Consider the following 55,815-nt stretch of genomic DNA (forward strand, 5'->3'; position numbering starts at 1 on the left):
CGGTTCCTACGGTGAGGAAGTCAGACGCTGTTCGGAGTGAAGGCGCGCGAATCGCGCCATGAGGAGACCCCGGTGGACGCTGCGACCCAGGGCCAGTCAGGCACGTCCGCGGTGCCGACGTGGGACGAGGTGGTCGAGCTGCACTCCGACCGTGTCTACCGGCTCGCCTACCGCCTGACCGGCAACCGCCAGGACGCCGAGGACCTCACCCAGGAGGTCTTCGTCCGGGTGTTCCGCTCGCTCGCCTCCTACACGCCCGGGACCTTCGAGGGCTGGCTGCACCGGATCACCACCAACCTGTTCCTGGACCAGGCCCGTCGCAAGCAGCGGATCCGCTTCGACGCCCTCTCCGACGAGCGGGCCGAGCGACTCACCAGCGCCTCGCCGAGCCCGGACCTCGCCTACGCCGACCGGACCTTCGACGACGACGTGGAGCGAGCGCTGGCCACGCTGCCGCCCGACTTCCGGGCCGCGGTGGTCCTCTGTGACGTGGAGGGGCTCAGCTACGAGGAGATCTCCACCATCCTGGACACCAAGATCGGCACCGTCCGCTCACGGATCCACCGCGGCCGCGCCATGCTGCGCAGCGCCCTCTCCCACCGCGCGCCCGGTGAGGGCCGAGCGCGCTACTCCGGCCCGGCCGTCGAGACGTGCGGGCCGTCCCTGGCCCCGACGGGGCGCGACGGATGATCGGACACCTCGGCGCGCGCGTCAGCGCCCTCCTCGACGGCCAGCTCTCCGCTGCCGAGACCGAGCGCGCCTGGGCGCACGTGCACGCCTGTCACCAGTGTCGCGACCGGGTCGAGCACGAGGGCTGGGTGAAGACCCAGCTGGCCGGGCTCGCGCCGACCGGCGGACACGCGCCGGAGCACCTCAAGGGCGCCCTGCTCGGGGGACCCGGGGGCTGGGCAGCGGCGTCGCCCACCCTGCCCGCGGACGGTGCCTCGCGGGCACGCGCGTACGGCGGGGTCGTCGCCCTGGGCAGCGGCGCGGTCGGTGCGGCGGTGCTGGGGGTGCTGGCGCTCGGCACGGCCCCGGCGGACGTGTCGCCGGCCGAGCGGCGTACGCCGGCGACGCAGCTGGTCCGGCCGGCCACCACGTTCGTGCCGGTCCTCGGCCCGACCGCCCGTCCGACTGGCCAGTCGACGGGCCAGTCGACCGGCCAGCCGGCTCCCGGGGACCGGCTCCGACCGAGCACCCCCTAGGCCCGGTTTCGTGCGGTGGGTCAAGATGGTCAGGTGAGCCACGACGACGACCAGCCCACCCAGCCGCTCAGCTGGGTGCCGCCCACGACGCAGCCGCTGCCGGGCAGCTGGTCCGGGTTTCCCCCGGCGGGACCGGCGACGCAGCAGGTCACGCAGCAGCCGGGTCAGCACCCGGGGCAGCACCTTGGGCCGAACGGGGCGCCGTCAGGACGATCGGCCCGAGGCGTGCCCGGCTGGACCTGGCCGGCCGTGGCCGTCCTCGCCCTGGTGCTGGGCCTGGTCGGCGGGGTCGTCGGCGGGCTCACCTACGACACGGTGACCGAGGCGCAGAACCCGGGCGCAGTGAGCTCCGGTCTCAACGGCGTCGACACCGTCTGGGTGCCGCCGCTGGAGCAGGACAACGGTTCGATCGCGGCCGTGGCGCAGACCCTGCTGCCCAGCACCGTCCAGATCGCCGCCGAGTACGACGGGGACTCCGCCGGCGCGACCGGCTCGGGCTTCGTGCTCGACCGGCAGGGTCACGTGATCACCAACAACCACGTGGTCGCGCAAGCGGCGGCCGACGACGGCCTGATCGAGATCGTCGACCACGACGGCAACCGCTACGAGGCGTCGGTCGTCGGTCGCAGCACCGTCTACGACCTGGCCGTGCTGTACGCCGACGGCGTCAAGCAGCTCGAGCCGGCCGCCCTGGGCGCGTCGCAGACGCTGCGGGTGGGGGAGTCCGTGGTCGCGTTCGGTTCCCCGCTCGGCCTGAGCTCGACCGTCACCTCCGGCATCGTCAGCGCTCTGCGCCGACCCGTCACCACGGGCGACGAGAACAACGAATCCTCCTACATCAACGCCGTGCAGACCGACGCCGCCATCAATCCGGGCAACTCCGGCGGGCCCCTGGTGAACCTTCGCGGCCAGGTCGTGGGCGTGAACTCCGCGATCGCCACCACCGGTGGCGGGCGTGCCGAGGCCGGCAACATCGGTGTCGGGTTCGCGATCCCGATCGAGCAGGTGCGGATCACCGCCGACCAGATCCTGCGCACCGGCAAGGCGCGCTACCCGGTGATCGGTGCCAAGGTGCGCACCGGCCGCGACGACGGCGTCGGGGCCGAGGTCGACGAGGTGCTGCCCGGGACCCCGGCCGAGAAGGGCGGGCTGGTCAAGGGCGACATGATCACCGAGGTCAACGGTGAGCGGGTCACCGACGGGATCGCGCTGATCGTCTCGATCCGCTCGCACCAGCCGGGAGAGACCCTGGAGTTCACCGTGCAGCGGGGCGGCCGCGAACTGACGATCTCGGTGGAGCTGGGCTCCGAGGTCGGCTGATCAGGAGTCGCTCTCGACGTACGGGTGCTGGTCCACGAAGGTGCGGGTCTCGGCGTACATCCGCTGGATGAACTCCTCGAGCTGGCTCGACTCGACCCGCCACTGACCCCGTCCGCCGATCTTGATCGCCGGCAGGTCGCCGCGGCGGACGAGCGCGTAGACCTGCGCGCTGGAGGTGTTGAGCACCTCGGCCACGTCGGCGAGGGTCAAGAAGCGTGGGCTGCCGGACATGGCCCCATGTTCGCACCTTCCACCGGCTGATCCGGTTCACCCACTCCGGACGCTGTGGAGGACGTCCTGTGGACCGCCGTGTGCCTGCGCCGGGTCCGGCCTGCATGATGGGCGCGTGGTCAGGAACTCGGGAACTCCCACCTCATCGTCGACTCCACCTGCGCTGCGGGTGCGCGCGCCCGGCTGGCGCGACCCCCGCCTATGGGTCGGCCTGCTCGTCGTCACGCTCTCCGTGGTCCTGGGCGCACGCGTCGTCGGTGCTGCCGACCGGACGATCGAGGTCTGGTCGGTCGCCGGCGACCACGTCGAGGGCGACGTGCTGGCGCCGGAGGACCTCGTCGTCGCGCGGGTGCACCTCGCCGAGGCGTCCGCGGGCTACCTGCGGGCTCAGGAGCAGCTCCCGGCCGTGATCAGGCTGACCCGGGCCGTGGCGGACGGCGAGCTGCTGCCGCGGGCGGCCGTGGGGGCCGAGGAGAGCGGCGACGAACGGCTCCGGCTCCCGATCGCCGTCGACGCTCACCTGGTGCCACCGTCGGTGGCCGCCGGGTCGGTCGTGGACGTCTACCTCGAGTCGGGTCGACCGGCGCTGTCCTCGGTGCCGGTCGTGGAGTCCCCGGCCCTGGACGCCGGCTTCGCCGCCACCGGGCGCCGACAGCTGGTGCTGGCCGTGGACGAAGGCGCGGCCCATCGCTTCTTCCGCCTCCTGGGCTCGCTCGACCAGCCCACCCTCACCGTGGTCCGGCGGGGATGAGCGTGCCCGCACGTCCGGTGGTGGTCCTCGTCGTCGCCAGTGGCGCCGCCTGGGAGTCCGACGCCCTGGGCCGTCTGAACGAGGAGCGCGGGATCGTGGTGCTCAAGCGGTGCGTGGACGTCGCCGACCTCCTCGCCGCCTCCAGTGCCGGCCAGGCCGACGTGGCCGTGCTGGGTCTGGAGTCGCCCGGGCTCGACCGCTCCGCCATCGACCTCCTGCGCCGGCACGGCGTCCGGCCCGTGCTGGTGCTGCCGGGCACGGTCGACGAGGAGCCGGCCCGGTTGCGGGCTGCGAGGATCGGCGTCTCCGCCCTGGTCCCGGCCACCGATCTGACGGGTCTCGTCGCCGCCGTGATCGGCCCCGGGGACGACCCGGCGTATCCGGCCGGTGCGGAGCCGCCCGCCCGAGCGGACCCGGACCCGTCCGACGCCGCCGGGCCGCGCGGCCGGGTGATCGCCGTGTGGGGTCCGGCCGGAGCTCCCGGCCGGACCACCGTCGCCGCCGGCCTCGCGGCCCTGCTCGCGGCCCGGGGGAGGGCGACCACGCTGGTCGACGCCGACCCGTACGGCGGGTCCGTGGCGCAGCAGCTGGGCATCCTGGACGAGGTGTCCGGACTGCTGGCGGCCGCTCGCCTCGCGGGCACCGGCGCGTTCGACGAGCACGGGCGCACCCTGCCGCGCCGGATGAACAGCCGGCTGGCCGTGGTGACCGGGCTGCCGCGGGCCGACCGGTGGGTGGAGGTCCGCCCCGGCGTGCTCGAGGCCCTGCTGGACGATGCCGCCGGCCGCGGGGACGTCCTGGTGGACACCGGCTTCAGCATCGAGGACGAGCCCGGCGCCGAGTTCGGCGCCCGGCCCGGCCGCAACCACCTGACGCTGACGGCGCTGGCGAGGGCCGAGGAGGTGGTGGTCGTGGGCAGCGCCGATCCGGTCGGGCTCTCCCGACTGGCCCGGGGTCTCGTCGAGCTCCGCCCGGTCGTCGAGGGCACCCCGGTACGCGTGGTCGTGAACCGGATGCGGCCGTCCCTGGGCTGGTCGGAGAAGGAGATCGCCGGCATGGTCACCGGCTTCCTGCGGGTGGCGGACGTGCACTTCCTGCCCGAGGACCGCGCCAGCGTGGATCGCCAACTGCTCGCCGGTCAGACCCTGGCCGAGGCCGGGGATTCGGCGCTGGGGCGCGCGCTCGACCGGGTGGTCGACGTGGTCGCTCCGGGCTCTCTGCCCTCGCCGGCGGACCGCGCCGCCCGTCGCCCGCTCAGGCGGCGAACAGCAGGTACAGCCCACCGACGGTGAAGGCGATCATCGCGACGAGCAGGGAGAGTTGGCCGGTCAGCTGGTGGCGCTTGGGCAGCAGCTGGATCGCCCGTTCGTGGGCGGCGACCACGCCCACCACGTGTCCGAGCACCACCGCGACCACCTTGAAGTTCGCCAGCAGGGTCGGGTGGTAGGAGAGCCAGTAGTTGACGCTCCAGTCGCCGGTGCCGAGCAGGTTGCTGCCGTCGCCCAGCGGGTCGCTGGCCTGGATCAGCGTCTGCTGGCCGACCTCGAAGAGGTAGGTCAGGTAGTGGGCGAAGATGTAGCCCACGACGATCGGCACCACCGAGTGCGCGAAGAGGTCGGGCAGGTCCACCCGCCGGGTCGCCTTGTCCACGCCGGTCAGCATCGAGCCCAGGGCGAAGACCAGCCCCACGCCGGCGCAGAAGACCAGCAGCGCGAGGTTGTTGGCGACGTCCGCGAGCCAGCCGTGGTCCCGGAAGGCCGGGGTGTTCTGCAGGAAGCGCACCCAGGCGTTGGAGTCCCGGAACGAGTCGAAGGCGGTGCTCCCGAACAGCACGCTGACCACGGCGAGCAGGCCCGGCCCCACCTCGACGGTGTCCAGGTTGGCCTGCGGGCTACGGAGCACGAGCATGCCGTCGCGGCGCCCCCAGACCGACATCTTCGCGACCAGGCTCGAGTAGACCTCGAACGGGTCGCCGCGCTCGTAGAAGCGGCTGCCGAAGAGGGCGCCGCCCAGCAGCATCACCGCGAGGTACACCGCGCACCAGAGCCGGACGGCATCCAGCTCGGTCTTGTAGGGGAAGACCAGCTCGAACCACACGAACGCGAAGAGCCCGAGGGCCGCCGGCCAGTAGCCGAGTCGCTCGGGGTAGGTGAACACGCCGCGGTCGGGGTCGCTGCCCGACAACCGGGCGAAGAGCAGGTTGATCGTCCGGACCGGGCTGATGGCCTTCCAGACCGGTCCGAGCAGCAGCGAGAGCGGCACCAGGCCGACCCACCACCAGACGAAGAACATCCCGAAGAACGGGTTGGTGAGCAGGTCCTGGCCGAGCAGGGCCGCGACGGCGGCGTACGCCGTGATCGCGAGGCCGAGGGCACGCAGCAGCATTCGGAAGGCCGCCGAGTCGACGATCCGGGTGGTGCCCGGAAGGACGACCCCGCCGGCGGCTCCGGCATACCGCGGCGAGCGCCAGGCGACCGCCAGCACGATGAACGAGACCGTGAGCGCCGCGACAGCGCCGGCGATGGCCAGCTCGGGGGAGAGCGGGAGGTCCTTGGCGCCGCCGATGCCGTGGGCCCCGGTCAGCCGGTCGGGCGACACGTCAGCGGACTTCGAGCTGGACGATCGTCCTGGCCGGCGAGTGCGACTCGATGTCGACGACGCCAGGGGTCTGGATGGTCAGCTTCAGCGTGGTCGTGCCCGCGCCGTACTCCAGCTGCTGCTCCGGGCTGGAGTGCACGTGCAGCTCGCCCGCGGTGTCGGACTTCACCACCAGCTCGATCGGCGTGCCGGCCTCGATCTGGACCCGCTCGCCGTTGGGGGTCACGGAGCCGTCGGAGAAGGTGATCTCGATCGTCTGACGCTCGGGAGGGGCGCTGTCCGATGGTCCTGGGGACTCGCTGCACCCGGTGCTCAGGATGAGGGGGAGGGCGATGATCGCCGCTGCTGCCAGCAGTCGCCGCATGTCGGGGGTTCCTGTCGATCGCTCGTGAGGGTGGGCAGGCGCCCGGGTGGACCGGCGCCTCTGCCAGAATCCCATGTGACACAACCTCTCGGGCCGCCACCCCGGCCGCACGCGACGAAAGGGCTCCGGATGACCGACCGGCTCCGACCGCGGGACCTGGCCTTCCTCGCCGCGGAGTCTCCCTCGACGCCTGCGCACAACGCCACGGTCGAGATCTTCGACCCCGGCGACTCGGGGTTCGACTACCGGCGTTTCCTCGACCTCGTGCAGGACCGCATCTCCTTCGCGCCCCGCTACCGCCAGCGGCTGCAGGCCGTGCCCGGGCGCCTCGCGAACCCGGTCTGGGTCGACGACGTCGACTTCGACCTGAGCTACCACGTACGCCGCTCCGCCCTGCCGCGACCCGGGTCGCTCGACCAGCTGCGCGAGCTGGTCGGCCGGATCGTGTCGCGCCCGCTGGACCGCAACCACCCGCTGTGGGAGATGTACTTCGTGGAGGGGCTGGCCGACGGCCGGGTCGCCCTGCTCTCCAAGTCCCACCAGGCCCTCGTCGACGGCGTGCACACCGTCGACCTCGGCCAGGTGCTGCTCGACGTCACGCAGACCCCGAAGGAGCTCGGCGGCGACCAGTGGCGTCCGCGCAGCCCGGTCAGCCCCCTGCAACTGCTCACCGGCGCGGTGCGGGACTCGGTGACGAGCTCCACCACGACGCTCGACACCGTGCGCAGCAACGCCGAGGCGGTCCTGCGGACGGTGGAGTCCGCCAGCCACCGCACCAACCGGGTCGTCAGCGCCCTCACCGGCAGGGACCCCGAGCGTGAGTCGCCGATCAGCGGCACGCTGTCCCAGCAGCGCCGGATCGTCGTGCTCCGCACCGACCTGGCCGACTACCGCACGGTCCGCGACGCCCACGGCGGCACCGTCAACGACGTCATCCTCGCCGCCGTCACCGGAGCGTTGCGGGGCTGGCTGATGACCCGCACCGAGTCCCTCGGCGGCCTGCGCCAGCTGCGCGCGGTGGTGCCGGTCTCGGTGGTCGACAAGGAGCTCGAGGCGACCTCGCTGGGCAGCCAGATCGCTGCCCACTTCGTCGACCTGCCGATCGGCGAGGCCAGCCCGGTGGTCCGCCTGCACCAGGTGTCCTACTCGTTCCAGGTGCACAAGGAGACCGGTCGCGGCGTGGCGGCCAATCGGCTGGCGGGGATCGCCGGGTTCGCGCCCACGACGTTCCACGCCATCGGCGCCCGGGTGGCCGCCGACGAGGCCCGCCGGCGCGGCTTCCAGCTCAGCGTCACCAACGTGCCCGGCCCGCAGTCGCCGCTGTACGCCGCCGGCGCCCGGATGACCGAGACCTACCCGGTCCCGCCGCTGCTGCCCGGGCACGCCCTGGCGATCGGCGTCACGTCGTACGACGGTGGCGTGTTCTACGGCATCACCGCCGACCGGGACCTGCTGCCCGACGCCGACCTGCTCGGGCCCTGCCTGCGCGAGGCGTTGGACGAGCTGCTCGACACGGCGACCGGCGCCCGACCGAAGGTTCCGCGCGGTCGCAAGCGGGTCCCGGCCAAGCCGCGCGCGACGGCGCGCAGGACGGTGACGGACTGATGGCCGAGCGCATCTACGTGCCCCTGACCTCGACCGGCCTGGCGGCCCTGGTGGCCGAGGGACGTCTCGGCGGGCCGTTGCGCGCCCACGCCGTCACCGACGAGCTGCGCTCGGAGTGGAGCGACGGCGATGACGAGGGCTGGGAGTACGCCGCCCTGATGGCGGCCGCGGGCAGCTGCCGGGGACTGCGCGGAGCAGGCGATCGACCGCGACGCTACGTGCTGGCCGCCGACGTGCCGTCGGTGAGCCCGGTGGCGGGCGAGGACCCCACGCTGGTCGACGTGGCCGCGGACGTGCCGTGGAAGAACGTGGCGGCCCTGCACGCGGACACCGAGGACCGTCCCGACGACGCCGACGAGGACGACGACCTGGCGTGGTTCGCCACCCAGGAGATCCAGCACCTGCTCTAGGTCGTCGTCGAACGCCTGCGGCTGCTTGGAGTCCGCCGGGCAGGTCTGACACGATCGCGTCCATGGACGCGATCACCTTCCCGCCGGCTCCCACCAACGAGCCGAACCTCACCTACGCCCCGGGCACCCCCGAACGCGAGGACCTCGTCGTCGAGCTCGACCGGCTCGAGCGCACGCAGCACGACCTCAAGGCCCACATCGGTGGCCGCACGAAGGCCGGTGGCGGTGCCGAGATCACGGTCGTGCAGCCGCACGACCACCAGCACGTGCTCGGGGTGATGAAGAACTCGACCCAGGCCGACGCGAAGGCGGCGATCAAGGCGGCCGCCGACGCCGCCCCCGCCTGGCGCGGGCTCGACATGGACCAGCGCTGCGCGGTGCTGCTCAAGGCCGCCGACCTGCTCGCCGGCCCCTGGCGCCAGCGGATCAACGCCGCCACCATGCTCGGCCAGTCGAAGACCGCCCAGCAGGCGGAGATCGACAGCGCCTGTGAGCTGATCGACTTCTGGCGGTTCAACGTCCACTACGCCAAGCAGATCCTCACCGACCAGCCGATCGCGAACAGCCCCGGCATCTGGAACCGCACCGACCACCGCCCGCTCGAGGGTTTCGTCTACGCGATCACGCCGTTCAACTTCACCGCGATCGCCGGCAACCTGCCCACCGCTCCGGCGTTGATGGGCAACACGGTGCTCTGGAAGCCGTCGCCGACCCAGCAGCTGGCCGCCTCGCTGCTGATGGAACTGCTCGAGGAGGCCGGGATGCCGCCGGGCGTCATCAACATGCTGCCGGGGGACGGTCTCGAGGTCTCGAAGGTCGCGCTCAGCAGCCCCGACCTGGCCGGGATCCACTTCACCGGCTCGACCCCGACCTTCCAGCACCTGTGGGCCAGCGTCGGCGAGAACATCGCGTCGTACCGCTCCTACCCGCGCATCGTCGGCGAGACCGGCGGCAAGGACTTCATCGTCGCGCACCCCTCGGCCGACCCGGACGTGGTCCGCACGGCGATGGTGCGCGGCGCGTTCGAGTACCAGGGCCAGAAGTGTTCGGCCGCGTCTCGTGCGTACGTCGCGCGGTCGGTGTGGAAGAAGATGCGCGACGAGTTCGTGGCCGAGGTCGAGAGCCTCACCATGGGCGACGTCACCGACCTGTCGAACTTCATGGGCGCGGTGATCGACGACCGTGCCTTCGCCAAGCACAAGGCCGCGATCACCCGGGCCAAGCGCAGCAAGAACCTCGAGATCGTGGCCGGCGGCCAGGTCGACGACTCGGTCGGGTACTTCGTCCGGCCCACCGTGGTGGAGTCCAGCGACCCCACCGACCAGATGTTCTCCACCGAGTACTTCGGTCCGATCCTCGCGGTGCACGTCTACGAGGACGGCGACTTCGAGCAGGTCGTGGCGCAGATGGAGTCGTTCGCGCCGTACGCGCTGACCGGCGCGATCATCGCGCAGGACCGGCACGCGATCGCCTGGGCCCAGGACGCGCTGCGCTTCGCGGCTGGCAACTTCTACATCAACGACAAGCCGACCGGTGCGGTCGTCGGTCAGCAGCCCTTCGGTGGCGGTCGGGCCAGCGGGACCAACGACAAGGCCGGAGCGGCGATCAACCTGCTGCGCTGGACCTCGCCGCGGTCGATCAAGGAGACCTTCGTGCCCCCGAAGGACTACCGCTACCCGCACATGCGCTGACCTGCCAGTTTCGGTTGTTGAAAGGCCGCTGACCTGCCACTTGTGGTTGTACAGATGCCGCCGACCCGTCAACCACAAGTGACGGGTCGGCGGCATTGGCCGTCTCTGGGGGTCAGGCGGAGAGGGCCGGGTAGTCGGTGTAGCCCTCCGCGCCGCCGCCGTAGAACGTGGCCGGGTTCGGCTCGTTCAGCTCCGCATCGCCGGCCCACCGCGCGGGCAGGTCCGGGTTGGCGATGAAGAGGCGGCCCACGGCCACGGCGTCGGCCTTGTCGTCGTCCAGGATCGCCTGGGCGCTCTCCCGGGTGGTGACCGAGGCGAACCCGTCATTGGCGATCACGACGCCGCCGAAGTTCTTGCGCAGCCGCTGCGTGAGCTCCGCGTACGGGTCGGCCAGGATGCTCAGGTAGGACAGCCCCAGGGGAGCGATGCCCTCGAGGAGCGCGTCGTACGTCGCCTGTACGTCGGCCGGGTCGTCCTCGGTGGCGCCCTGGATGTTGTGGGCGGGCGAGATCCGAATGCCCACCTTGTCGGCACCGATCGCGTCGATGATCGCGCGGGTGACCTCGATGCCGAACCGGGCCCGGTTGGCGGGAGAGCCGCCGTAGAGGTCGGTGCGGTGGTTGGCGCCCGGAGCGAGGAACTGGTGGATCAGGTACCCGTTCGCTGCGTGCACCTCGACGCCGTCCAGGCCGGCCTCCATGGCGCTGCGCGCGGCGTGCACGTAGTCGGAGATCACCGCGGGGATCTCGGCGAGGTCGAGTGCTCGGGGGGTGGCGTGGGGCTGCATGCCGTCGGTCGTGAAGATCTCGCCGGGTGCCTGCAGCTGGCTCGGGGCGATGCTCTCGAGGCCGTGCTTGCTGTCCGGGTGGGCGATCCGGCCGACGTGCATCAGCTGGACGACGATACGTCCGCCGCGCGCGTGGACGGCGTCGGCGACGCGGCGCCAGCCGGCGATCTGCTCGGGGGTGTGGATGCCCGGGGTGAACGGGTAGCCCTGGCCGATCGCGCTGGGCTGGGTGCCCTCGCTGATGATCAGGCCGGCCGTCGCCCGCTGGGCGTAGTACTCGACGGCGAGGTCGCCCGGGACGCCCTGCTCGTCTGCCCGGTTGCGGGTCAACGGCGCCATCACGAGGCGGTTGTCGAGCTGCAACGACGGGGTGGCGAGGGCGTCGAAAAGGTCAGGCATGTGGGGCTCTCCTCCAGTTGGTTCAAAGCTGAACGACGGGAGAACGGCCGCCGGGGGGCGTGGCATTCCGAACGGAGCCCGTTTGTGAGTCAGGTCTCCGTCACCTGACCACCACCGTCCGCCGCCGACGGTGAGGCGGGAGCGCTGGGGCAGAATCGGCCACGATGACACCGTCGATCCTGCCCCAGCTGGTGGCACTGCACATGGGTGCGCTGCATCCGGTCGAGCAACTGCTCGTGCTGCTGCTCGCCTTCGGGCCCTTCGTGGTGCTGGGGGTCCTGATCGCCGTACGACGCGGCCAGGACGCCGCAGACGAACTCCCCGAGGAGCGCCCCGACGGGGACGTCGACCAGGGACCGGCCGAGGGTCAGCTCGACAGGTAGGCCCGCCCGGTCCGGTTCTCGGACTTCAGCGCCTTGAGCAGCAGGTCGGAGACCAGGCCCTCGATCTTCCCTCCGACCAGCGGGATCTTCACCGTGATGTCGAGCTCGACCGTCTCGCTGACGGTGCCGCCGGACTCGGTGAGCACCGCGGTTCCCGAGATCTCGCCCGGCTTGCCGGGGATGGTCACCCGGATGTCCGCCTTCGCGGGGCTGCTCCACCGCTCGTGCTGGACGATGTTGATCTCGTCGCCGACGAACTTCTTGGCGAACGACGGGATGCCCTCGGCCGCCTGGACCTGGTCGATGGTGACCTCCATCCCTCCAGCAGCGGCCTCACCGTCGATCGTGATCGTCTGGCGCAGCACCTCCTGGTCCTGGCAGACCTGCTCACGGAAGGCCGGGTCGGCCAGCATCGCGGCCACCTCGTCCAGCGAGGCCTGGTAGGTCAGGGTGTGGCGCAGTCGCTTGGTCATCGGTTGTTCTCCTCCAGCCAGGCGACGCCGACCGTGTGCTCGGTGTCCATCCCGCTCCGGATCTTCTCCGCCAGCAGCTTCTCGAGCTTGCCGCCGATCAGCGGGACCTTCACCTTGACCTCGAGCTCCACGATCTCCACGGTCCGGCTCCCCTCGGGGCGCAGCGTGATCGTGCCGGAGATGTCGGACGGCTTGCCGGGTGCCTCGATCTTGAGCGTGCCGCCGGTGGTGTCGGCCCACTCCTCGCGCTGGATGGCGCGGGTGGCGTCCCCGGCGAAGGTGCGCGCGAAGCTGGGCAGGTCGTCGGTGCGCTGCTGCTGGTCGATGACCAGGGAGAAGCCGCCGCCTTTCCGGGTCAGCTCGACCTCGGCCGAGATGACGTCCTGGGCGGCGCAGACGCGCTCGCGGTAGTCGGCGTCGGACAGCATCGCGAACACCTGGTCCGGGCTGGCGTCGTAGGACAGTTCGTGTCGGAACTTCATGGCATGCATCATGGCCCAGACCGGACGACTAGCGTGCACGCCCATGAGTGAAACGTTCGTGTCCTTCGGTGAGCAGGGCGCCCAGCTGACCTACGGCAGCTACCTGCGGCTTCCCCAGCTGCTCGACTCCCAGCACCTGGAGTCGGACCCGCCCGCCCACGACGAACTGCTGTTCATCACGATCCACCAGGTCTACGAGCTGTGGTTCAAGCAGCTGCTGCACGAGGTGGCGGCCGCCCGCGACGCGATGAGCGGCTCGGTGGAGGGTCGGACCCTGTGGTGGGCCCAGCACCTGCTGGCCCGGGTGCACGTCATCGAACGCATCCTGGTCCAGCAGGTCGACGTGCTGGAGACGATGACCCCGCAGGACTTCCTGGAGTTCCGGCAGCGGCTGGCTCCGGCCAGCGGTTTCCAGTCGGTGCAGTTCCGCGAGCTGGAGTTCCTCTCCGGCGCCAAGGACCCCTCTTACGTCGAGAAGTTCCGCGGGCTGACCGAGCAGGAGCAGGCCCGACTCGCGCGCCGACTCGAGGAGCCGTCGTTGTGGGACGCGTTCGTCGACGTCCTGCGAGCCGAGGGCTTGCCGGCCGAGAACGACGAGCAGATCTCGCAGTCCGTACGGACCGCCGCCCACGACCGTTCGCAGCACGCCGTGGTCTGGGCGCTCGCCGAGGCGTTGCTGCAGCACGACGAGCTCGCCGCGAGCTGGCGGGCCCGGCACGTGGTGATGGTCGAGCGGATGATCGGTGCCAAGTCCGGCACCGGAGGCTCCAGCGGCGCGGGCTACCTGCGCTCCCGGCTGCCGCTGCAGTACTACCCGCTGCTGTGGCAGCTGCGCTCGGAACTGTGACGGACGGGGCGCAGGGGGTGGCCCGTGTTGTGGACGTCACATGCGGGGTCCTAGGGTCGAGGGGTGTCAACGACGACGCTCGATCAGGACAAAGCTGACCTCATTGCGAAGGCGATCGACCTGGCCCTGGCCGGCCGAGGTTCCGGTGGCCCGCCCCACGACACCGTGGGCGCCCTCATCAGGGCCTACTACCGCCATGTCGCGCCCGAGGACGTGTGCGACCGCGGCGAGGCCGACGTGTACGGCGCGGTCGCGTCGCACTGGAGGCTCGCCGAGAACCGCCCCCAGGGGCGGGCGATGGTCCGGGTGTTCACCCCGAGCCTGGGTGAGAACGGCTGGTCGGCCGTCGGTCACTCGGTGGTCGAGGTCGTCACCGACGACATGCCCTTCCTGGTCGACTCGCTGACCATGGAGCTGTCGCGCCAGATGCGCGACGTGCACGCGGTGATCCACCCGCACTTCGACGTAACCCGCGACATCACCGGCGCCCTGCAGAGCGTGACGCCGATCTCCGACGGTTCGCTGGAGCCCGAGGGCGACGCCATCCGGGAGTCGTGGATGCACGTCGAGATCGACCGGATCCGCGACACCGACGACGTGACCGAGATCGAGCAGGCCGTGCAGCGCGTCCTGCGCGACGTCCGGGAGGCGGTCGAGGACTGGGAGAAGATGCACGCCCAGGTCCGCGAGATCGTCGAGGAGCTCGAGACCGACCCGCCGGACCTGGACCCGGACGAGATCCGTCAGGGCCGCGAGCTGTTGACCTGGCTCGCCGACGACCACTTCACCTTCCTCGGCTACCGCGAGTACCGCCTCGAGCGGGACGGCGACGACGAGCTGCTGCGTGCCCTGCCGGGCACCGGTTTCGGGATCCTGCGGGCCGACCAGGACATGTCGTCCTCGTTCGGCAAGCTGCCCGCGGTCGTCAAGGCCAAGGCGCGGGAGAAGACCCTGCTGGTCCTCGCGAAGGCGAACTCGCGGGCCACCGTGCACCGCCCCGCCTACCTGGACTACGTGGGGGTCAAGAAGTTCGAGAACGGCGAGGTGGTGGGGGAGCGTCGCTTCCTGGGCCTCTTCTCGAGTGCCGCGTACACCGAGTCGCTGACCCGGATCCCGCTGCTGCGGGAGAAGGCCGCCGAGGTGCTCAAGCGCACCGGTTTCGACCCCCGCAGCCACGCCGGCAAGGCGCTGATGGACACGCTCGAGACCTACCCGCGTGACGAGATGTTCCACACCCCGGTCGACGAGCTCGCCCCGATGGCCGAGGCGGCCATGCACGCTCGGGCGCGCCGCCAGGTCCGGATGTTCATCCGCCGCGACACCTACGGCCGCTATGTCTCGGTGCTCGTCTACCTGCCCCGGGACCGGTACAACACCACCGTCCGGGAGCGCTTCTCCGAGATCCTCAAGGAGCGGCTCGGCGGCGAGAACGTCGAGTTCACCGTGCGCGTCAACGAGTCGACCACGGCCCGGGTGCACTTCGTGGTGCACCCGCCCAAGGGCACCCCGATCGCGGAGGTCGACTCCGCGGACCTCGAGCGGCGCCTGACCGAGGCCTCCCGCTCGTGGCGCGACGACTTCGTGACCGCCGTGATGGCCGAGTACGGCGAGGAGTCCGGTGCCGTGCTCGGGCGCCGGTACGTCGACTCGCTGCCGGAGGCGTACAAGGAGGACTTCTCCGCCCGGACCGGTGCGATCGACCTGGGTCGGCTGGAGGCGATCGAGGGGGACGAGGGCATCGACCTCTCGCTCTACGAACAGCTGGACGCCGGTCGGGGTGAGGCCCGCCTCAAGGTCTTCCGGGTCGGCCCTCCGCTGTCGCTCTCGGAGATCCTGCCGATGCTCTCCTCGATGGGGGTCGAGGTCGTCGACGAGCGGCCCTACGAGCTCGAGGGGCTGGGTCGACCGACGTACATCTACGAGTTCGGCCTGCGCTACGGCAAGGCCCTGCCGATGCGCTCGCGCGAGCTGTTCCAGGACGCGCTGCGTGCGGTCCGCGACGGCTTCAACGAGACCGACGGCTTCAACGCGCTGATCCTGGGCGCCGGGATCACCTGGCGTCAGGCCACGGTCCTGCGCGCCTATGCCAAGTACATGCGCCAGGGGAACTCGCCCTTCGCCCTCGACTACATCGAGGAGGCGTTGGCCAACAACGTCGACATCACCGGCCTGCTGGTGAAGCTCTTCGAGGCCAGGTTCGACCCGGGCAGCAACGGCCTCGCGGCCGACGCCGAGGCGCGCACGGCGCGCGTGGAGCAGGTCGAGGAGCGGCTCGCCCGCGCCCTCGACGCGGTGGAGAGCCTGGACCACGACCGGATCCTGCGGGCCTACCTGACGCACATCCGGGCGACCCTGCGCACGAACTACTTCCAGCCCGACACCGACGGCTCCACCAAGACCTACATGTCGTTCAAGCTCGACACGTCGGCCATCCCCGACCTGCCCGAGCCGCGGCCGCAGTTCGAGATCTTCGTCTACTCGCCCCGCGTCGAGGGCGTGCACCTGCGCTTCGGCGCGGTCGCCCGGGGAGGCCTGCGCTGGTCGGACCGACGCGACGACTTCCGCACCGAGGTGCTCGGTCTGGTCAAGGCACAGATGGTCAAGAACACCGTGATCGTGCCGGTGGGTGCCAAGGGCGGGTTCTTCTGCAAGCAGCTCCCCGACCCCTCCGACCGTGACGCATGGCTCGCCGAGGGCGTGGCCTGCTACACGACGTTCATCTCCGGGCTGCTCGACATCACCGACAACCTCGTCGACGGCGAGACGGTGCCGCCCTCGGCGGTGGTGCGCCACGACGGGGACGACTCCTACCTGGTGGTCGCGGCCGACAAGGGCACCGCGACCTTCTCCGACACCGCCAACGCGATCGCCCAGAAGTACGGCTTCTGGCTGGGCGACGCCTTCGCCAGCGGTGGTTCGGTGGGCTACGACCACAAGGCGATGGGGATCACCGCCCGCGGCGCGTGGGTCTCGGTGCAGCGTCACTTCCGCGAGCGCGGCATCGACTGCCAGCACGAGGACTTCACCTGTGTCGGCATCGGCGACATGTCCGGAGACGTCTTCGGCAACGGCATGCTCTGCTCCGAGCACATCCGACTGGTGGCTGCCTTCGACCACCGCCACATCTTCGTCGACCCGACGCCGGACGCGGCGACGTCGTACGCCGAGCGCAAGCGGCTCTTCGAGCTTCCCCGCTCCAGCTGGGAGGACTACGACGCCTCGCTGATCTCCGAGGGCGGCGGGGTCTTCCCGCGTTCGGCCAAGTCGATCCCGCTGAACAAGGCGATGCGCAAGGCTCTCGGGATCCCCGACGACGTCAGCGCGATGACGCCGGCGGAGCTGATGCGGGCGATCCTCAAGGCGCCGGTCGACCTGCTCTGGAACGGCGGCATCGGCACCTACGTGAAGGCGGCGTCCGAGACCCATGCGGACGCCGGCGACAAGGCCAACGACGCGATCCGGGTCGACGGCGCCGAGGTCCGGGCCAAGGCGGTCGGCGAGGGCGGCAACCTGGGGCTGACCCAGCTCGGCCGGATCGAGTACGCCGCCAGTGGCGGCCGGATCAACACCGACTTCATCGACAACTCCGCCGGCGTCGACACCTCCGACCACGAGGTGAACATCAAGATCCTGCTCGACCGGGTGGTCAAGGACGGTGACCTGACCGGCAAGCAGCGCAACCAGATCCTGGTCGAGATGACCGACGAGGTCGCCCAGCTCGTGCTCCGCGACAACTACGAGCAGAACCTCGCCCTGGCCAACGCGGCCGCGAACGCAGCGCCGCTGCTGCACGTGCACGAGGACTGGATCAAGCGCCTGGAACGTCGCGGGGTGCTCAACCGCGAGCTCGAGGGGCTGCCGAGCAGCAAGGAGATCCGCCGCCGGATGGACGCCGGTCAGGGCCTGACGATGCCCGAGCTCTCGGTCCTGCTGTCCTGGACCAAGATCGTGCTGGCCGAGGAGCTCATCGACTCCGACCTGCCCGATGACCCGTACCTCGACATCGACCTGCGCGCCTACTTCCCGACGCCGATCCGGGAGGGGTTCGAGACGCAGATCGTCCAGCACCCGCTGCGCCGCGAGATCATCGTGACCCAGGTCGTCAACGACCTGGTCAACGGTGCCGGGATGACCTACTGGCCGCGTCTGGCCGGGGAGACGGGCTCGACGTCAGCCGAGCTGACCCGGGCCAACTTCGTGGCGCGGGAGATCTTCGGGTCACTGCCGATGCGCGAGCGGATCGCCGAGCTCGACAACGTCCTCGACGCCTCGGTCCAGACCCGGATGCGCCTGGAGATGCGCACGCTCGTGGAGCGGGCCTCCCGGTGGCTGGTCACCAACCGCCGCCCTCCGCTCGACAGCCAGGCCACGGTCGACTTCTTCCGCGAGCCGGTGCAGCAGGTCATCGCCCAGCTGCCCGACCTGATGACCGGTCGCGAGCTCACCTCCTTCCACCAGCGTCGGGACTCCTTGACGGCGCAGGGGGTCGACGAGGAGCTGGCCACCCAGGTCGGGGTGCTCGAGCCGGCGTACATGCTGCTCGGGCTGATCGAGATCGCCGTCCGCGACGAGCGCGACCCGGCCGAGGTGGCGCGCCTGCACTTCGCGCTGGCCGAGCGGCTGGGTCTGCCGGCGCTGGTGGGCCGGATCCTGGCGCTGCCCCGGGAGGACCGCTGGCAGACGATGGCCCGTGCGGCGCTGCGCGACGACCTGCACGCGGTCCACGCCCAGCTCACCGGCCAGGTGCTGCGGGCGTCCTCGGACGACGACTCGATCACGGCCCGGATCGCGGCCTGGGAGGACGGTGACTCGGTGGTGGTGAGTCGGGCCGCGGCCACCCTGGAGGAGATCTGCGCCGACGAGCACGCCGATCTGGCCCGGATGTCGGTGGGGCTGCGAGTCGTGCGCGGACTTCTGGCCAGCGCCTGATCCGTGCGGCGATACGCTCGCCCCATGACAGACCTGAGCCGGGCCGGGGTGGCCGAGATCGTCCGACTCACCTCCGCCGGAGACCTGACCGCGCGCGTCGTCGTCGACGAGGCCCTCGATCGCATCGAGGCCGGCGACCGCACGCTCAACGCGTTCTCCCGGGTGCTGGCCGACGAGGCGCGTGCTGAGGCGTCGGCGCGCGACGAGTCGGTGGCGAGCGGGGAGACGCCCGGTCCGCTGCACGGCGTACCGATCGTGATCAAGGAGGAGATCGACGTCGCGGGGACGGTCACCACCTTCGGTGGCGATGCCAACACGACGCCGGCCCGGGCCGACTCCGAGATCGTCCGTCGCCTGCGCGAGGCCGGAGCGGTGATCGTCGGCAAGACCACGATGCCCGAGTTCGGGGCGTTCCCCTTCACCGAGTCCGACAGTCGCGGCATCACCCGCAACCCCTGGGACCCCGACCGCACCCCCGGCGGCTCCTCGGGCGGTACGGCGGCCGCGGTCGCCTCCGGCATGGTCCCGATCGGGATCGGCGGCGACGGGGGTGGCTCGATCCGGATCCCGTCGGCCAGCTGCGGCCTCTTCGGCCTCAAGCCCCAGCGCGGCCGGGTGACCACCGCGCCGTACCCGCACCTGTGGTGGTCGCTGGGCACGACCGGCCCGCTGTCCCGGTCGGTCCTGGACAGCGCGATGGTCTACGACGTGATCCGCGGGAACGTCGACTCCGACCTCTACCGGGCCGGGGAGGCGCCCTCGTTCGTGGAGGCGGCCGGTCGTGAGCCCGGGCGGCTGCGCATCGGCTGGTCCACCACCCCGGTCACCCGTGGGGTGAAGCCGGACCCGCAGCACGTGCGTGCGGTCCAGGACACCGCGACGCTGCTGGCCGAGCTCGGCCACGACGTCGTGGAGATCAACCCGCGCTACCCCGACCCGAGTGCGGCGTTCGTGCCCCAGTTCTTCGCCGGCATCCGCAGCGAGGCCGATGCGGTCGAGCACTTCGACCGCCTCGAACGACGGACCCGGGAGACCTACCGCCTGGGCGCCTGGGTCCGGCCCAGGGTGCGCGAGTGGGCGCTGTCGGAGACCGAGAAGATCGCCCGGAAGGCCAACCGGATCTTCGACCAGTGCGACGTCCTGCTGACCCCGACCACCGCCCACCGCCCGCCCGCCGTCGGTCGGCTGGGCCGGGTGGGCACGGTGCGTGCCTCGCTGCGCTCGATGCCCTCGATCGCCTACGCCGCGCTGTGGAACGTGGCGGGGAACCCGGCCGCCGCCGTCCCGTGCGGTCTCGGCACGGACGGGCTGCCGCTGTCGGTCCAGCTGGTCGGGCGCACCGACGACGAGGCCACCCTCTTCTCGCTCTCGGCCCAGATCGAACGGGCCCGGCCGTGGCCGCTCGTGGCGGGCGAGGCGAGCATCGGATAGGAGGGGCGATGGCCGCGATCGAGGTGCGAGGCCTGGTCAAGACCTACGGCGCCCTGCGCGCGGTCGACGACGTCTCCTTCAGCGTCGCCGAGGGTGAGTTCTTCGGCATCATCGGGCCGAACGGCGCCGGCAAGACCACCGTCCTGGAGCTGGTCGAGGGGCTGCGGGCGCCCGACTCGGGGGAGATCCGGGTGCTCGGCCAGAAGGTGCGTCCGCGCAACGCTGCCCTGATGCCCCGGATCGGCGTCCAGCTGCAGGCCTCGTCGTTCTTCGAGCGGCTGACGGCCCGCGAACAGATCCGCACCTTCGCGGCGTTGTACGACGTCTCGACGGCCCGCGCCGACGCGTGGCTGGAGCGGGTCGGGCTCGTGGAGAAGGCCGGCACCCGGGTCGAGGATCTCTCCGGCGGCCAGGCGCAGCGACTCTCGATCGCGTGCGCGCTGGTCCACGATCCCGAGCTGGTCTTCCTGGACGAGCCCACCGCCTCGCTCGACCCGCAGGCGCGGCACAACCTGTGGGACCTGCTGCGCGGGATCCAGCACGCGGGTCGCACGGTGGTGCTCACGACGCACTACATGGAGGAGGCCGAGGCCCTCTGCGAGCGGATCGCGCTGATGGACCAGGGTCGGATCCTCGAGCTCGACTCGCCGCGCGCCCTGATCGAACGACTCGGGGTGGAGAGCCTGGACGACGTGTTCCTCGAGCTGACCGGACGGGCGTACCGGACATGAGCACGCGCGCCTTCACGAGCCTCTCCCGGGCGATCCTGCTCGGGTTCCTGCGGGACCGGTCGGCGGTCTTCTTCGCGGTGATCTTCCCGCTGATGTTCCTGGTGCTCCTCGGCTCCATCTTCAGCGACCAGCGCCAACCCCGGGTCGAGCTCCTCGAGATCGGTTCGGTCGCCCTCTTCGACGCACTGCCCGCGCAGGCCAGGTCGGAGTTCGAGACCGCCTTCGACGTGCGCAGGGTCGACGACCGGGAGGAGGCGCTGGCCGCGGTCCGCTCCGGAGATGCCGACGTGGCCGTGGAGATGCAGGGCGAGCGGCTGGTCGCGCACTACACCCAGACCGACCCGGTCCGGGCCGCGATCACCCAGGGCACCCTGCGGGCGTTCGTGGACGGCGCCAACCTGGCCCTCAGCGGGACCCCGCCGCGCTTCTCCCTGGAGACCCGCTCGGTGGAGGACGACTCGCTGCAGGCGATCCAGTTCGTGACCCCCGGGCTGCTCGGCTGGGCGGTGGCGATGAGTGCCAGCTTCGGCGCGGCCGCCACCCTGCAGGGCTGGCGGCAGAGCAAGCTGTTGCGACGCATCCAGCTCGCGCCGGTCTCCACCCGGACCGTGGTGGCGGCCCGGGTGGGGGTCACGGTCGCGGTCGCCCTGGGGCAGATGGCGCTCTTCCTGGCCCTCGGGGTGGCGGCCTTCGGGCTCGAGCTCACCGGGGCGTGGCCGGCGGCGATCCCGCTGCTGGTCGTCGGCACCCTGTGTTTCATGGCCGTGGGGCTGCTGGCGGGTGCGGTCACCAGGACGGCGGAGGGGGCGGTGAACATGGCCAACTTCTTCGTGCTGCCGATGGCCTTCCTCAGCGGCTCGTTCTTCCCGCTCGACGTCGCCCCGCGGTGGCTGCAGACGATCTCGCAGGTGATGCCGCTGCGCCACCTCAACGACGGGATGCTCGACGTGATGGCCCGTGGTGAGGGGGCGGGAGCCGTGTTGGTGCCGATCGGCATCCTGACCGTCTTCGCGACCGTGATCACGCTGCTCGCGGCCCGGCTCTTCCGGTGGGAAGCCACCTGATGGGGCTGCTGTTCCAGACGCCGCGCGCCCGCGTGCAGCGCGTCGTACGCCGGCTGCGCGGCGGGCCCAGCCCGCTGGCGGGGCGCACCGTGATGATCACCGGCGCCTCCTCGGGCATCGGCGAGGCGACCGCGCACGCGGTCGCGCGGGTCGGCGGTCACGTGCTGCTGGTGGCTCGCCGGGCCGACGAGCTGGCCCGGGTCCGCGACGCGATCGAGGCGGACGGGGGGCGCGCCTCGGCGTACACCTGCGACCTGACCGACCTCGAGGCCGTCGACGCCCTGGTCGAGCGGGTGCTCGCCGAGCACGGCGCGGTCGACCACCTGGTCAACAACGCCGGCCGGTCGATCCGGCGCTCGCTGCACCTGAGCCACGACCGCTTCCACGACTTCGAACGGTCGATGGCGATCAACTACTTCGCCCCGGTCCGGCTCACCATGGGGCTGCTGCCGGCGATGCGCGCGCAGCGCTTCGGGCACGTGGTCAACATCGTCACCTGGGGCGTGCAGATCAAGGCGCCCAAGTTCGCGGCGTACATCGCCTCCAAGACGGCCCTGGACAGCTGGTCCCGGGTCGCCTCGCGGGAGGCGTACGGCGACAACGTCACCTTCACCAACATGCGCTTCGCGCTGGTGCGTACGCCGATGGTCGCGCCGACCGAGGCCTACGCCCGGATGCCCGCCGCCACGCCCGAGCAGGCCGGTGCCCGGGTGTTGCGGGCGCTGGAGGACCGCCCGGTCACGGTCAACGGGTGGCCGGGTCGGATCGGGGAGTGGGCGAACCTGCTCGCGCCGCGGTTGAGCGACGCGCTCTTCTGGCGCTCCGACCGCGCCTTCCCGGACTCGGCGGCAGCCCGCGGCGACCGGCCCACCTGACCCGGGCCGCCCGGCCGAGCAGGCTCGGTCAGCTGGCCTTCTTCTTGGCGGCGGTCTTCTTGACCGGCTTCTTGGCGCTCTTCTTGGCGGCCGCCTTCTTCGCCGGCTTCGCGTCCTTCTCGTCCTTCGCGTCCTCGTCGTCCGGCTTCTCGCCGCGGGCGGTCTTGGCCGCGTCCACGGAGCGCTGCAGCGCGGCCAGCAGGTCGACCACCTCGCCCGAGGACTTGGTCGAGGTGGCGGTGCGCTTGACCTCGCCGCCCTCGATCTTGGCGGTGACCAGGGCCTCGACGGCCTCGGCGTAGTCGTCCTCGAACTCGGTCGCGTCGAAGTCGCCGGCCAGGGTCTCGACGAGCATCTTCGCCATCTTCACCTCGGCGTCCTTGACCTCGCCGGCCTCGACGCTGAAGTCCGGGGTGCGGATCTCGTCGGGCCACATCATCGTCTGCAGCACGATCACGTCCCCGTTGTCGGTGGAGCGCACGCGCAGCACGGCGACACTGGTGCGCTGGCGCAGCGCGACGGTCACCACGGCCATCCGGTCGGCCTCGACGAGGGCCTGGCGCAGCAGCGCGTAGGGCTTGGCGCCGGTCTTCTCGGGCTCGAGGTAGTAGCTCTTCTCGAAGAGCATGGGGTCGATCTGGTCGCTCGGCACGAACTTCTCCACCGCGATCTCCCGCGAGGACGTCGAGGGGAGCTCGGCGAGGTCGTCGTCGGTGAGGATGACCATCTCGCCGTCCTCGGTCTCGTAGCCCTTGGCGATGTCGGCGTAGGGGACCTCCTCGCCGTCGATCGAGCAGATCCGCTGGTACTTGATCCGGCCGCCGTCCTTGGCGTGCACCTGCCGGAACGAGACGTCGTGCGACTCGGTCGCCGAGTAGAGCTTCACCGGGACGTTCACCAGCCCGAACGACACCGAGCCCTTCCAGATCGCACGCACGCGGCTTGCCTCTCTCTCGACGGACCTCAGTTCCTCTTCGGACAGGATGTACCCATGCGCCCGATGCTCGCCACCCGAGGCACCCACGTGCCCACCGGCCCGGAGTGGTCCCACGAGGTCAAGTGGGACGGCATGCGCATCCTGGCCGACGTCCGTCCCGACGGGGTCCGGCTCACCTCCCGCAACGAGAACGACGTCACGGTCACCTTCCCCGAGCTGCACGCGCTGGCCGGTCGGGACCTGCTCCTGGACGGCGAGGTGGTGGCCTTCGCCGACGGCGTGCCGAGCTTCGGGGCGCTGGCCGAGCGGATCCATGTGCACTCCGCCCGCCGGGCCGCCGTGATGGCCCAGGCGCAGCCGGTGACCTTCCTGATCTTCGACCTGCTCCGGCTGGACGGTCGCGACCTGACCGGGGAGCCGTTGGCGAAGCGGCGCGAACTGCTCACTGGGCTGGGGCTGACCGGGCTGGGGCTGGCCGGGGACCACTGGCACGTGCCCGACGCGTACGACGACGGCGACATGCTCTTCGAGGCCACCCTCCAGCAGGGCCTGGAGGGGATCGTCAGCAAGCGGCTCTCCTCGCGCTACCACCCCGGCCGGCGCAGCCCGGACTGGTTGAAGTTCCCGCACCGCCGGCGCTCGTCGTACGTCGTGGGCGGCTGGCGTGCGGAGACGGGCTCGGACCACCGGCGGGGGGCCCAGCGGCTGGGCGCCCTGCTGGTCGGCGAGCCCACCCCGGACGGGCTGCTCTACCGCGGTCGGGTCGGCAGCGGGATCGCGGGCGCCCGCGGACCCCAGCTGCTGGCCCTGCTCGAGCCGCTGGCGCGCGCCTCGTCGCCGTTCGCCGACGAGGTCCCGCGGGTCGACGCGACCGGCACCCACTGGGTCGACCCGTCAGTTGTGGTTGATGTCGAGGCGCTCGGTCTGTCGACCCAGCAGCGGTTGCGGCAGCCGTCGTACCGCGGGGTGCGCAGCGACCTCGACCCGGCCGACCTGATCGAGGAGCACCGATGAGCGAGGTCCGTGTCGACGTCGACGGTCGCACGCTGTCGATCAGCAACCTGGACAAGGTGCTCTACCCGCGCATCGGCACCACCAAGGGCGAGGTGCTCAACTACTACGCCCGGGTGTCGCCGGTCCTGCTGCCGCACCTGAAGGACCGGGCCGTGACCCGGATCCGGTGGCCGCACGGCGTGCAGGGCGACAGCTTCTTCGAGAAGAACGCGCCGGCCGGCACACCGTCCTGGGTGCGCACCGTCACGGTGCCGACGACCGGCTCCCGCGCGCCGTCGAAGAACGGCGACACCCTGGTCTTCCCGATCGTCGACGACCTCGCCACCCTCACCTGGATGGTGAACCTGGCCGCGCTCGAGCTGCACGTGCACCAGTGGACGGTCGGGCGCAACGGAGACCCGCGCAACGCGGACCGTCTGGTGATCGACCTCGACCCGGGGGAGCCGGCAGGGCTGCACGAGTGCTGCGGGGTGGCCCTGCTGGTGCGCGACAAGCTCGCCGAGCGCGGGTACGACGCCCGCCCGGTCACCAGCGGCAGCAAGGGCCTGCACCTGTACGCCGACCTGCCCGGCCGGATGCCGTCGGAGGAGGCGACCGCGCTGGCCAAGGAGGTGGCCGAGGAGCTGCAGGGTGAGCACCCCACGCTGGTGACCGCCACGATGACCAAGGCACGACGAGGCGGGAAGGTCTTCCTCGACTGGTCGCAGAACGCCGGCTCCAAGACGACCATCTCGCCGTACTCCCTGCGGGGGCGCGAGCGGCCGACGGTGGCCACGCCGGTCTCCTGGGCCGAGGTCGAGGAGGGGGCGGAGGATCCGCTGGGCCTCGAGCAGTTCGGCTTCGAGCAGGTCCTGGAGCGCGTCGACGAGCTGGGCGACCTCTTCGCCTCCTGACCCCACTCGCCGCCGCCGTTTGTTACCGCTTTGTGGATTTCACGTGGACGGGGTGTGGTCGGCGTCCCACTAGCGTTCTTCCCAAGCCGAAGGCACTCGGTGGCGACACCTTGCACGGCACGATCGACGCGTTCGTCTCTGGGGGGAGCGGGCGGTCGGTCGGAGGAATCAGAGCGATCCGAACGCATCTGGAGGGAGGCGTTCGGATCGCTCTTCCGTTTTCCTGCTGCACGGCATCGCGAGAGGAGATCCACCATGGAGTCGACAATGCTGGGCGGCGCCGTGGCTCTCGCGCCGCAGGACCGTGTCGGACATGCCACGGAGGTGGCCGACGAGACCCCTATGCTCGACCTCATGGGACAGCGCGTACTCGTGGTCGAGGACGAGGAGGACATCGCCTTCCCCCTCGTGCGGACCCTCGAACGTGAGGGTTACGAGGTCGAGTGGGTCGACAGCGGCCAGAAGGCTCTCGACTCGCTGAAGGCGCTGCCCGCCTCGCTGATGATCCTGGACCTCGGTCTCCCCGACTTCGACGGTCTCGAGGTGTGCCGACGTGCCCGCGACAGCGGCTACGAAGGCGCCATCATGATCGTCACCGCCCGTGCCGGCGAGCTCGACCGGGTCGTCGGGCTCGACTACGGCGCCGACGACTACCTCTCCAAGCCCTTCGGTCTCGCCGAGCTCCAGGCGCGCGTGCGCGCCCTGCTGCGGCGTACGACGGGTGCCGGACCCGCGGCCCCCGAGAGCTCCGACGGTCTGCGCATCGACGTGGAGTCGCGACGGGTCTGGTCGGGGCAGGCCGAGGTGAACCTGACCGGCAAGGAGTTCGACCTCCTCGCCATCCTGCTCGCCGACCGCGACAAGGTCGTCTCCCGGGAACGTCTGATGGCCGAGGTCTGGGACGAGCACTGGTTCGGTTCGACGAAGACGCTCGACGTCACGCTGGGGCGCCTGCGTCACAAGCTCGAGGACGTCGGGGTGAAGGAGCGGATCGTGGCGGTTCGAGGCGTGGGTTTCCGCCTCGAGGGCGACCCCGCCCATGCGTAAGCGGCTGACCCTGGCCTTCATCGTCCTCACGGTGCTTGCCCTCTTCACCGCCGGGTTCATCCGGACGTTCATCCTGCGCGACCTGATCCGTGAGCAGGAGGCTGCGCACGTCCGGCAGGAGAGCTCGCTGATCGCGGAGATCGTCGCCGACCGGCAGTCCGGCGGCGGGTCAATCGACAAGAACTTCCTCAAGGGGCTGGTGGGCCCGGACAGTCGCCTGGTGTTCAAGGCCGACGGCCAGCGCCCGGTCGTCGTCAAGGGCGCCGACTACCGGGGCGTGGACGGCGCCGGCGACCCGCTCTCCACCACCGTCGAGACGTACGGCGCCACCGTCACCGTCTCCCAGTCCGGCTCGGTCTCCCGGCAGATCCTGATGCGCAACATCGGGTCGATGCTGCTGGTCTACTTCCTGATCGCGATGCTGGCCGGCGCCATCGGCTACCTGTTGGCGCGCCGGCTCTCGAAGCCGTTCCGGGAGCTGGCCTCTGCGGCCGCCGCCCTCGGGCGCGGGCGGTTCGACCTGGAGCTGCCGAACAGCCGGATCCCGGAGGCCCGGGCGATCGCCCAGGCGCTGGGCACCAGCGCCGGCCAGCTGGAGGACCGGCTCCGGCGCGAGCGGGAGTTCGCCGAGCACGCCTCGCACGTCCTGCGCAGCCCGCTGACCGGGTTGCGGCTCGAGCTGGAGGACCTCACGATGCGCGGCGACGTGCCCGAGGAGGCGCAGCAGGCTGCGGAGCGGGGGATGGCGACGATCGACGAGATGGACACGGTGGCCGGCGAGCTGGTGGAGATGTCGCGCAGCGGGATCCTGGTGGCCGGCTCCGAGCTGCCGTTGGTCGAGCTGGCCACCCAGCTCGCCCAGCGCTGGGCGGACCGGCTGGCGTCGCGCAACCGCACCCTGACCGCCTCCGCCGAGGGCGATCTGTCGCTCTCCTACACCCCGGGTCCGGTGGAGCACGTCTTCGACCTGGTGATGGCCGAGGTGTTCCGCCGGGGGACCGGGCCGGTGCACATCGTCTACCGGGGACAGGAGGGCGGGCACCTGCGGATCAAGATCGCGGCGCTGGGGCGCACCTCCGACCTGACCGGGTCCGAGCCGGAGACCCGGCTGCAACAGGCTCGCGCCGTGGTCGAGGCGCTCGGTGGCCGGATCAACGGCCACGACCCTGCGCACGGCCTGGAACTCCTGCTGCCGCGTCGTTGACGCGTCCAGCAGACTGGTGGCCATGACTGACCTTCCGGCGGGCCGCCCCGTGGAGACCTGGCTGACCGACATGGACGGTGTCCTCGTGCACGAGGACGTCCCGATCCCCGGCGCGAAGGAGTTCATCGAGGCGCTCAAGGCGTCCGGCCTCGGCTTCCTGGTGCTGACCAACAACTCCATCTTCACCCCGCGCGACCTGCGGGCCCGACTGCTCAGCAGCGGGATCGACGTACCCGAGGAGGCGATCTGGACCTCGGCGCTGGCGACCGCGCAGTTCCTGGTCGAGCAGCGCCCGCGCGGCACGGCGTACGTCGTGGGCGAGTCGGGGCTGACCACGGCGCTGCACGACATCGGCTACGTGATGACCGACCGCGACCCGGACTACGTGGTGCTGGGGGAGACCCGGACCTACTCGTTCGAGGCGATCACGACCGCGATCCGACTGGTGGAGAAGGGGGCGCGCTTCCTGGCCACCAACCCCGACGTCAGCGGCCCGAGCGTGCACGGCACGCTGCCGGCGACCGGGTCGGTGGCGGCGCTGATCGAGACCGCGACCGGTCGCAAGCCGTACTTCATCGGCAAGCCGAACCCGTTGATGATGCGCAGTGCCCTGAACCGCCTCGACGCGCACTCCGAGACCACCGTGATGGTGGGCGACCGGATGGACACCGACATCAAGAGCGGGCTGGAGGCGGGCCTGCGGACGGTGCTGGTGATGGGCGGCTCGACGCGGGAGGACCAGATCGAGATGTTCCCCTACCGGCCGACGATGGTGGTCGACTCGGTGGCGGACCTGGTCGACACCGTCGGCAGGGACTGAACCCCGCTCGAGCACGCGCCCGAGGCTCCTTGAATCTTCACCGACCAGGGGTCAAGGTCGGCTCCTGGGCCACCGATGTGTCCGGTGGAGGGAGGCAGTCGATGCCTCCGGCGGAACAGGTTCTGGGAGGTCCTGATGACGCAGGCACAGTTGCTCGACATGCTCGATCTGGTCGCGATGAGTCTCTGCTCCTCGTGTGGCGAGGCCGTCGGCCAGTTCCGTGGAGATCCGTCGCTGTGGGTGCACCTGCCCAGCGACGACGGCTCCTGGCTCGGGCCGATCCGGGACTGATCGCCGTGACCACCTTTTTACTTTCAGATTCAAGGTCTTCGGGCTGGGGACCGATGAACAGGGTGAGCGGGGAGCACACCAGCACCCCACCGGGAGCCATGTCCGTAGGGGAGTCCTGATGACTCAGGAGAAGCTTGTCGAACTGCTTGATCTGACCCAGGTCAGCGTCTGCGCCGTCTGCGGCCAGGCGGTCGCCCAGTCCAAGCGTGACGAGACCGTGTGGCTGCACATCCCGAACGGCGGCTGCGAGTGGCTGTTCCCGCCGCACCGGGGTGTGCGCGAGCGTCACTGACGCCCCCGCGACGTGACAGCGACGTCCTCGCGACGCGCTGACGACGGCCCCTCGACAGTCGTCCTGCTTTCTTCGGAGTGACCGTGCGCATGGGATGCGCGGCGCAACGAAGGGAGCATCGACATGTCCGATCCAGGCTCGAAGGGTGACTTCGCCACTCCGTCGGGCGACGCCGCGCAGTCCGACGAAACGGCCGGCACCGCGTTCTCGACGCCGCCCGACTCGTCCAGCGCCGCCGAGCAGGCGGCCTTCACGCTCGACGCCCAGTCGATGGGCGGGGTGAGCACCCAGCTCCTCGACACGCACGCCGCCCTCGAGGACGCCCTGCACCGTCAGGAACGCTCGACGAAGGGCGCCCACAGCATCGAGTCGCTCAGCGACCTCGGCGGCATGGCCAACGTCCAAGGTGTGGCCATCGGGCTCGGTTCGCCCGGCGACGGCCCTCCCGGCGAGCCGACGCTGAACGTCTACGTCGCCGAGCGGACCTCGGTCGAGCGGGTGCGCGAGGTGGTGGTCGACGGCCTCGGCGTCCAGTCCGCGGGCGACATCAAGATGACGGTCCGGCGCTCCGGCCAGTTCGACGCCCAGCCGCACCGGTTCCGGATCCGACCGGCTCCCGGCGGAGTCTCTGTCGGGCACGTCAAGGTGACCGCGGGGACGCTCGGCTGCCTCAGCATCGGACGCAGCTCGCCGCGCAACTCGCGACTGTTGATGCTGTCCAACAACCACGTCCTGGCGAACTCCAACAACGCCGTGTACGGCGACAGCATCATCCAGCCCGGTCGCTACGACGGTGGTTCGCACCCCGGCGACCAGGTGGCGATCCTGGAGCGATTCGTGCCCATCCAGTTCGGCGGCGGCACCAACTACGTGGACGCCGCCACCGGGTGGTGCTGGCCCGACCGGGTACGCCGCGAGCTGATCTACCCCTACGGCAGCGGGTTCGCGTTGTACCGGATCGGCAGTAACCCGGTCTACCCGCAGCTCGGCTGGCTGGTCGGGAAGTCGGGTCGGACCACCCAGCTGACCCAGGGCCGCATCGTGTCGGTGAACTGGTCCGGTTGGGTCAACTACGGGGTCGGGTACGGCTGGTTCGTCGGCCAGATGGTCGTGCAGGGCGGCAGCGGCGACTTCTCGGCAGGCGGTGACTCGGGTTCGGTGATCTGGAAGTGGGAGTCCGGGCTGCCTCCCACGGGCTTGCTCTTTGCCGGCGGTGGTGGCTACACGATCGCCAGCCCGATGCCGTGGGTGACCTATCTGCTCGACATCAACCTCTACACCTGAGGCGGTGCGCACCGTGCTCGTCCGGGCGGCAACCCAGGCTTGGTCCGCCCGGTCGGCGCTAGCATCGAACCGGGCTTGCTTGTCCACGGCCGCAGGGAGGTGATGGTCCGTGACGGACTTCGAGGATCCGCTCCAGGGTGGCGAGGACGCTGCCCTTCCGCACCGCCCACCGCCGTCTGGTGCCGCGTCCGCCGAGGATGAGCTCCTCGAGCGTCACCGGGCGGACCTGCTCACCGTGCCCGGCGTGACGGCCGTATGGTCCGGGCTGACCTCGACGGGGGCGGTTGCCGTCTTCGTCGGCGTCACGGATCCGTCGGCACGCGACCGGCTGCCCCGCTCGCTGGAGGGCCTGCCGGTGGAGGTGGTCGACGTGCCCGGCGGGTTCGTCGCCCTGGCCGACGGTGACCGGCCCGCCGAGCCACCCCCGTCGGAGTGTCAATAGCGTGGATGCGCCATGGACGGAGGCGCCCCCGTTCGTCAGGATGAGGTGCAGCGCCGTCCAATGCTCGTGACTCGGATGCGGGCCGGAGGCGGCGCGGACGGGGGCAGTCCCGATGGTCTCGCCCGGGGGCGCAGACACGTCGATCTCCGTGCTCGGCGGGTTCGACGTGCTCTCAAGGGGAGAGCGGCTGAACCTACCGGAGGCCGTGCAGCGCATGCTGGGCTTCCTGGCCGTGACCGGGAAGCGGCAGTGCCGCAGCACGGTGGCGGGCCGGTTGTGGCCGCTCATCGGTGAGGCGCGCGCGCAGGGCAACCTGCGCACCGCGCTCTGGCAGCTCCGGCGGACCGATCTCGACGTGGTCCGCGCCGTCCGGGACCAGCTCTGGCTCAGCGAGGACGTGGCGCTGGACTTCCGCGCGATGACCGAGCAGGCCTGGGGCGTGCTGAGTGGGGACCTCAGCGCGACCGACGTTCTCGGCCTCTCGCTGCCGCTGTTCCAGGCGGATCTGCTGCCGGACTGGGACGAGGACTGGCTGCTGATCGAACGCGAACGACACCGCCAGCTGCGCCTGCACGCGCTGGAGGCCGTCAGCCACCGCCTGGTTGAGCTCGGACGACACGCCCTGGCAGCCGAGGCGGCGTACGCCGCGATCACGGTCGAGCCGCTGTGCGAGTCGGCCCACCGGACGCTGGCGCAGGTGTTCCTGGCCGAGGGCAATCCGACCGAGGCGCTGCGGCAGTTCGAGCTCTACCGCGCACTGTTGGACGACGAGACCGGGTACGGCCCGACCGACGCGTTCGTCGCGTTGATCACTGCGCCCAGGCGGCCCCGCGGGACCGAGGTCAGGCTGATGAGCTCCGGCCGCTGGCGGCCGCGGGACGCCGGCGGGCCGACCGGGGGTCGCCAGGTGACGAAGCCCGGCGGGCCGTGAGCGCGCGGCGGCCGTTCTCCACAGATTGAACCCCGCCCTTGTCGGGTAGGGCCATGCCAGCACTACGGTGCTGACAGGAACCTCACTCGGGACAGGGACCGTCATGGCCATCACGCATGCCGAGGCGCACGTCGCCTTGGTCGAGCAGCTCGACCACCACGTCCGCCTGCGGGTGCGCACCGAGGGTGTCGACCCCCAGCGGGACGCCGTCCTCGTCCGCCGGATCGCCGAGACCGTGGTCCGCGACCACGACGAGCGCAGCCTGACCGGCGCCGTGGCGCCCGTCCGCGACGTCGACGCGGTCGTAGGGGAGCTCGTCGCCCGGGTCTCCGGCTTCGGGCCGCTGCAGCAGTTCCTCGACGATCCGGAGGTCGAGGAGGTCTGGATCAACGATCCGAGCCGGGTCTTCATCGCTCGCAACGGCCGGCACGAGCTCACCCATCTGATGCTGAGTGCCGCCCAGGTGCACGAGCTGGTGGAGCGGATGCTGAAGTCCAGCGGACGTCGGATCGACATCAGCCAGCCGTTCGTCGACGCGATGCTGCCCGAGGGCCACCGCCTGCACGTCGTGCTCGAAGGCATCAGCCGGGGGTTCTCGGCCGTCAACATCCGCAAGTTCGTGCTGCGCGCAGCCCGGCTCCAGGACCTGGTCGAGCTGGGCAGCCTCACCCCGCGAGCCGCCGCTTTCCTGGAGGCCTCGGTCCGGGCCGGCCTGAACATCCTGGTGGCGGGCGGTACCCAGGCAGGCAAGACCACCCTGCTGAACTGCTTGGCCGCCGCCATCCCGGGCGGCGAACGGGTGGTGTCCGCAGAGGAGGTCTTCGAGCTCCGCTTCCCGCACCCGGACTGGGTGCCGTTGCAGACCCGTCAGTCCGGGCTCGAGGGCACCGGCGAGATCAGGTTGCGGGACCTGGTCAAGGAGAGCCTCCGCATGCGCCCGAGCCGGATCATTGTCGGCGAGGTCAGGGCCGAGGAGTGCCTGGACCTGCTGCTGGCCCTGAACTCCGGGCTTCCCGGCATGTGCACGCTGCACGCCAACAGCGCCCGCGAGGCCTTGGTGAAGATGTGCACCCTGCCGTTGCTGGCCGGGGAGAACATCTCGGCGAAGTTCGTCGTTCCGACGGTGGCCGCCTCCGTCGACCTCGTCGTCCACCTCGGCGTCGACCACCACGGCATCCGCCGGGTCAACGAGATCGTGGGCGTCTCCGGACGGGTGGAGAACGACGTCATCGAGACCTCCCCGATCTTCGTCCGTGGGGGTGGGGAGCTTCGCCGTGGCGGTGGATTCCCACCTCGGCCCGAGCTCTACGAGCGCACCGGCACCGACGTCCTCCGGCTGCTGAACGAGTCGTCCTGATGGGGGCGCTCGTCGGACTGGGCGTGGGGGTCGGCCTGCTGCTCGTCTGGTCGGCGTTCGCGCTGCCCCGACCGCCGCACGCGCCACGCGGACGCCTCGGAGGCCTGCAACGGCGGCTGGCCCGAGCCGGGCTCGCGCACGTCCCGCCCACCGGTCTGCTGTTGACCTGTGGGCTCCTGGCCCTGGTCTGCGCCGTCCTGGTCCAGGCGGTGTCGGGAACGGCGACCGTGTCGCTGGCGTTCGGTGTGCTCGCGGCGTACCTGCCGCTCGCGGTGATCGATGCGCGCGGGCGCCGACGGCAGCGCGAGTTCGCGGAGGTCTGGCCCGAGGCGGTCGACAACCTGGCCTCCGCCGTGCGCGCCGGCCTCTCGCTCCCGGAAGCAGTCGTCGGACTGGCCGCTCGTGGGCCGGCACCGTTGCGGCCCGCGTTCGAGGAGTTCGGCCTCGACTACCAGGTGTCCGGCCGGTTCTCCGAAAGCCTGGACCGGCTCAAGGAGCGACTCGCGGACCCGGTCGGTGACCGGGTGATCGAGGGTCTCCGGATCGCCCGTGAGGTCGGCGGCGGCGAGCTGGGTCACCTGCTACGGAACCTCTCCGGCTACCTCCGCGACGAGGCGCACACCCGCGGCGAGCTCGAGTCGCGGCAGTCGTGGGCGATCAACGGGGCGCGCCTCGCCGTCGCGGCGCCGTGGCTCGTGCTGCTCTTCATGTCCCTGCAGTCCGAGGTGATCCACCGGTACGCCTCCTTCGGGGGTGCCGTGGTGCTCGCCGTCGGTGGCGCAGCCTGCGTCGTCGCGTACCGGCTCATGATGCGCATCGGTCGACTGCCGGTCGAGCAGCGGATCCTGTCGTGACGCCGGCCCACTGGGGCGCCCTCGCCGGCGGTTGTCTGGCTCTGGGAGTCCTGCTGTCCGGCTCCCGGATCCATGCGCTGCGGCGGCCGCAACTGCGCCTGCGGGTCCTGCCCTACGTCCGGGACCTGCCGACCGCGACCGGATCGTCCCCGGCCGTGGTGGCAACTCGCGGCGTCGTGGGACCGGCTCTGGCCGCGGCAGCGTCGACGGTGGAGCGGCTGGTGGGCGGCTCCGCCTCGGTACGCCGCCGGCTGCAGCGGGCGGGCCTGGACCGCAGTGTGCACGAGTTCCGGATCGAGCAGGTGATCTGGGGGGTGGTGGCCTTCGGTGCCGCCGCGGCCTACGGCGTCCTGCGATCGTTGTCGGACCCCGGGGCGGTCGTCTCGTCGGCGGTGCTCAGCTGCTTGGCGTTCGTCGGCGGCGTTCTCGCCCGCGACCATCACCTCACGTCGCAGGTGAAGCAGCGCGAGCGACAGATCCTCGCCGAGTTCCCGACGTTGGCCGAGCTGCTCGCCCTGGCCGTCGCCGCGGGGGAGAGCCCGGTCGGTGCGCTCGATCGCGTCGTACGTCGCAGCGGCGGCGTGCTGTCGCAGGATCTGGCCCAGGTGCTGGCCGATGTGCGGACCGGCGACCCGGTCGGGCCGGCGTTCGACCGGATGGCCTCGGCCAGCGGCCTGCCGCTGGTCTCGCGCTTCGCCCAGGGCATCGCGGTGGCCATCGAGCGGGGCACCCCGCTGGCCGACGTCCTGCACGCCCAGGCCGCCGACGTGCGTGAGGCGGGGCGCCGCGAGCTGATCGAGGTGGCGGCCCGTCGTGAGGTCCTGATGATGGTGCCGGTCGTCTTCCTTGTCCTCCCCGTGACGGTGCTGTTCGCGCTCTGGCCCGGCGTCGTCGGCCTGCACCTGACCACCCCCTGATCGCTCCACCGCCCTGCCCTCTCGGAAGAACGGAACCCCTCCATGAGCCACTTGATGCTCCTCGCCACCCACCTGCACCTGGCCGCGACCCGACGCCTCGAGCACCGCGACGAGCGGGGGGACGTGCCCGGATGGGTGCTGATCACCGTGATGACCGCGGGGCTGGTGATGGTGATCTGGGGCGTGGCCAAGGGCGAGCTGTCGGCGATGTTGAGCGACGCGCTCGGCTCGGTACGTCGCTGAGCTCGTGGGCGCCCGTCGCGACGACCGCGGCGCCGCGGTCGTCGACTTCGTCCTCGTCCTGGTGGTGCTCGTCCCGCTGTTCCTGGCAATCCTCCAGGTCGCGCTGGTCCTGCATGTCCGCAACACGCTGGCCTCGGCGGCCGCCGAAGGGGCGCGGTACGCCGCCACCGCCGATCGCGATCCCGCCGACGGAGCGTCGCGGACCCGGGAGCAGGTCAGGGGAGCACTTCCCGGCAGGTTTGCCGACGACATCTCTGCCAGACACGTCCTCATCGGCGGCTCTCCGGCGGTCGAGGTGACGGTGCGGGCGGTCGTGCCCGCCCTGGGGCTGGGTGGACCGTCGATCGCGCTGGACGTCTCCGGTCACGCGATCGAGGAGACACCGTGAGGCGGCCGCGTGGGCGGGCCGCCGGGCGGGCGGCTGGGCGAGCCGACGAGTCCGGCAGCGCGGTCGTCGAGTTCATCTGGCTGGGCCTGCTGCTGCTCGTTCCCCTGCTCTGGATCGTGATCTCGGTCTTCGAGGTGCAGCGCGGGGCCTTCGCGGTCAGTGGTGCGGCCCGGGCGGCGGGGAGGGCGTACGTGCTGGCGGCCGACGACGGGCAGGGCGAGCAGCGGGCTCGCGCCGCCGCGCGGCTCGCGCTGGCGGACCAGGGGCTGGCCGAGGACTTCGACCTGCGGGTGAGCTGTACGCCGTACCCCCAGGACTGCCATGCGGGCACCTCGGTGGTGACGGTGGTGGTCGCCTCCCGGGTGAACCTGCCGCTGCTGCCCTCGGCGCTGGGTGGCTCGTCGCCGTCGTTCGCCCTCGACGCCACCCACACGCTGCCGGTCGGACGGTTCCAGGAGCGTCATGAGCAGCGCTGAGCAACCCCGTCGACGCTGCCGCGACGAGGCCGGCCAAGTGGCCCTGCTGATCGTCGGGCTCGCCACGGTGCTGGCGATGACGGTCGCGGTCGTGGTGGACGCGTCCGCGGCGTACCTGCAGCGCCAGAGCCTGGACACGCTGGCCGACAGTGCCGCGCTGGCTGGCGCCGACCTGGCCGCCACCGGTGAGGAGACGTACGTCGACGGGCTGGCCGCCGATCGGCTCGCGCTGGACGCGGAGCTGGCGCGAGCCGGCGTACGGGACCACCTGGCCGCCACGGGTGCCCATCGGGCCTACCCCGGGCTGAGCTGGGTGGTGACGGTGGATGCCGCGACGTCCACCGTCACCGTGCGACTGCGCGCACCGCTGGACCTGCCGCTGACCGTCCCCGGCTCGCCGACGCGAGCGGTGGTGGCAGCGACCGGGTCCGCGGTCGTCAGCCCTTCGTAACCTTCTTCGACCAGATGCCGGCGCCGCGGCCGACGGCGTCGGTGTAGGAGTGCGACTCCTCGGTCTCGGCGTTGTAGGTGCTGCCGAAGACCTCGAAGTGCGCCCCCGCGTCCCGCGATCAGCCGACGCGCAGCTTCTTGGTCCAGACGCCGATCCCGTGGCCCGGCTTGCCGATCGCGTCCTCGTAGATGTGGTAGCTCTCGAAGTTCTCCGGGTCCGCGGGGTCGTGGGTGGCTGCGTAGGCCACCGAGCGGAGCTGGACCGTCTTCGGGTCCTTCAGGCAGGAGCGCGGGACCACCACGGTGAGGCGGTCGGTCTGCTTGCTGATGGTCAGGTCGAGTCCGCGGCAGCGCACGGGCCTGCCCTTCGTGCCGAGCGTGACCTCGCGAGCACCGTCCGCGGTGCGCGAGACAGTGGCGAAGTACGACGCCTTGTTCGTCCGCAGCTGCGACATCAGGTACAGGAAGTCCGAGCTCAGGTCGAGCTCGCGGTAGACGGTCGTGATCGTCACGGCCTTCTTGGAGTGCTGGACGACCTGCTTGACGACATCGACGTCCGGCTGGGTGCCGGTGGCCTCCCACGACCCAGAGTCGGTCTCCTCGTCGTACTTCTGCTCCCAGGTGTCGCCGGCGCCGTCGCGCAGGGTCTGGGTCTGGGCGTGTGCGGAGACCGCGGGAGCGAGCAGGGCGGTGGCAGCGACGACGGCCACGAGGGCAGCGCGCAGCGAGTGGGTGTTCATGTGGGTGTTCCTTCGAAGGGCGCCCCGAATGGCGCGTGCCGGAGGAATCTAGACCACGGGGGTGTCGTTCACAGCGCGCGGACCGAATTGTTACGAGCGTCGTGGGTCAGCTCCAGGCGTGCAGGCCCTCGATCGCCGCGGATCGGGCGGAGATCAGGCCTCGGCAGCGGTCCGGATCCAGGTGGCGCGTACGACGACGTTCGACTGGTAGCCGCCCTTCGCTGCGTCGTACGCGCCACCGCAGGTCACCAGATTGAGGCTTCGGCCGCGCTGCGCCGCGTAGACCCGGCGCGCGGGGAACTCGGCGTTCGGGTAGGTCCGCACCGACGCCACTCGGAAGTACGCCGTCCGGCCGTCCTCGAGCGGCACGACGACCCGCGCCCCGATGGCCAGCGAGCCCAGCCGGTGGAACACCGCGGGGCCGTCCGCGGAGTCGACGTGGCCCAGGATCACCGCCGACCCCGGCTCGCCCGGGTGCGTGCCCAGCCGGAACCACCCCGCCTGCGACGGGTCGGCGGGCACCTGCACGGTCCCGTCGCGGCGCAGTCCGAGCTCACCGAGGTCGGTCACGACACCGATCGTGGGGATCTCCAGCGCCACGGGCCGCGCGGGCGGCTGGGTGGTCTCGGGCGTCACGGACGCAGGGGACGGAGCTGCTGGCGACCCGGCCAGCGAGGGCAGGTCGGCGGTGCGGGCGTCGGCGGCGGTGCGGGCGTCGTCGGCGGCGCTGGCCCACATGACGAGGAAACCCGCGCCCAGCAGGGCCAGGAGGGCAGCAAGGACCAGCCAGCCGACGCGTCCGTGCGCCGGCTGGTCGGTGGTCATCGTCGGGCGGCGCGCACGACCGCGAAGCGGCGCGACCCACGGAAGGCGGCCGCGCCGGCCGCCATCAGGGTCACGATCGCCAGGCCGAACCACAGGTTCGGCCCGAGCTCGCCCTCGTGAGCGCGCCCCGTCTCCGGGTGGCCGTCGGGCACGACCGGGTCGCGGCCGTCGTCGGTCCGGCCGCCGTCCTCGCTGCCGCCGTCCTCGCTGCCGCCGCCCGCGCCACCGGCGCTGCCGTCGGCCCCGTCACCGCCCCCGCTGCCGTCCCCGCCGCCGCCCCCGCTGCCGTCCCCGTCGTCCCCGTCACTGGGCGAGGCCGTGGCGCTCGGGAACGCGGTCGAGGTGGCTGAGGCGGTCGAGCTCGGGGTCACGGTGTCGCAGGTGGGGCTGGTGATCGTGTTCGTGTCGAGCGAGACCGAGCCGTTGCGGGCCAGCACCCGACCCTCGACGTCGGTGCCGGTGTCGAGGGTGATGCTGGTCAGGGCGATCAGCGTGCCCACGAAGTCGGTGTCCGTCCCGAGGGTGGCCGAGCTGCCCACCTGCCAGAAGACGTTGCAGGCCTGCGCCCCGCCGACGAGGGCGACGGTGCTGCTGCTGGCCGTGATCAGCGTCGAGCCGGCCTGGAAGATGAAGACCGCGTCGGGGTCACCTTCGGCGTCGAGGGTCACCGTTCCGGTCAGGGACATGGAGCTCGACGACTGGTACACGCCGGCTTGGAGCGCCTGGCCGCCGAGATCGACGCCCGTCTGGTCCACGACCGGGCTGCGCCCCGCCGCGTCGTCGTACGCCGTGGTGAGGTCGTCCTGGGCCTGCATCGCCACCGCATCGGAGGCGTGGATCTCCCCGTTGGTGACCTGCGCGGGCGGGAACCCCGAGATCGCCGTGCCGGGGCTGACCCCCACGTCGCCGGAGATCGCCGACGGGCCGGTGTTGGTGACGGCCGAGCCGGCCAGGACCGCGAAGGACGTGGCGGTGCCCAGGCCGACGGGTGCCTGGGCCGCCTGCGCCGACCCAGCGGACACCAGCACGAGACCCAGGGCGGACCCGAGCACGGAGACAGAACGAATCAAGGTCATGGGGGGACTCCGAACAGATCCGGAGCGGGGGGATGGGCCCGAGGAAGGCCTGGTACGGAGTCCGGGTGCCGCGAGCCTACTCCTACCGGCGGCTGGAGACCCAGAGCCGGGTTTTTCCGGGCTCCCGTCGTGCCGGTAGTCTCGACTCTCGTGGCAGGACGCGATTACGACCAAGAGATCAAGGCGCTTCAGGCGACCATGCACACGATCGAGCAGGTCCTCGACGTGGAGGCCATGCGCAAGGAGATCTTCGACCTCGGCGACCAGGTCGCCGCGCCCGACCTGTGGGACGACCAGGAGAACGCCACCCGGGTGACCGGCCGGCTCTCGATGCTGCAGGGCGAGGTCGATCGCTTCACGGCACTGCTCTCCCGGATCGACGACCTCGCGATCATGGTCGAGCTCGGCCAGGAGGAGGGCGATGCGGACGCCCTCGAGGAGGCCGACCGCGAGCTGGAGAAGATCAAGGTCGCCGTCGAGCGGCTCGAGGTCCGCACCCTGCTCAACGGCGAGTACGACGCCCGCGAGGCGCTGGTCAGCATCCGCGCCGGCGCCGGTGGCGTCGACGCCGCGGACTTCGCCGAGATGCTGATGCGGATGTACATCCGCTGGTCCGAGCAGCACAACTACCCGGTCGAGGTCTTCGAGACCTCCTACGCCGAGGAGGCCGGGCTCAAGTCGGCCACCTTCGCCATCCACGCGCCGTACGCCTACGGCACCCTCTCGGTCGAGGCCGGCACGCACCGGCTCGTCCGGATCAGCCCGTTCGACAACCAGGGCCGCCGCCAGACCAGCTTCGCCGCGGTCGAGGTCGTCCCGGTGCTGGAGCAGACCGACGAGATCGAGGTCCCCGACGAGGAGATCCGCGTCGACGTCTACCGCTCCGGTGGTCCGGGTGGCCAGTCGGTCAACACCACCGACTCCGCGGTCCGGCTCACCCACATCCCCACCGGCACGGTGGTCAGCTGCCAGAACGAGAAGAGCCAGCTGCAGAACAAGGCCAGCGCCATGGTGGTGCTCAAGGCCAAGCTGCTCGCTCGCAAGAAGGCCGAGGAGAAGGCGCACCTCGACGGGCTCCGTGGCGACGTCCAGGCCTCGTGGGGCGACCAGATGCGCAACTACGTGCTGAACCCCTACCAGGTCGTCAAGGACCTGCGGACCGGCTTCGAGGCGGGCAACCCGTCCGCGGTGTTCGACGGCGACCTCGACGGGTTCCTCGAGGCTGGCATCCGGTGGCGCCGAGGCGCGGACAGGGCCGAGGACAACTAGGTCCCCGGCCCTGTCGGCAGCCTGTCTCAGCAGGCGGTGACGATCCGCGTCAGCGGGCCCTCACCTTGTTGGACACCCGGCTCCACGGGCTCCAACCCTCGGCGTTCTTCGCCTTCATCACGAAGCGCCACGTGCCCCCCTTCAGGTTCATCTGCACGGCGCGGGAGCTCGGTGAGAGCATCCGGGTCTTCGCCTTCTTGACGATCTTGCCCCGCTTGATCTTGTGGGCCCAGACCTTGTATCCGGTGATGGCAGCGCCACCGTCGGCCACCGGGGGAGCCCAGCGGGCGATCGCCGTCTTCTTGCCACCCGGCTTGCCGCTCTTCGCCTTCTTCATCCGAGGAGCGTCCGGGTTGGTGGCCGGGACGACCACGTCGACGGTCGCCATCGGGCCCTCGCCCTCGGCGTTGACCGCGGCGACCCCGATCTCGTACGTCGAGCCCCGGCTGAGCCCGGTCAGGGTGACACCGGGGCTGTCCGGTCCGACCGAGCCCAGGTAGAGGTCGTTCACGTAGATCCAGTACTCGCTGACCTCCTGACCGCCGTCGTCGGCGGGAGGAGACCAGGTCAGGTCCACCTCGCCGGCGTCGGCGCGCAGGTCGGCCGCGAGGTCCTGGACCAGACCCGGGACCGTGTAGAACGTGGTCTCCGCTGACTCGGCCGGGCCTGCGCCGATCCCGTTGACCGCCCGGACCGCGAGGGTGTGCTCGTGGCCGCTCAGCCCGGTGAAGGTGTGCTCACCGGAACCACCGGCGGCCACGAACGACCCGCCGTCGACCGACACCTGGTAGCCGGTGATCGGGCTGCCGCCGTCCGAGGAGGGGGGCGACCAGCTGATCGTGGCCTCGTCGAGGCTCTCCTGCACCGCCGAGACCGAGGTGGGCGCACCCGGGTAGTCCTTCGTCGTGGCGTTGCCGCCGGCCGAGGGACCGGTGCCGACCGCGTTGTAGGCGGCCACGGCCAGGGCGTACGTCTCTCCGGGCGCCAGACCGGTGAACGTGTACGACGAGGCGCCGGGGCCGACGTCGGTCGGGGAGCCGTCGATGCTCACGGTGTAGCCGGTGATGGCGCTACCGCCGTCGCTGGCAGGCGGGGACCACTGGATGGTGGCCTCGAGCGCATCGGTCGGCGTGGAGGTGGAGACGCTCTGGGGAGCGTCCGGCTCCGTGGCGATGTCCGAGCACGGACCGGTCAGGCTGAGCGTGTACATGCCCAGGCTGCCGTAGTCGTTGTAGCCGGTGATCGGGTCGCCCGTGCCGATGCCGTCGACCTGTGCGTAGTAGACGCCGCTCGACACCGTGTGGGTGATCGAGGCGTCCATGCCGCTGGCGATGTCCGGGGGACTGGCGGTGCCCGAGGTCGGGTTGTCGATGGCGACCAGGCCGCCCGACGAGTTCAGCAGCCTGAGCTCGATGTCGAGGTTCGGGCTGAAGGGTGCGCCGTCGGCGGCCAGGGTGATCTCACCGTTGCACTGACCGATCAGGAAGACGTCCTTGTCCTCGCGGGTCGAGATGTACGCCGGCCCCGTCGGCAGCTCGTCGGCGGCGGTACCCACGGTGCCGCCGGCCTCGTCCGCCCGCTGCGGCAGACCGTAGGTGGTCATCACGGCGAGGTCGTCCTGCTGGTTGTTCGCGCCGGCGTACTCGCCCTTGCTCCAGTGGACGACCGGCCGGTAGTAGCCGACGCCCATGATCGGCGCCCAGTTGGCGTGGCCGGTGTCGTAGCCCTCGCTGGCGTTGCCGTCGTGCAGCAGGTTCAGGTTGTGGCCGACCTCGTGGGTGGCGGCCTCGGCGATGTTCTTCGCGTCGTTCCCGAGCAGGTGGGGGAAGACCCAGGCCGGTGAGTACTGGGAGTTCCCGACCAGGTTGAAGACGCCGACGAAGGCGACCCCACCACAGGAGTTGCCGCAGATGGAGCCGGCCGCCTGGGTGCTCGGCGAGATCAGTGCCCGGCTGCCGTAGAGCTGGTCGCTGCCGTCGGAGCGGTGCAGGGCCGCCTCGCCCGGGTCCTCGGTGGTGACGTCCACGTCGAACGGGGCGAAGTCCTCGGCCACGCGGTCGAAGACACTCTGGATCAGGGTGCGCTCGGTGGTGTTGAAGGTGGTGCCGTCACCGTCAATGGTGAAGGGCGGGTGGTAGCCCGAGGCGACGCCGTAGGAGCTGTTCCACACGGTGCCGGAGACGACGTGGCCGTCGAAGTCCAGGAAGATCGTCCGCTGGGACCCGGGCTTCGAGTGGAGCTTGAAGGTGTCCTCGAGCGGGTAGTTCGCCGTGTCCGGCGCGGAGGCGGCGGGCGACCTCGTGGGCAGCGGGTCCTTGTAGAGCAGACGCCCGGAGGGGTCCACCCACACGGCGGAGTCCGAGAGCAACAGGTCGCGCAGTCGCGCGGAGCTCATGTCGTTGATCTGGGCGGCCGTGGCGAGGTCGGTGCCCAGTCCTCGTACCGCGGCGCGTCCGTTGGCGGGGGCGGGCAGCAGGTCACCTTCGGCTGCCGGCTCGGCGGGGGCGGGGGCGGAGGCACCGGCGGGCACGAAGCCCGTGGCGCTCGCCGCCAGGGCGAGGGTCAGGGCGGCGCTCACGAGCCGCCCGGGATGCAGTTTCATGGGGTCTCCTCCGAGGTGTGGTGCACATCACGCTAGAGAGGAAACCGTTCGGAGGTGGTGGAACGCCGGAAGTACTGCTACTCGCTGGCCGCCTGGGCCGCAAGGACGCACCACCGACCGGCCAGATCCAGCACGTCCGGGCCACGCGACTCGACCGAGCAGGAGAGCCAGGCGGCGCCGAAGAGTCCGTGGAAGGAGACCGTGGAAATTCGCCCCTCGGTGCAGCGCACGGCCACCGACGGCGCACCGAAGGCGGGCGCGCCCTTCACCTTCGCACAGCCCTCGCCGGTGCGCGCCGCACGGGCCAGATCGCGGGCCAGGTCGCGGGCGCGGGCGGGGGTGACCGGGGGAGCGAAGACCCAGGCCCGCGCCACGGTGGCGTCCTCGGTCCGCCACGTGCAGGAGAACTCGTGCGCCACGTCCTTGGTGCCGTCCACGACCCGGGCCCGTTCGCCGTTGTCGTAGGAGGTCGCCTTCGTCACGGGCGAATCGAGCAGCTCCGCCACCTCGGTGTCGGCGATCGCCTCGCAGAACGGCCCGCGGACGCCGGTCAGCGACTCGGTCGCGAACGACTCCAGGGGGGTCGCCGGCGTCGACACCGCCACCGGATCGGGGGCGTCGTCGCCGCTGCAGGCGACGAGCGCCGGGGTCAGGCTGAGCACGACCGCCACGAGACCGGCCCGCGCGTGTGTGGCGAGGGACATGACCGACAACATACGACCCGCGGTGCACCTCCCGAACGAGCTGGGTCCCTCGACTACCGTTCATCGAGTGATTCGCTTCGAGAAGGTGACCAAGGCCTACCCCGGGCTCGGCAGCCCAGCGCTCGACCAGGTCTCGGTGGACATCGAGAAGGGGGAGTTCGTCTTCCTCGTCGGGACGTCCGGCTCCGGCAAGTCGACGTTCCTGCGTCTGGTGCTGCGTGAGTACCGCCCCACCTCCGGCCGGATCTACGTCGCCGGCAAGGAGATCAACCGCCTCGCCGGCTGGAAGGTGCCCCGGCTGCGTCGATCGATCGGCACCGTCTTCCAGGACTTCCGGCTGCTGCCCAACAAGACCGTCACCGAGAACGTCGCCTTCGCCCTCCAGGTGATCGGCAAGTCGCGCTCCGAGATCGCCTCCCTCGTGCCCGAGACCCTGGAGCTGGTGGGTCTGGAGGGCAAGGGCGACCGGCTCCCCGACGAGCTCTCGGGCGGCGAGCAGCAGCGGGTGGCGATCGCCCGCGCGTTCGTCAACCGGCCGATGATCCTGATCGCCGACGAGCCCACCGGCAACCTGGATCCGACGACGTCCGTGGGCATCATGAAGCTGCTCGACCGGATCAACCGCACCGGCACCACCGTCCTGATGGCGACCCACGACGCGGGCATCGTCGACCAGATGCGCAAGCGTGTCATCGAGCTCGACGACGGCCGGGTCGTCCGCGACCAGACCCAGGGCGTCTACGGCTTCCAGCACTGAGCGACCGACCCAGCAACGACCCGAGAACCGTCCCGAGAACCGCGAAGAGAGCCTCCACTCCTCATGCAGCTGCGTTACGTCTTCACCGAGCTCGGCCAGGGATTGCGCCGCAACCTGTCCATGCACATGGCGGTGATCCTCACCCTCTTCGTCTCGCTGACCCTGGTCGGGATGGGGGTCCTGCTCAACCAGGAGGCCGACCGGACGGCCGAGCAGTTCGGCAACGAACTGCAGATCACGGCGTACTTCTGCAAGGCCAGGGACGACAACCCGGCCTGCACCGGCGAGGTGACCGACGCCCAGAAGGCTGCCATCACCAAGGTGATGGAGAACAACCCCGAGGTGCGCTCCTTCGAGTTCGAGAGCCAGGAGGAGGCGCTCGAGCGGGTCAAGGAGCAGCAGGACCCCGAGCTGTTCAGCGGCCCCAACCCGCTGATGACCGCCGAGGACCTGCACGAGTCGGCCCGGATCACGCTGAAGGACCCCGAGGAGTACGCCGGCATCCAGAGCGCGCTGATCGGCCTCGACGGCGTCTCCGGGATCCAGGACCTGCACGAGGAGCTCCAGCCGATCTACAGCTCGATCAAGTGGCTCCAGCGCGGCGCCTTCTTCACCGCCGCCTGTCTGGTGCTGGCCGCGCTGCTGCTCGTCGGCAACACCATTCGGCTGGCCGCGTTCGCCCGTCGCCGCGAGATCGGGATCATGCGGCTGGTGGGCGCCTCCACGCTCTACATCGCGCTGCCGTTCCTGCTGGAGGCGCTGGTGACCGCGCTGCTCGGCGTACTGCTCGCCGCGGGAGCCCTTGGCGGCTTCATGTACTTCGTGGTCGAGCGGCACCTGGTGACCGAGTTGCGGTTCATCCCGTGGGTGGGTCTGCCCGACTATCTGCTCGCGCTGGCCGTGATCGGGGTGGTCGGGCCACTGCTCACGCTGGCGCCGACACTCGTGCTGACCCGCAAATACCTCAAAGTCTGAGTCCCACGCGTTACCGTCGGTGAGTTCACTTCCCCGAACACCTAAGGCAGACCGGTGCGCTTCTTCCCTCGTACCGCGCGTCCGCGCCTGGTGGCAGCCCTCGCGGCCGCTGCCCTGGCGATCGGCGCGGCGGCCGTCCCGCTGGCTCACGCCGACGACCTCAAGGACAAGCAGAAGCAGGTCCAGGGCCAGATCGAGTCGGTCCACGACGACCTCGACGAGTCCAGCGCGCGCCTGAGGAAGGCGGCCGGCCAGCTCGAGGCAGCCCGGGCCCAGTTCGCGAGCGCGAAGGCAGACCTCGACGTCGCCCGCGCCAAGCTCGGTGCGGCCCGGACCCTCGACCGGCAGATGCAGGCCAAGCTCGAGGTGGCCGAACAGCGCCTGGAGGCCGCCCGCGCGGACCTGCGCAACGGCCGGCTGGAGACCGAGGACCAGCGCCAGCAGGTCACCGACACGATCGTGACCATCTACGAGCAGGGCGACCCGCAGCTGCTGGCCTTCGCCTCGCTGCTCGGCTCCCGCACCCCTGCCGACCTGATGCGCCGGATGGAGGCCCGCGACGCGCTGGTCAGCCGGGAGTCCCGGGTCTACAACGACCTGCGTGCCGCCGAGGTGCTGCTCGAGGTCCGGGAGGACCAGGTCAAGGCCGCCAAGAAGCAGGTCGCGGTCCAGCGCAAGCAGGCCGCCGCCCACCTGGTCACGATGAAGTCGTTGCACGAGCGCACCCAGAAGGCCCGCGCCGCCGTACGGACCGTCGTGCAGACGCGGCGCTCGGCCCGGCAGGCTGCGGTCCGGGCGAAGAAGGCGGACATGGCCGCTCTCGCCCGGCTGAAGAAGCGCGAGGAGCAGATCCGACAGCAGATCCTGGAGGCGGCTCGCAAGGCGCGTGGCGGCTACCGCGGGGCGACCGGCGGCTTCCTGGACCGGCCGGTGAACGGGTCGATCACCTCGCCCTACGGCTACCGGGTCCACCCGATCTACAACTACTACGGCCTGCACGACGGGACCGACTTCGGCGGCGGCTGTGGAGCGCCGCTCAAGGCGGTCGCCAGCGGCACGGTGATGACCCGGTACTACTCCTCGGTCTGGGGCAACCGGCTCTACCTCAATCTCGGCCAGGTCAACGGCAAGAACCTCACGGTGATCTACAACCACGCCTCCAGCTACCGGTTCGGGTCCGGGCAGGCGGTCAAGCGCGGCGAGACCGTCGGGTACGTCGGCTCCACGGGTTGGTCGACCGGCTGCCACCTGCACTTCACCGTGCTCGTCAACGGTCGCCCGGTCGATCCGGCCAACTGGTTCTGAACTCGGTTGCCGCTCCTGAGACACTGAGCGCATGGCGAAGGAGCAGGGCCGCAAGAACGTCGCGCAGAACAAGAAGGCGCGTCACGACTACCTCATCGAGGACACCTACGAGGCGGGGATGGTGCTGGTCGGCACCGAGGTGAAGTCCCTGCGGATGGGACGCGCCTCGCTGGTGGACGGCTTCGTCGACATCGACGGCCACGAGGCGTGGTTGCACGGGGTGCACATCCCGGAGTACGCCCAGGGCACCTGGACCAACCACTCCGCACGCCGCAAGCGCAAGCTCCTGCTCAACCGGGCCGAGATCGACAAGATCGAGCGCCGGGTCAACGAGAAGGGCCTGACGATCGTCCCGCTCGCCATCTACTTCGTGGACGGGCGGGCCAAGATCGAGATCGCGCTCGCCAAGGGCAAGAAGTCGTGGGACAAGCGGCACGCGCTCGCCGAGCGGCAGGCCAACCGGGAGACCGAGCAGGCGGTCGGCCGCCGGCTCAAGGGCATGGAGTGACCGCAGGGGTCGAGGACTTCTGGCGCGGACTCGGCCTTCCCGGCCTCTTCGACGTGCACGTCCACTTCCTGCCGGAGAACATCCAGGCAAAGGTGTGGGCCCAGTTCGACCAGGCGGGGCCGAAGATCGGACGCGACTGGCCGATCCGCTACCGCGGCAGTCATGCCGAGCGGGTCGAGCAGCTGCGGGCGATGGGCGTCCGGCGCTTCTCGGCCCTGCCGTACGCGCACCGGCCCGGCATTGCGGGCTACCTCAACGACTGGGCCCGGGGCTTCGCGCACGACGTGCCCGAGTCGCTGTGGTCGGCGACGTTCTACCCCGAGCCGGAGGCCGCGACGTACGTGCCCGAGCTGGTGGCTGCTGGGGTCGAGGTCTTCAAGATCCACGTGCAGGTGGGCGAGTTCCACCTCGACGACCCCCTGCTGGACCCGGTGTGGGGCACGCTCGAGGACGCCGGCACGCCGATCGTCATCCACGCCGGCTCCGGGCCGGTGGGCAACGCGTTCACCGGGCCGGACCCACTGCGTCGGGTGCTGGAACGCTTCCCGCGGCTGACGGCGGTGGTCGCGCACATGGGTGCGCCCGAGTACGCCGAGTTCCTGGACCTCGCCGAGACCTACGCGCGCACCCACCTGGACACCACGATGGTGTTCACCGACTTCTTCGACGCCGACGGCGGCTACCCCGCCGAGCTGCTGCCGCGGATCGCGGACCTGCAGGAGAAGGTGCTGCTGGGCAGCGACTTCCCGACGATCCCCTACCCGTACGTCGAACAGCTCGAGGGGCTCGCCCGACTCGGCCTCGGAGACGACTGGCTCCGGGCGGTCTGCTGGGGCAACGGCGTCCGGCTGTTCGGGGCCTCTCGCCGAGGCTGAGGGGCTGCCGTGCGGGCAAACGGTTCGGCTTCTGCGGCCCGGGCCCCTAGACTGGGGGGTACAACTCAAGAGGGGCTGATCGGTTTCGACTTGGGACGTTAGTTCCAGGGGAAGCGGGTCGAGGAGCCAGCGTCATCTCGTAAACGATCGCTGGAAAAATATAACTGCCGACAACAATCGCAGTAACTTCGCTCTCGCTGCCTGAGCAGTGATCGAAGGGTCAGACCGGGCATCCGTCTCCGTCCCGGACCCTGGCCTCATCTAGGAGACTTGCTGATCAATTCCTGTCACGAGGATTGATCGGGACTTTTTCGTGGCTGAGCCTGTCGGCGACGTGTCTGTGCGAGCGCCGGGGCCGAGAAAAGCGACAACACGGACTGCACCCGGAGAAGACCTGGTTCGACGCTCGAGGACGCGGGTTCGATTCCCGCCAGCTCCACCAGCACCGCCGGTCCCGATGGTTCGCCATCGAGAGCCAGCCCTCTTGAAACGAGAGCCGTCCCGACACCGTCGGGGCGGCTCTCGTGCTGTTCGTACTCCAGTGGTCCTGCGCGACGCGACGCCGCTTCCCGGAAACGCGCAGCATCGGCAGGTGATCCTTTACTGATGTGACGAGGGCCATATACGTTCGAATGACTGCCCTCAACCAAGGAGCATCATGAAAAGACCAAATCGCAAGACGGCCATCGCCGCGCTGTGTGCAGTCGGACTCATCCTCTCGGTACCCGGCGCCGCGACCGGACACCCCGGTCACGACGTCGCCTCGGATGGTGGCGTCGCGACGGGCGCAAAGGAACGCAACGCTCACCAGCACGGGGAGACCGACGGCCACCTGCCGCCGAGCAGCACGACCAACATTGACGTCGTGAGCAGACTGAAGCTGAAGAACGTGGTCCCCGAGAAGATCGCCGATGTCGGTGTGCTGGGTGACTACGCCTATCTCGCGGCGTGGGGCGCGCGGACCTGCAAGTACAACGGCATCCATGTCGTGAACATCGCCGACGTGGAGAACCCCGAGGAGGTCGCCTTCATCGGAGCCAAGCAGGGCAGCTACCCCGGCGAGGGGATCCAGGCCCTGTCCATCGACACCCCGAAGTTCAGCGGGGACATCGTGGTGAGCAACAACGAGAAGTGCAACGTCAACGCCGGCTTCGGCGGGATGAACATCTACGACATCACCAACCCCGAGCACCCGACCCCGCTCGCCGAGGGCTTCGGCGACGAGGACGTCAACGGCCAGGGAAAGAAGAGCGCCCACCAGACCCACAGCGTCTTCGCCTGGGACGCCGGCGCCAAGGCGTACGCCGTCATGGTCGACAACGAGGAGGCCAGGGACGTCGACATCGTCGACATCACCAACCCCAAGAAGCCGAAGTTCATCGCCGAGTACGACCTCTACGAGGAGTTCCCGCAGATCGGGCAGGCGGCACCCTCCAACCTGCGCGAGATCTTCCTGCACGACATGGTGGTCAAGGAGATCGACGGAAGCCAGGTCATGCTCCTGTCGTACTGGGACGGCGGCTACGTGAAGATCGACGTCACGGACCCCCTGAACCCCCAGTACCTGGGTGACACCGACTTCGCAGCCGTCGACCCGGAGGCTGCCGAGAGTGGTTTCACGGTTGCTCCTGAGGGCAACGCCCACCAGGCCGAGTTCACGATGAACAACGACTACGTCGTCGGAGCGGACGAGGACTTCGGCCCCTACGCCCTCACGGCCAGCAATGTCGACGACGGCACGTCGATCAACGCCAGCCAGGGCAGCGACACCACGAAGCTGCCGGAGGGCGAGACCATCACCGGTGAGTCGGTCTTCTTCGGCCGGGGCTGCAACGGCGACGCCAACGCCGGCCCGGGTGACGGCACGCAGATCGCGGTCGTCGAGCGCGGGCTGTGCACCTTCACGGAGAAGGTGTCCAACGTGATCAGCGCCGGGGGTTACTCCGCTGTGCTGATCTTCAACCGCACCGGCACCGACGGGTGTGACAGCTCACTCGGCATGAGCGTCGCCGGCGACATCCCGACGTTCGGTGTGGCGCCGCGCAGTCAGGGCTTCGCCATCTTCGATGCGGCCTACAGCAATGCCGACTGCCTGGCCGGCACAGGCGCCTCCGTGGTGTCTCCGGCGCCCGTGGGCACCCTGGGTGACACGCTGACCTTCTCGTCGTACTTCGACGGTTGGGGCTACGTGCACCTGTTCGACAACTCGGACGGCAAGATGACCGAGCTCGACACCTACGCCGTCCCGGAGGCGCACGATCCGGCCTACGCAAGTGGCTACGGCGACCTGTCGGTGCACGAGGTGGCGACCTCGCAGGCGGATGCCAACCGTCTCTACTTCTCGTACTACGCGGCCGGTTTCCGGGTCGCGGAGATCATCGGCGGGGAGATCGTCGAGAAGGGTCACTACATCGCTCCGGAGGGCAACAACTTCTGGGGAGTGGAGGTCTTCACGAAGGACGGTCAGGAGTACGTCGCCGCCTCCGACCGGGACAACGGCCTGTGGATCTTCAAGTACACGCCGTCACCCTGAGGTAGGCACTGCACCACCCGCGATGGCCCGGACCCAGGTGGTCCGGGCCATCGTGCTGCCCGGATCGCTCCGCGGCCAGTGGTGACCCAGGAGGCTGGCTTGAGTCCGGGGCTTGCGCAACCGATAGAGGGGGTGCGCGGAGGGCGCACTGAGGGAGGGAACGGTCGATGGTGCCGAGCGTGGCGCAGTTCGACAAGGTCAGGGTCGTGCGGGTGGCCACCGTGCTGCTGCTGGCCGTGATGCTCGGCTTCTGGGGCGTGAGCCTCGCGCAGTCGGCCTGGTCGGACGTGGTGATGAGTCCGCTGGCGTGCCTGCCGGCCGTGCTGCTGTGGTTCCGCGTGGAGACCGGTCGCCTCTAGGTCGCCGCGGCTACGCCACCGGGAAGGCGAGTGCCATCAACTGTCGCACCTCGACATGGCGGGTGAGGAACGCGCGCTCGTCGTACCTCTTGCGGCGCAGCCAGCCGGTGACCTCGTCGTTGCACTTGCTGGCATTGCACGACGCGCAGGCGGGGGCGATGTTGTCGAGCGTGTAGCGGCCGCCCCGCGAGATCGGCAGCACGCAGTCGCGCTGCAGCGGCTTGTCGGTGACACCGCAGTAGGCGCACCCACCCCACGCCTCCTGGAGCGCGGCCCACTGGGCGGCGCTCAGATCGTGCTCGACGCTGTCCATCCGGCGCTTGCGGCGACGGGCGTACCGCGCCGTGCGCGCTCCGGGGGCTGCCACCGGGCCAGCCTAGGCCGTCCTATCCTGAGCGCGTGGACCTGGAGTTCAGTGGCGAGGTGTGCTTCTGGCGCGGCCCGTCGCCGTTCCACTTCGTCACCGTTCCCGAGGACGAGAGCGCGGAGCTCAAGGCGCTGTCCGCGGCCGTCACCTACGGCTGGGGGATGATCCCGGTCGAGGTCCGGTCGGCGCGACGCGCTGCACGACGTCGTTGTTCCCGAAGGACGGCGGATACGTCGTCCCGTTGAAGAACCTGCTCCGCCACGGTGAGGGGATCGAGGTCGGCGACACCGTCACGATCCGGCTCGCCGTCGACGTCTGAGCCCGGTGTCGGCTCCCGGGCCTACGCTCGTCGCATGGCAGCCGTCCATCAGTTGAGCCGTGCCGAGGCCCGCCGGATCGCCGTCGCCGCCCAGCTGCTCACCGCGGAGCGACCCACCGACCTGGTCGAGACGGTGCGCCGGCTCTCGCTGCTCCAGATCGAGCCCACGAGCGCCGTCGCGCCGAGCGCCGAGCTGGTGCTCTGGAGTCGGCTCGGCTCGGCGTTCGACCCGCGGGAGCTGTGGGCCGCGGTCGACGAGCAGCGTCTGATCGAGCTGGACCAGCGGCTGCTCGTGCCCGAGGACATCGCCCTCTTCCGCGCCGAGATGGCGGCCTGGCCGGGCGTGGGGGAGCTGCGCGACTGGCAGGAGCGCCAGCGCGAGTGGCTCCGCGCCAACAACGACTGTCGTCGCGACATCCTCGAGCGGCTGCGCGCCGACGGCCCGCTGCCGATGAGCGAGCTGCCCGACACCTGCGTCGTCCCCTGGCAGTCGAGCGGGTGGAACAACAACCGCAACCTCCGGATGATGCTCGACCGGCTGGTGCAGCGCGGTGAGGTGGCGGCGGCCGGCGGCACCGGCCGGGCCCGGCTCTGGGACCTCGCCGAACGGATCTACCCCGACGACCCGGTGCCCTCGCTGGAGGAGGCCGCCCGGTTGCGGGCGGAGCGTCGCCTCGGAGCGCTCGGGATCGCGCGCGCCAGGACCGCCAAGCTGCCCTTCGAGCCGGTCGACGTCGGCGAGGTGGGGGAGCCGGCCGTGGTCGAGGGTGTCCGCGGCCAGTGGCGGGTCGACCCGGCCCAGCTCGGTCGCCCCTTCGAGGGCCGGGCGGCGCTGCTCTCGCCGTTCGACCGCTTGATCGCCGACCGCAAGCGGATGGACGAGCTCTTCGAGTTCGACTACGTCCTGGAGATGTACAAGCCCGCTGCGCAGCGGGTGTGGGGCTACTACGCCCTGCCGATCCTGTACGGCGACCGGCTGGTCGGGAAGCTCGACGCCACCGCCGATCCGGACGCCGGCGAGCTCCGGGTGTCCGCGATCCACCAGGACGCGCCGTTCGATCGGGCGACGGCTGTCGCGGTCGAGGGCGAGATCCGTGATCTGGCCACCTGGCTCGACCTGACGCCGGTGCTGCCCGACTGAGCCCCGCAGTTCCGTCCGGGCCAGACGAACCAGGAGAAATGACCCGTTCTGCTCACAGACCCGGCCCGGTGGGGGAGCGCATGCTCGAAGGAGTCGACCTCTTCGGGAGGGCCCATGGCGACCCTGCTCGCCCCACCAGGACCGGTGCCGGCCGCGGTCACCCGCGACCTCGACCGGCTGGACGCCGCGCTGGACGACCAACTGCCCGCCAAGACGGCCGACAACCTGCTGATCGGCACCTGGAACCTGCGCGCCTTCTCCGACCTGACCCCGAAGTGGCAGTCCGGCGCCGGGGACAGCCCCAAGCGCGACTGGCACGCGCTGTCCTGCATCGCGGCGGTGATCGACCGCTTCGACGTGACGGCCATCCAGGAGAGCCGTCGCAACACCACCGCGCTGTTCGCACTGCTGGGGCGGCTCGGACCGCGGTTCAAGGTGCTCGCCTCCGACGTCACCGAGGGTGGCCCCGGCAATGGGGAACGGTTGGCCTACATCTACGACAGCGACCGGGTCCAGCCCTCGGGATTGGTGGGTGAGCTGGTGCTCCCGAAGGGGACCAGCAGCGAGGTGGACCAGTTCGCCCGGACGCCGTACGCCGCCGGCTTCGTCCGGGGTGAGACCGACTTCATCCTGACCACCGTGCACGTGCTCTGGGGGTCCTCGCCCCGGGACCGGATCGGGGAGCTGACCGCGTTCGTCGAGTGGATGCGCACCTGGGCCGAGCGGCCCGACGACTGGAACCACAACCTCCTGGTGCTCGGCGACTTCAACCTCGACCGGATGGGCGACCCCCTCTTCGACGCCTTCGTGTCGACCGGGCTGTGGCCTCCGGCCGAGCTCAACGACGTACGCCGGACCATCTTCGACTCCGGCGAGGAGCACCACTTCTACGACCAGATCGCCTGGTTCAGCGACCCGACCCGGCCCGACATGCCCTCGCTCCTCGACGGCCTGACCTACACCGGCCGGGGTGGCTCGTTCGACTTCGTGCCGCTCGCCCTGCAGGGGCTGACCAAGGCCCAGCTCTCCTGGCGGATCAGCGACCACTACCCGCTCTGGGTGGAGTTCACGGTCTGACCCGAGGCGCTGCGGATAACCTGCCGGGATGACTAGCGGCTGCGTCTTCTGCGCGATCGTCTCCGGCGACACCCCGGCCGACGTGGTGCTTGACGAGCCCGAGCTGGTCGCCTTCCTGGACCAGCGCCCGGTGTTCAAGGGGCACACGCTGCTCGTGCCCCGCGAGCACGTCGAGACCCTGCCCGACCTGCCCGCGGAGCAGCGCGACGGGTTCCTGGCCGCAGCCCAGCGGCTGGCGACCGCGATGGTCGAGGGGCTGGGCGCGCAGGGCAGCTTCGTCGCGATGAACAACACGGTCAGCCAGTCCGTGCCGCACCTGCACCTGCACGTGGTGCCCCGCACCAAGGGCGACGGACTGCGGGGCTTCTTCTGGCCACGGCAGAAGTACGCCGACGACGCCGAGCGAGCGGCCTACGCCGGCGAGCTGCGGCGGACGCTGACCGGCTGAGGGTCCTCGAGCAGCGACGGTACGGCGACCGGCTGCTCGATCAGGTGCGGTCGACCCCCCAGGTGGTTGCCGGTGCCCCAGGCGGCGATCCACACGGCCGCGACCCCGATCACGATGCCGCCCAGGGCATCGACCGAGTAGTGCCAGCCCAGGTAGACGGTGGCGAGGGTGGTCAGGGCCAGGAAGACCCAGCCGCTGACGCGGATCCACGTGGCCAGGCCGAGCAGGTGCGCCATCAGCACCATCGTCACCACGATGGCCACGTGCAGCGAGGCGAACGCCGCGATCGGCTGCACCGCCCCCACGGCCCACGGGTCGGCGAGCATCTCGGCGCGCCCCTCCAGCATCGACGTCTGCAGGGACCCGACGTAGGTGGCCGGTAGGTCGTCGAAGCGCTCAGGCGTGGCGTAGATCGGCCCGAGTGAGGGCACCAGGAAGTAGGTCAGCATCCCGATCGCCCAGTTCAGTGCCAGCGCGGTCACGTACCAGGCTGTCGCGGCGATCCGACGGGTCCAGATCAGGGCGATGGCCAGGGTGATCGGGATCAGCGCCAGCCAGGCGACGTACACGACGGAGAGGACGTGGGCCGCCCAGCCGGTCCCGAGCAGGTCGTGCAGGACCGCGGCGGGGTCGTGGCCGAGCCAGAGCGCTCGGTCAACCCGGTCCAGGGGGCGGTCCCACAGGTCGCGGTTGACGAAGGGGATGTAGCTCTTCAGGTTCCGGAAGGCCGAGTTGCAGAGGTAGGACACGGCCATCCCGGCCAGCGCGAAGCGCAGGTAGGTGCTCGGCCAGCGCTCGTGCGCCACGACGCGGGCGGTCTCGAACAGGCCTCGGGGGGTGCGCCAGCTGCGGGCGACGGTGCGCGGCACGACGTCGGCGAGGAAGGCGAGCACGATGATCGCCGGCACCTGCAGGTACGTCGGACCGGCCACCCCGTCGGGGTCGCGCACCGGCAGACGGTAGCTCCACGCGATCCAGAGGGTCGCCACGACGAGGACGGCCACGACGAGTGCCGCGAAGCGGAAGTTGGGTCTGCCCACCCCAGCAGGCTACCCACTCGGTGCCCCGGCCCGGGCGTGCCTCGGGTGCGCGGCGGTCCTAGAGTGTCTGCGATCGCGAGACGGTGCGGGAACTCCCGCCGGTGACGAGGAGACAAGATCATGGGTCGTTTTGACGGACGCGTTGCAGTCATCACCGGAGCCGCGCGCGGCATCGGCTTCGGCACCGCCCAGCGGTTCGCGGACGAGGGCGCCGCGGTGGCCATCATCGACCTCGACGAGAGCGCCGCCATCGAAGCCGCCGGTCGCCTGGGCACCAAGGCCATCGGGATCGGCTGCGACGTCGCCGACGCGACCTCGGTCGACGCCGCGATCGCCCGCGTGGTCGAGGAGCTCGGCGGGATCCACATCCTGGTGAACAACGCCGGCATCACCCGCGACAACCTGCTCTTCAAGATGTCCGAGGACGACTGGGACATGGTGATGAACGTCCACCTCAAGGGCGCGTTCCTGATGACGAA

The 55,815-nt window shown here is 70.7% G+C and carries 58 protein-coding genes, 1 other RNA gene and 1 pseudogene (1 of these 60 only partly in view); 46 read left to right on the forward strand and 14 right to left on the reverse strand.

The annotated features are described in order from the left end of the window. Nucleotides 1–72: 72 nt before the first annotated feature. The 3 genes from sigE to ABZE72_RS00015 all read left to right on the forward strand — a co-directional run bounded on the left by sigE (nt 73) and on the right by ABZE72_RS00015 (nt 2,525). Complete coding sequence (gene sigE / locus ABZE72_RS00005) at nt 73–690, forward strand: RNA polymerase sigma factor SigE (RefSeq protein WP_372726948.1); 618 nt, start codon at nt 73–75, stop codon at nt 688–690. Next, nucleotides 687–1,205 carry a hypothetical protein gene (locus tag ABZE72_RS00010; RefSeq protein WP_372726949.1) on the forward strand — a complete coding sequence of 173 codons (519 nt, stop codon included), beginning with the start codon at nt 687–689 and terminating at the stop codon, nt 1,203–1,205. Before sigE ends, ABZE72_RS00010 begins: the two co-directional genes overlap by 4 nt. A gap of 225 nt (nt 1,206–1,430) precedes the next feature. Next, nucleotides 1,431–2,525, forward strand: coding sequence for a S1C family serine protease (locus ABZE72_RS00015; RefSeq protein WP_372726950.1), 1,095 nt, complete (start codon nt 1,431–1,433; stop codon nt 2,523–2,525). On the opposite strand, the gene ABZE72_RS00020 is transcribed toward ABZE72_RS00015, so the two are convergent. Next, the gene (locus tag ABZE72_RS00020; protein ID WP_372726951.1) at nt 2,526–2,756 is read right to left on the reverse strand and encodes a helix-turn-helix domain-containing protein; all 231 of its coding nucleotides are present in this window, start codon (nt 2,754–2,756) and stop codon (nt 2,526–2,528) included. Between the two features lie 115 nt (nt 2,757–2,871). On the opposite strand from ABZE72_RS00020, the gene ABZE72_RS00025 reads away from it, so the two are divergent. Beyond that, nucleotides 2,872–3,507, forward strand: a complete 636-nt coding sequence (locus tag ABZE72_RS00025) for a hypothetical protein (RefSeq protein WP_372726952.1) — start codon at nt 2,872–2,874, stop codon at nt 3,505–3,507. Nucleotides 3,508–3,509: 2 nt separating this feature from the next. Then, complete coding sequence (locus ABZE72_RS00030) at nt 3,510–4,799, forward strand: CpaE family protein (protein WP_372726953.1); 1,290 nt, start codon at nt 3,510–3,512, stop codon at nt 4,797–4,799. Here ABZE72_RS00030 and ABZE72_RS00035 read toward each other — a convergent pair. Together ABZE72_RS00035 and ABZE72_RS00040 are read right to left on the reverse strand one after the other, a co-directional pair. Further along, entirely contained in the window at nt 4,762–6,105 is a 1,344-nt protein-coding gene (locus ABZE72_RS00035) for a hypothetical protein (RefSeq protein WP_372726954.1), read from the reverse strand. The two genes, ABZE72_RS00030 and ABZE72_RS00035, sit on opposite strands and share 38 nt — an antisense overlap. A 1-nt stretch (nt 6,106) precedes the next feature. After that, a complete protein-coding gene (locus ABZE72_RS00040; protein WP_372726955.1) occupies nt 6,107–6,469 on the reverse strand; it encodes a hypothetical protein in 363 nt (120 codons plus the stop codon). 129 nt (nt 6,470–6,598) lie between these two features. Between ABZE72_RS00040 and ABZE72_RS00045 the strand changes: the two genes are divergently transcribed. The 3 genes from ABZE72_RS00045 (at nt 6,599) to pruA (ending at nt 10,175) form a co-directional block, all read left to right on the forward strand. Further along, nucleotides 6,599–8,074, forward strand: coding sequence for a wax ester/triacylglycerol synthase family O-acyltransferase (locus ABZE72_RS00045; RefSeq protein ID WP_372726956.1), 1,476 nt, complete (start codon nt 6,599–6,601; stop codon nt 8,072–8,074). Continuing rightward, on the forward strand, nt 8,074–8,484 hold the full coding sequence (locus tag ABZE72_RS00050) for a hypothetical protein (protein WP_372726957.1): 411 nt from the start codon (nt 8,074–8,076) through the stop codon (nt 8,482–8,484). Before ABZE72_RS00045 ends, ABZE72_RS00050 begins: the two co-directional genes overlap by 1 nt. 62 nt (nt 8,485–8,546) lie before the next feature. After that, a complete protein-coding gene (gene pruA, locus ABZE72_RS00055) occupies nt 8,547–10,175 on the forward strand; it encodes an L-glutamate gamma-semialdehyde dehydrogenase (RefSeq protein WP_372726958.1) in 1,629 nt (542 codons plus the stop codon). A gap of 112 nt (nt 10,176–10,287) precedes the next feature. Here pruA and ABZE72_RS00060 read toward each other — a convergent pair whose 3' ends face one another. Continuing rightward, entirely contained in the window at nt 10,288–11,361 is a 1,074-nt protein-coding gene (locus tag ABZE72_RS00060; protein WP_372726959.1) for an alkene reductase, read from the reverse strand. A gap of 164 nt (nt 11,362–11,525) precedes the next feature. On the opposite strand from ABZE72_RS00060, the gene ABZE72_RS00065 reads away from it, so the two are divergent. Further along, nucleotides 11,526–11,744, forward strand: coding sequence for a hypothetical protein (locus ABZE72_RS00065; RefSeq protein WP_372726960.1), 219 nt, complete (start codon nt 11,526–11,528; stop codon nt 11,742–11,744). Here the strand turns inward: ABZE72_RS00065 and ABZE72_RS00070 are convergent. After that, nucleotides 11,729–12,217 (reverse strand): DUF2505 domain-containing protein, encoded by a 489-nt coding sequence (locus ABZE72_RS00070; protein ID WP_372726961.1) that lies wholly within the window; start codon nt 12,215–12,217, stop codon nt 11,729–11,731. The genes ABZE72_RS00065 and ABZE72_RS00070 overlap by 16 nt on opposite strands. Then, complete coding sequence (locus ABZE72_RS00075; RefSeq protein WP_372726962.1) at nt 12,214–12,699, reverse strand: DUF2505 domain-containing protein; 486 nt, start codon at nt 12,697–12,699, stop codon at nt 12,214–12,216. The genes ABZE72_RS00070 and ABZE72_RS00075 overlap by 4 nt, the downstream gene beginning before the upstream one ends. 43 nt (nt 12,700–12,742) lie before the next feature. Here ABZE72_RS00075 and ABZE72_RS00080 point away from each other — a divergent pair, with 43 nt between their 5' ends. The 6 genes from ABZE72_RS00080 (at nt 12,743) to ABZE72_RS00105 (ending at nt 22,576) form a co-directional block, all read left to right on the forward strand. Next, nucleotides 12,743–13,546 (forward strand): tryptophan 2,3-dioxygenase family protein, encoded by an 804-nt coding sequence (locus tag ABZE72_RS00080; RefSeq protein ID WP_372726963.1) that lies wholly within the window; start codon nt 12,743–12,745, stop codon nt 13,544–13,546. A 63-nt stretch (nt 13,547–13,609) separates the two neighbouring features. Continuing rightward, nucleotides 13,610–18,475, forward strand: a complete 4,866-nt coding sequence (locus ABZE72_RS00085; RefSeq protein WP_372726964.1) for an NAD-glutamate dehydrogenase — start codon at nt 13,610–13,612, stop codon at nt 18,473–18,475. A 24-nt stretch (nt 18,476–18,499) separates the two neighbouring features. Then, entirely contained in the window at nt 18,500–19,906 is a 1,407-nt protein-coding gene (locus tag ABZE72_RS00090) for an amidase (protein WP_372726965.1), read from the forward strand. Nucleotides 19,907–19,914: 8 nt separating this feature from the next. Beyond that, a complete protein-coding gene (locus tag ABZE72_RS00095) occupies nt 19,915–20,637 on the forward strand; it encodes an ABC transporter ATP-binding protein (RefSeq protein WP_372726966.1) in 723 nt (240 codons plus the stop codon). Beyond that, complete coding sequence (locus tag ABZE72_RS00100) at nt 20,634–21,701, forward strand: ABC transporter permease (protein ID WP_372726967.1); 1,068 nt, start codon at nt 20,634–20,636, stop codon at nt 21,699–21,701. The genes ABZE72_RS00095 and ABZE72_RS00100 overlap by 4 nt, the downstream gene beginning before the upstream one ends. After that, complete coding sequence (locus tag ABZE72_RS00105; RefSeq protein WP_372726968.1) at nt 21,701–22,576, forward strand: SDR family NAD(P)-dependent oxidoreductase; 876 nt, start codon at nt 21,701–21,703, stop codon at nt 22,574–22,576. The genes ABZE72_RS00100 and ABZE72_RS00105 overlap by 1 nt, the downstream gene beginning before the upstream one ends. A 28-nt stretch (nt 22,577–22,604) precedes the next feature. On the opposite strand, the gene ABZE72_RS00110 is transcribed toward ABZE72_RS00105, so the two are convergent. After that, a complete protein-coding gene (locus tag ABZE72_RS00110) occupies nt 22,605–23,513 on the reverse strand; it encodes a Ku protein (protein WP_372726969.1) in 909 nt (302 codons plus the stop codon). A gap of 54 nt (nt 23,514–23,567) precedes the next feature. Here ABZE72_RS00110 and ligD (ABZE72_RS00115) point away from each other — a divergent pair, with 54 nt between their 5' ends. The 17 genes from ligD (ABZE72_RS00115) to ABZE72_RS00195 all read left to right on the forward strand — a co-directional run bounded on the left by ligD (ABZE72_RS00115) (nt 23,568) and on the right by ABZE72_RS00195 (nt 36,417). Next, nucleotides 23,568–24,527, forward strand: a complete 960-nt coding sequence (gene ligD / locus ABZE72_RS00115; protein WP_372726970.1) for a non-homologous end-joining DNA ligase — start codon at nt 23,568–23,570, stop codon at nt 24,525–24,527. Then, a complete protein-coding gene (ligD, locus tag ABZE72_RS00120) occupies nt 24,524–25,420 on the forward strand; it encodes a non-homologous end-joining DNA ligase (RefSeq protein WP_372726971.1) in 897 nt (298 codons plus the stop codon). The genes ligD (ABZE72_RS00115) and ligD (ABZE72_RS00120) overlap by 4 nt, the downstream gene beginning before the upstream one ends. A 354-nt stretch (nt 25,421–25,774) precedes the next feature. Further along, nucleotides 25,775–26,467, forward strand: coding sequence for a response regulator transcription factor (locus ABZE72_RS00125; protein ID WP_372726972.1), 693 nt, complete (start codon nt 25,775–25,777; stop codon nt 26,465–26,467). Next, nucleotides 26,460–27,671: a sensor histidine kinase gene (locus ABZE72_RS00130; protein ID WP_372726973.1), complete on the forward strand. Its 1,212-nt coding sequence runs from the start codon at nt 26,460–26,462 to the stop codon at nt 27,669–27,671. Before ABZE72_RS00125 ends, ABZE72_RS00130 begins: the two co-directional genes overlap by 8 nt. 22 nt (nt 27,672–27,693) lie before the next feature. Further along, nucleotides 27,694–28,491 carry an HAD-IIA family hydrolase gene (locus ABZE72_RS00135; protein WP_372726974.1) on the forward strand — a complete coding sequence of 266 codons (798 nt, stop codon included), beginning with the start codon at nt 27,694–27,696 and terminating at the stop codon, nt 28,489–28,491. 135 nt (nt 28,492–28,626) lie between these two features. Next, nucleotides 28,627–28,782 carry a hypothetical protein gene (locus ABZE72_RS00140; RefSeq protein ID WP_372726975.1) on the forward strand — a complete coding sequence of 52 codons (156 nt, stop codon included), beginning with the start codon at nt 28,627–28,629 and terminating at the stop codon, nt 28,780–28,782. Nucleotides 28,783–28,900: 118 nt separating this feature from the next. Then, complete coding sequence (locus ABZE72_RS00145) at nt 28,901–29,074, forward strand: hypothetical protein (protein ID WP_372726976.1); 174 nt, start codon at nt 28,901–28,903, stop codon at nt 29,072–29,074. Between the two features lie 123 nt (nt 29,075–29,197). Next, complete coding sequence (locus tag ABZE72_RS00150; RefSeq protein ID WP_372726977.1) at nt 29,198–30,358, forward strand: hypothetical protein; 1,161 nt, start codon at nt 29,198–29,200, stop codon at nt 30,356–30,358. 109 nt (nt 30,359–30,467) lie between these two features. Continuing rightward, nucleotides 30,468–30,800 (forward strand): hypothetical protein, encoded by a 333-nt coding sequence (locus ABZE72_RS00155; protein ID WP_372726978.1) that lies wholly within the window; start codon nt 30,468–30,470, stop codon nt 30,798–30,800. Nucleotides 30,801–31,014: 214 nt separating this feature from the next. Further along, nucleotides 31,015–31,731, forward strand: a complete 717-nt coding sequence (locus tag ABZE72_RS00160; protein ID WP_372727017.1) for a BTAD domain-containing putative transcriptional regulator — start codon at nt 31,015–31,017, stop codon at nt 31,729–31,731. A 103-nt stretch (nt 31,732–31,834) separates the two neighbouring features. Then, complete coding sequence (locus ABZE72_RS00165; protein WP_372726979.1) at nt 31,835–33,088, forward strand: CpaF family protein; 1,254 nt, start codon at nt 31,835–31,837, stop codon at nt 33,086–33,088. Next, entirely contained in the window at nt 33,088–33,942 is an 855-nt protein-coding gene (locus ABZE72_RS00170; RefSeq protein ID WP_372726980.1) for a type II secretion system F family protein, read from the forward strand. The genes ABZE72_RS00165 and ABZE72_RS00170 overlap by 1 nt, the downstream gene beginning before the upstream one ends. Continuing rightward, nucleotides 33,939–34,859, forward strand: coding sequence for a type II secretion system F family protein (locus ABZE72_RS00175; RefSeq protein ID WP_372726981.1), 921 nt, complete (start codon nt 33,939–33,941; stop codon nt 34,857–34,859). The genes ABZE72_RS00170 and ABZE72_RS00175 overlap by 4 nt, the downstream gene beginning before the upstream one ends. A 42-nt stretch (nt 34,860–34,901) precedes the next feature. Beyond that, nucleotides 34,902–35,102: a hypothetical protein gene (locus ABZE72_RS00180; protein ID WP_372726982.1), complete on the forward strand. Its 201-nt coding sequence runs from the start codon at nt 34,902–34,904 to the stop codon at nt 35,100–35,102. Between the two features lie 4 nt (nt 35,103–35,106). Then, nucleotides 35,107–35,490: a TadE/TadG family type IV pilus assembly protein gene (locus ABZE72_RS00185; RefSeq protein WP_372726983.1), complete on the forward strand. Its 384-nt coding sequence runs from the start codon at nt 35,107–35,109 to the stop codon at nt 35,488–35,490. Then, nucleotides 35,487–35,966 (forward strand): hypothetical protein, encoded by a 480-nt coding sequence (locus ABZE72_RS00190; protein ID WP_372726984.1) that lies wholly within the window; start codon nt 35,487–35,489, stop codon nt 35,964–35,966. The genes ABZE72_RS00185 and ABZE72_RS00190 overlap by 4 nt, the downstream gene beginning before the upstream one ends. Beyond that, the gene (locus ABZE72_RS00195) at nt 35,953–36,417 is read left to right on the forward strand and encodes a pilus assembly protein TadG-related protein (RefSeq protein ID WP_372726985.1); all 465 of its coding nucleotides are present in this window, start codon (nt 35,953–35,955) and stop codon (nt 36,415–36,417) included. The genes ABZE72_RS00190 and ABZE72_RS00195 overlap by 14 nt, the downstream gene beginning before the upstream one ends. Before the next feature lie 118 nt (nt 36,418–36,535). Here the strand turns inward: ABZE72_RS00195 and ABZE72_RS00200 are convergent, their stop codons facing one another. From ABZE72_RS00200 to ABZE72_RS00210, 3 genes are all read right to left on the reverse strand, one after another. After that, complete coding sequence (locus tag ABZE72_RS00200) at nt 36,536–37,156, reverse strand: hypothetical protein (protein ID WP_372726986.1); 621 nt, start codon at nt 37,154–37,156, stop codon at nt 36,536–36,538. Nucleotides 37,157–37,309: 153 nt separating this feature from the next. After that, a complete protein-coding gene (locus tag ABZE72_RS00205) occupies nt 37,310–37,981 on the reverse strand; it encodes a class F sortase (protein ID WP_372726987.1) in 672 nt (223 codons plus the stop codon). Then, on the reverse strand, nt 37,978–39,057 hold the full coding sequence (locus ABZE72_RS00210; RefSeq protein ID WP_372726988.1) for an ice-binding family protein: 1,080 nt from the start codon (nt 39,055–39,057) through the stop codon (nt 37,978–37,980). Before ABZE72_RS00210 ends, ABZE72_RS00205 begins: the two co-directional genes overlap by 4 nt. 150 nt (nt 39,058–39,207) lie before the next feature. Between ABZE72_RS00210 and prfB the strand changes: the two genes are divergently transcribed. Beyond that, nucleotides 39,208–40,326, forward strand: coding sequence for a peptide chain release factor 2 (gene prfB / locus ABZE72_RS00215; RefSeq protein ID WP_372726989.1), 1,119 nt, complete (start codon nt 39,208–39,210; stop codon nt 40,324–40,326). A 49-nt stretch (nt 40,327–40,375) separates the two neighbouring features. Here prfB and ABZE72_RS00220 read toward each other — a convergent pair whose 3' ends face one another. Continuing rightward, on the reverse strand, nt 40,376–42,928 hold the full coding sequence (locus ABZE72_RS00220) for a fibronectin type III domain-containing protein (RefSeq protein ID WP_372726990.1): 2,553 nt from the start codon (nt 42,926–42,928) through the stop codon (nt 40,376–40,378). A 77-nt stretch (nt 42,929–43,005) separates the two neighbouring features. Further along, the gene (locus ABZE72_RS00225; protein ID WP_372726991.1) at nt 43,006–43,632 is read right to left on the reverse strand and encodes a hypothetical protein; all 627 of its coding nucleotides are present in this window, start codon (nt 43,630–43,632) and stop codon (nt 43,006–43,008) included. 67 nt (nt 43,633–43,699) lie between these two features. Between ABZE72_RS00225 and ftsE the strand changes: the two genes are divergently transcribed. The 8 genes from ftsE (at nt 43,700) to ABZE72_RS00265 (ending at nt 50,944) form a co-directional block, all read left to right on the forward strand. After that, nucleotides 43,700–44,389, forward strand: coding sequence for a cell division ATP-binding protein FtsE (gene ftsE, locus ABZE72_RS00230; RefSeq protein WP_372726992.1), 690 nt, complete (start codon nt 43,700–43,702; stop codon nt 44,387–44,389). 63 nt (nt 44,390–44,452) lie between these two features. Continuing rightward, nucleotides 44,453–45,364, forward strand: a complete 912-nt coding sequence (gene ftsX, locus ABZE72_RS00235) for a permease-like cell division protein FtsX (protein ID WP_372726993.1) — start codon at nt 44,453–44,455, stop codon at nt 45,362–45,364. A gap of 54 nt (nt 45,365–45,418) precedes the next feature. Then, entirely contained in the window at nt 45,419–46,669 is a 1,251-nt protein-coding gene (locus ABZE72_RS00240) for a peptidoglycan DD-metalloendopeptidase family protein (RefSeq protein ID WP_372726994.1), read from the forward strand. A 31-nt stretch (nt 46,670–46,700) separates the two neighbouring features. Beyond that, a complete protein-coding gene (gene smpB, locus ABZE72_RS00245) occupies nt 46,701–47,177 on the forward strand; it encodes an SsrA-binding protein SmpB (protein ID WP_372726995.1) in 477 nt (158 codons plus the stop codon). After that, nucleotides 47,174–48,052, forward strand: coding sequence for an amidohydrolase family protein (locus ABZE72_RS00250; protein WP_372726996.1), 879 nt, complete (start codon nt 47,174–47,176; stop codon nt 48,050–48,052). The genes smpB and ABZE72_RS00250 overlap by 4 nt, the downstream gene beginning before the upstream one ends. A 71-nt stretch (nt 48,053–48,123) precedes the next feature. Further along, nucleotides 48,124–48,494: a transfer-messenger RNA gene (gene ssrA, locus ABZE72_RS00255) on the forward strand. 423 nt (nt 48,495–48,917) lie between these two features. Further along, a complete protein-coding gene (locus ABZE72_RS00260) occupies nt 48,918–50,585 on the forward strand; it encodes a PA domain-containing protein (protein WP_372726997.1) in 1,668 nt (555 codons plus the stop codon). Nucleotides 50,586–50,764: 179 nt separating this feature from the next. Further along, entirely contained in the window at nt 50,765–50,944 is a 180-nt protein-coding gene (locus tag ABZE72_RS00265) for a hypothetical protein (RefSeq protein WP_372726998.1), read from the forward strand. Between the two features lie 10 nt (nt 50,945–50,954). On the opposite strand, the gene ABZE72_RS00270 is transcribed toward ABZE72_RS00265, so the two are convergent. Beyond that, nucleotides 50,955–51,311 carry an HNH endonuclease gene (locus tag ABZE72_RS00270; RefSeq protein ID WP_372726999.1) on the reverse strand — a complete coding sequence of 119 codons (357 nt, stop codon included), beginning with the start codon at nt 51,309–51,311 and terminating at the stop codon, nt 50,955–50,957. 56 nt (nt 51,312–51,367) lie between these two features. Here ABZE72_RS00270 and ABZE72_RS00275 point away from each other — a divergent pair. The 4 genes and pseudogenes from ABZE72_RS00275 to ABZE72_RS00290 all read left to right on the forward strand — a co-directional run bounded on the left by ABZE72_RS00275 (nt 51,368) and on the right by ABZE72_RS00290 (nt 54,296). Next, nucleotides 51,368–51,630: pseudogene (locus tag ABZE72_RS00275) on the forward strand (DUF1905 domain-containing protein). Nucleotides 51,631–51,664: 34 nt separating this feature from the next. Further along, complete coding sequence (locus ABZE72_RS00280) at nt 51,665–52,771, forward strand: DNA glycosylase AlkZ-like family protein (protein ID WP_372727000.1); 1,107 nt, start codon at nt 51,665–51,667, stop codon at nt 52,769–52,771. 114 nt (nt 52,772–52,885) lie between these two features. Beyond that, entirely contained in the window at nt 52,886–53,848 is a 963-nt protein-coding gene (locus tag ABZE72_RS00285; protein WP_372727001.1) for an endonuclease/exonuclease/phosphatase family protein, read from the forward strand. A gap of 28 nt (nt 53,849–53,876) precedes the next feature. Then, nucleotides 53,877–54,296, forward strand: coding sequence for an HIT family protein (locus tag ABZE72_RS00290; RefSeq protein ID WP_372727002.1), 420 nt, complete (start codon nt 53,877–53,879; stop codon nt 54,294–54,296). On the opposite strand, the gene ABZE72_RS00295 is transcribed toward ABZE72_RS00290, so the two are convergent. Next, the gene (locus ABZE72_RS00295) at nt 54,260–55,336 is read right to left on the reverse strand and encodes a phosphatase PAP2 family protein (RefSeq protein ID WP_372727003.1); all 1,077 of its coding nucleotides are present in this window, start codon (nt 55,334–55,336) and stop codon (nt 54,260–54,262) included. The two genes, ABZE72_RS00290 and ABZE72_RS00295, sit on opposite strands and share 37 nt — an antisense overlap. A gap of 120 nt (nt 55,337–55,456) precedes the next feature. Between ABZE72_RS00295 and ABZE72_RS00300 the strand changes: the two genes are divergently transcribed. Continuing rightward, on the forward strand, nt 55,457–55,815 hold the beginning of the coding sequence (locus ABZE72_RS00300; RefSeq protein ID WP_372727004.1) for an SDR family NAD(P)-dependent oxidoreductase. 397 nt of this gene lie beyond the right edge of the window; only the first 359 of its 756 coding nucleotides appear in the window; its start codon is at nt 55,457–55,459; the stop codon falls past the right edge of the window.

It is taken from the genome of Nocardioides sp. (assembly GCF_041600255.1).
In the GTDB taxonomy this organism is placed as follows: domain Bacteria; phylum Actinomycetota; class Actinomycetes; order Propionibacteriales; family Nocardioidaceae; genus Nocardioides.

Coding starts and splice junctions, on each gene's coding strand:
- ABZE72_RS00045 (WP_372726956.1), top strand. CDS start 6,599: ATGACCGACCGGCTCCGACCGCGGGACCTGGCCTTCCTCGCCGCGGAG.
- ABZE72_RS00140 (WP_372726975.1), top strand. CDS start 28,627: ATGACGCAGGCACAGTTGCTCGACATGCTCGATCTGGTCGCGATGAGT.
- ABZE72_RS00225 (WP_372726991.1), bottom strand. CDS start 43,632: ATGTCCCTCGCCACACACGCGCGGGCCGGTCTCGTGGCGGTCGTGCTC.
- ABZE72_RS00070 (WP_372726961.1), bottom strand. CDS start 12,217: ATGACCAAGCGACTGCGCCACACCCTGACCTACCAGGCCTCGCTGGAC.
- ftsX (WP_372726993.1), top strand. CDS start 44,453: ATGCAGCTGCGTTACGTCTTCACCGAGCTCGGCCAGGGATTGCGCCGC.
- ABZE72_RS00095 (WP_372726966.1), top strand. CDS start 19,915: ATGGCCGCGATCGAGGTGCGAGGCCTGGTCAAGACCTACGGCGCCCTG.
- ABZE72_RS00180 (WP_372726982.1), top strand. CDS start 34,902: ATGAGCCACTTGATGCTCCTCGCCACCCACCTGCACCTGGCCGCGACC.
- ligD (WP_372726970.1), top strand. CDS start 23,568: ATGCGCCCGATGCTCGCCACCCGAGGCACCCACGTGCCCACCGGCCCG.
- ABZE72_RS00060 (WP_372726959.1), bottom strand. CDS start 11,361: ATGCCTGACCTTTTCGACGCCCTCGCCACCCCGTCGTTGCAGCTCGAC.
- ABZE72_RS00280 (WP_372727000.1), top strand. CDS start 51,665: ATGGCAGCCGTCCATCAGTTGAGCCGTGCCGAGGCCCGCCGGATCGCC.
- ABZE72_RS00040 (WP_372726955.1), bottom strand. CDS start 6,469: ATGCGGCGACTGCTGGCAGCAGCGGCGATCATCGCCCTCCCCCTCATC.
- ABZE72_RS00210 (WP_372726988.1), bottom strand. CDS start 39,057: ATGACCTTGATTCGTTCTGTCTCCGTGCTCGGGTCCGCCCTGGGTCTC.
- ABZE72_RS00170 (WP_372726980.1), top strand. CDS start 33,088: ATGGGGGCGCTCGTCGGACTGGGCGTGGGGGTCGGCCTGCTGCTCGTC.
- ABZE72_RS00195 (WP_372726985.1), top strand. CDS start 35,953: ATGAGCAGCGCTGAGCAACCCCGTCGACGCTGCCGCGACGAGGCCGGC.
- smpB (WP_372726995.1), top strand. CDS start 46,701: ATGGCGAAGGAGCAGGGCCGCAAGAACGTCGCGCAGAACAAGAAGGCG.
- ABZE72_RS00010 (WP_372726949.1), top strand. CDS start 687: ATGATCGGACACCTCGGCGCGCGCGTCAGCGCCCTCCTCGACGGCCAG.
- ABZE72_RS00285 (WP_372727001.1), top strand. CDS start 52,886: ATGGCGACCCTGCTCGCCCCACCAGGACCGGTGCCGGCCGCGGTCACC.
- ABZE72_RS00165 (WP_372726979.1), top strand. CDS start 31,835: ATGGCCATCACGCATGCCGAGGCGCACGTCGCCTTGGTCGAGCAGCTC.
- ABZE72_RS00145 (WP_372726976.1), top strand. CDS start 28,901: ATGACTCAGGAGAAGCTTGTCGAACTGCTTGATCTGACCCAGGTCAGC.
- ABZE72_RS00080 (WP_372726963.1), top strand. CDS start 12,743: ATGAGTGAAACGTTCGTGTCCTTCGGTGAGCAGGGCGCCCAGCTGACC.
- ABZE72_RS00125 (WP_372726972.1), top strand. CDS start 25,775: ATGGGACAGCGCGTACTCGTGGTCGAGGACGAGGAGGACATCGCCTTC.
- ligD (WP_372726971.1), top strand. CDS start 24,524: ATGAGCGAGGTCCGTGTCGACGTCGACGGTCGCACGCTGTCGATCAGC.
- ABZE72_RS00150 (WP_372726977.1), top strand. CDS start 29,198: ATGTCCGATCCAGGCTCGAAGGGTGACTTCGCCACTCCGTCGGGCGAC.
- ABZE72_RS00075 (WP_372726962.1), bottom strand. CDS start 12,699: ATGAAGTTCCGACACGAACTGTCCTACGACGCCAGCCCGGACCAGGTG.
- ABZE72_RS00105 (WP_372726968.1), top strand. CDS start 21,701: ATGGGGCTGCTGTTCCAGACGCCGCGCGCCCGCGTGCAGCGCGTCGTA.
- ABZE72_RS00065 (WP_372726960.1), top strand. CDS start 11,526: ATGACACCGTCGATCCTGCCCCAGCTGGTGGCACTGCACATGGGTGCG.
- ABZE72_RS00135 (WP_372726974.1), top strand. CDS start 27,694: ATGACTGACCTTCCGGCGGGCCGCCCCGTGGAGACCTGGCTGACCGAC.
- ABZE72_RS00100 (WP_372726967.1), top strand. CDS start 20,634: ATGAGCACGCGCGCCTTCACGAGCCTCTCCCGGGCGATCCTGCTCGGG.
- ABZE72_RS00090 (WP_372726965.1), top strand. CDS start 18,500: ATGACAGACCTGAGCCGGGCCGGGGTGGCCGAGATCGTCCGACTCACC.
- ABZE72_RS00130 (WP_372726973.1), top strand. CDS start 26,460: ATGCGTAAGCGGCTGACCCTGGCCTTCATCGTCCTCACGGTGCTTGCC.
- pruA (WP_372726958.1), top strand. CDS start 8,547: ATGGACGCGATCACCTTCCCGCCGGCTCCCACCAACGAGCCGAACCTC.
- ABZE72_RS00050 (WP_372726957.1), top strand. CDS start 8,074: ATGGCCGAGCGCATCTACGTGCCCCTGACCTCGACCGGCCTGGCGGCC.
- ABZE72_RS00205 (WP_372726987.1), bottom strand. CDS start 37,981: ATGACCACCGACCAGCCGGCGCACGGACGCGTCGGCTGGCTGGTCCTT.
- ABZE72_RS00020 (WP_372726951.1), bottom strand. CDS start 2,756: ATGTCCGGCAGCCCACGCTTCTTGACCCTCGCCGACGTGGCCGAGGTG.
- ABZE72_RS00220 (WP_372726990.1), bottom strand. CDS start 42,928: ATGAAACTGCATCCCGGGCGGCTCGTGAGCGCCGCCCTGACCCTCGCC.
- ABZE72_RS00290 (WP_372727002.1), top strand. CDS start 53,877: ATGACTAGCGGCTGCGTCTTCTGCGCGATCGTCTCCGGCGACACCCCG.
- ABZE72_RS00160 (WP_372727017.1), top strand. CDS start 31,015: ATGCTGGGCTTCCTGGCCGTGACCGGGAAGCGGCAGTGCCGCAGCACG.
- ABZE72_RS00200 (WP_372726986.1), bottom strand. CDS start 37,156: ATGAACACCCACTCGCTGCGCGCTGCCCTCGTGGCCGTCGTCGCTGCC.